Source organism: Pseudooceanicola sp. HF7 (genome assembly GCF_011806405.1).
Lineage (GTDB): Bacteria > Pseudomonadota > Alphaproteobacteria > Rhodobacterales > Rhodobacteraceae > Pseudooceanicola.
Genome location: NZ_JAATOW010000017.1, coordinates 1 through 57,671, shown reverse-complemented (window position 1 = coordinate 57,671; position 57,671 = coordinate 1). Strand labels below are relative to the sequence as shown.

The window sequence follows — 57,671 nt, the reverse complement described above, 5'->3', positions numbered from 1 at the left end:
GTATCCTTGGCGTGATGAACGGCACCTGCAACTACATCCTGACGCGGATGCAATCCGCTGGCCTGCCCTATGACATCGTCTTCCAGGAGGCCTCTGACCTTGGCTACCTGGAAGCCGATCCCAACCTGGACGTGGGCGGGATCGACGCGGGCCACAAGCTGGCCCTGCTGGCCTCCATCGCCTTCGGCACCCGGGTCGCCTTTGACGACATGGAGCTGGAAGGCATCGGGCGGATCACCATCGACGACATCCGCGCCGCAGAGGACATGGGCTACAAGATCAAGCTGCTGGGCGTCAGCAAGATGACCGACCGCGGGCTGGAACAACGCATGGCCCCCTGCCTGGTGCCCGCCACCAGCCCGCTGGGCCAGCTGGAAGGCGGCACCAACATGGTGGTGCTGGAAGGCGACGCTGTGGGCCAGATCGTGCTGCGCGGGGCCGGTGCGGGCGAAGGCCCCACGGCCAGCGCCGTGCTGGGTGACATCTGCGATATCGCCCGTGGTTTCCGCCTGCCGGTCTTCGGCCAGCCGGCCGACAGCCTGCGCGATGCGACACCGGCCGTCTCCACCACGCCGGCGCCCTACTACGTGCGGCTCACGCTGCAGGACAAGCCGGGCGCCTTGGCCAAGGTCGCCTCCGTGCTGGCAGAGGCAGAGGTCTCCATACACCGGATGCGGCAGTACGACCATACCGGGGGGCGCGCCCCGGTGCTGATCGTGACCCACAAGACACCGCGCAAGGCGCTCGACAAGGCGTTGCAGGGCATGGCCGCGACCGGCGTGGTCGAAGGCGAGCCTGTGGCGCTGCGGATCGAAGCCGTTTAAACAGACCGCCTCCGCCCGCCATTTTGGCCTGGGCGGGGACTTCGGGACATCGGCACCGGCAGGCCCCGCCAGGGCTGCGCCCCTGGCAGGCCGGGCGGGCCGTCCCGGGAATGATTTCGGGGAAATGCCATGTCTTTTCTGGACGTTGAGGAATCGCTGACCGGACGCCGCTGGATCGGTCCCTCCGGGGATATCGAACGCCAGGCCGCCGCCCTCGTGCAAAGCGACCACCTGCCCGAAGCGCTCTGCCGGATTCTGGCGCGGCGCGGCGTGGCACCGGGCGAAGCCGCCGCCTTTCTTGACCCCAAGCTGTCCGAGCTGCTGCCAGATCCCCGCAGCCTGCTGGACATGGAGCGCGTCGCCACCCGCTTCCTGCAGGCCGTCAAGCAGCGGGAGCGGATCGCGGTCTTTGCCGATTACGACGTGGATGGCGGCACCTCTGCCGCGCTGCTGATCGACTGGCTGCGCCAGATGGGGCGGCAGGCCACGCTTTATATCCCCGACCGGATCGACGAGGGCTACGGCCCCAACGTGCCCGCCATGACCGCGCTTGGCGCCAAGCACGACCTGATCATCTGCGTGGACTGCGGCACGCTCAGCCATGAGCCGATCGCGGCGGCGGGCTGTGACGTGGTGGTGCTGGATCACCACCTGGGCGCGGAAACCCTGCCCGATTGCCTGGGGGTGGTGAACCCCAACCGCCAGGACGAAAGCGGCGAGCTGGCGCATCTATGCGCCGCCGCCGTGGTCTTCCTGATGCTGGTGGAGGCCAACCGCCAGATGCGCGACGAGGGCGCCAAGGGGCCGGACCTGATGGCCATGCTGGACCTTGTGGCGCTGGCCACCGTGGCCGATGTGGCCCCCCTGATCGGGGTCAACCGCGCGCTGGTGCGCACCGGGCTGAAGGTCATGGCCCGGCGCGACCGCCCGGGGCTGACCGCGCTGTCGGATGCCGCGCGCATGAAGTCCGCCCCTGCCGCCTATCACCTTGGCTTCCTTCTGGGACCGCGGGTCAACGCGGGCGGGCGGATCGGCCAGGCGGACCTGGGCGCGCGGTTGCTGGCCAGCGTGGACCCGCTGGAGGCCAAGGCCATGGCCGAACGCTTGGACGAGCTGAACACCGAGCGCCGCGAGATCGAGGCAGAGGTGCGCGCCGCCGCCATGGCCCAGGCCGAGGCCCGCGGTCTTGAGGCCCCGCTTGTCTGGGCCGCCGGAGAGGGCTGGCATCCCGGTGTCGTGGGCATCGTGGCCTCTCGCCTGAAGGAAGCCACCAACCGCCCCGCAATCGTGATCGGCCTGGACGGGAACGAGGGCAAGGGCTCTGGCCGTTCGATCGGCGGCGTGGACCTTGGCGCCTCCATCCAGAAGCTGGCCGCCGAGGGGCTGCTGATCAAGGGCGGCGGGCACAAGATGGCCGCCGGGCTGACCGTGGCACGGGACAAGCTTGAGGCGGCGATGGAGCGCCTGACGGAGCTGCTGGCCAAGCAGGGTGCGGGCTCTGCCGGGCCGGCGGACCTGAAGCTGGACGGGCTCTTGATGCCCGGTGCCGCCACGCCCGAGCTGGTCGACCAGCTTGAGGCCGCCGGGCCCTACGGGGCCTCCGCCCCCGGCCCGCGCTTTGCCTTTCCCTCCCAGAAGATCAGCTTTGCCAAGCGGATCGGCGATACCCACCTGAAGATCAGCTTCACCGACGGCCTTGGCAAGCGGGTCGAGGCGATCACGTTCGGCGCCTTCGACGGCCCCCTGGGACCGGCGCTTGAGAACCACGGCGGGCGGCCCTTCCACCTGGCCGGCAAGCTGGAAATCAACGATTGGGGCGGGCGCAGGAACGTTCAGCTGAGGCTGGAAGACGCCGCCCCGGCAAGCGACGGCTAGGCCCTTGGCAGCGTGACGTAACGGCCTGTGGACGGGGGTGAAAAAATCCGTCTCGCGGGCGAAAAATCCTCTTGCACGGCAGCAAGGCTTTGCATAGAACCCGCCTCACGCCAAGCGCGGCCCGTTCGTCTATCGGTTAGGACGCCAGGTTTTCAACCTGGAAAGAGGGGTTCGATTCCCCTACGGGCTGCCATTTCCACCGCGCGTCAGCACGGCCGGACCCGGAAAATGTTTCGGGATACCAGCATGTTGCGCATTTCAGGCCTTGCCTGTCTTGGGGGATCTGGTAAGACGCCAGGCAAATGAGATGGCCCGTTCGTCTATCGGTTAGGACGCCAGGTTTTCAACCTGGAAAGAGGGGTTCGATTCCCCTACGGGCTGCCATTCTCTTCCCCCTCCCCTGATGATCCCAGAGCAGCCTTCGGGCCGATGACCGCTTTGCGCGGGGGCTGTCGGGTCTGCCCTGCGCGCGCCGCCGGGGGCGGTTCCGGGGGTTACTTCCTTACAAGATATTTGACCGCTGGTTTTCGGGCCGGGCTCGGCCTTGCCACATCTGCAAAGGGCAAGGCGCGAAGCGTGAGAGGCCGGGCGGACTGCATGAGTCACGCCCGGCAGGTTAGGTCGTAAGGGTTAACAGGCGGAGAGCCCTGCGTGCGCTGCCGCGGGGTGGCCGGGTTCGGGCCCGATTCAGGCGGCGGCGCAGCCGGCCAGGGCGGCGGTGTCGTCCAGGATGACGCGGACCGGCACATGAGAGGCCGTGTCGAGCGCCAGCGGCTCTCCATAGGCGGCGCAGAAGGCTGCGGCCCCGCCCTTGGTCAGCACCGCGCGGGCAACACCGCCTGAGAAATACACCCCCTGCCCCGGCAGGAAGGCCAGGGTCAGATCCTGCGCCAGCCAGGCCATCAAGCTGCCGTAATGGTTCAGGAAACCCTGCATGGCGGGGTCTTCGGCTGCCATCGCCTCGGCCGCGCCAAGGGGGGAGCCGGACCAGAGCCGCCAGAGCTTTTCAAAGCCGCGCCCGGAATAGAGGTGTTCGACGGTGTCGTAGCCGTGGTCTTCGGTGCCCGCCAGTTCGCTGACCTTGGCCCGGGCGCGCCAGGCCAGCTGGACATGCCCCATCTCTGCCTTGGGCACCATGGGGCCTTCGGGCTTCATCACCACGGGAGAGACGTTGAAGCCGGTGCCGATGCCCGCCACCACGGCCTGGTCGCCCTTGCCGGCGAAGTCGGTGGTGATCTGAAGCAGCCCGTCGTCGGTCAGGCTGGGCACGGAATATCCCAATGCTTCCAAGTCGTTGATCAGCCGGGAGGTGACGCCGAAGGTGCTGTCGAGCACCGCGGTATCAAAGGACCAGTCCCGGTTGGTCAACCGGGCGCGGGTGCCGTTGACCGGCCCGGCGACGGCCACGGCCATGGTCTCCAGCGCGGGCGATCCGGCCTCGGCGACATAGCGGGTGGCGGCATCCAGGAAGGCCGCGTAATCGTCATTGCGGAAGCTGCGGATCGTCTCGGCCAGGATATGGCCGTCCTTCGCAAGGGCGAAGCGTACATTGGTGCCGCCGACATCAGAGACAAGTTTCATGACATCCCCCGAGGGTCCTGATTTCGCTGTTGTTAGCGCTAGTACCAGAGCAGGCCCCGGCTGCAAATCCTTTCGCGCCCCGCCTTGCCGGAGGGCGCGCGCTGCAGCGCGGCGACGGGGGGATCTGCCCGCTTTCGGGGCGTCGGTGGGACGTCTGTTTCACGTCGGCATCCCGTCGGTATTACGTCGGTGCGCGGCGCGCGGTCGGGTTAAGCCCCGTTAAGGTTCTGCGCTGCGGCAAGGGTTTTGCGCCCCGCCCTCTCAGCCGGGACGGGAGGCGCAGGCCGACAACGGGCGCGGCCCCCTCGATGGGGGCCGCGCCCGTTCTGCCGGCAGATCAGCTGTCAGCGTTGGCGGCGGGTGGAGAGCCAGGCGACCCAGGTGGCCGCGTCGCCGGCAAAGGCGTTCATGTCCACGATGCCGCCGATGCCCGGCACGACTCCGGTCCCGGAGTATTGCCAGAAGGTCCAGCGTTCATCCGGGTAGCGTTCGGAGGGGTGGCTGGCGACCGAGCGCAGGAAGAACTCGTATCCCGTCAGCGCGCCCAGGTCGTTATGCTCGTAGAAATCCGGCGTGGTGTAGATCACCGGCCGCGTGCCGTAGTGGCGCGAGACCTTCTGCGCGAAGGTCAGGATATAGGAGCGCACTTCTGCCGCGGAGGGGCGGACCTTGCAGGAGGAGCCGTGGTTCCACTCCATGTCCAGCATCGGCGGCAGGTCCCCGGCGACGCGGGGGACGTTCTTGATGAACCAGTCCGCCTGCTCTTCCGCCGTGCGGCAGAAGTAGTAGAAATGGTAGCCGCCCACGGGCACGCCCGCGGCACGGGCGGCGGGGGCGTTGATGGCAAAGCCGGGGTCCAGCAGGTTGCGTCCCTCTGTCACCTTCAGCCAAGCGAAGTTCACGCCGGAGGCGCGCGCCCGGTTCCAGTTGATCCGGCCCTGGTAGCGCGCGGCGTCGATGCCGTGCACGGGGTAGAGCTCTGGCGTGAGCCCTTCCCATTCGATGGGCTTGGTATCCCCGAAGGCGAAGGGAATGCCGGTGGCCCGGTAATCCGCCGCGTCAAGGTGGCTGGGGCTCATGAGCCCGTTGACCTGCGTGCCACTGCCGCAGGCCGTGAGCGCCGCCGCCATGGCGAGCGCCGCGAATGTCCGAATGGATTTACTGCCCAGGCTAAGGATCTTCTGCCCCTCCCCGTTGTCGGGCCAGCCCTTTGCCGGGTCCGGGCCCTGTTTCACTGCCTCACGGAGCAATCTAGCACATTTGAATGGATTTCACCCTGTCTTGCGGAAAAAGCGGCATCTCTCTGCCGAAAAACCGCAAGGGCCGGGACATCCCTGCCCCGGCCCGCTTGATCTGCTGTCCTGTCCGGGGCCGCCCGGAGGGGCCTAGTTCAGCCGCTCACCGGTTTCGGGGGCAAAGTAGGAAGCCTTGCCAAGGTCGAAGGCCAGGTCCAGCTCCTGCCCCGCCATGGCAGAGGTTTCCGCGTGCAGGCGCGCCGTCACCGGCTTGCCGCCCAGTTCAGAGACCACGTAGGTATCCGCGCCCGCCGGTTCGACCATGTCGACCATGCAGGGGGCCTGCTGCACCGCCTCGCCCGACCGGTAGCCCGCTTCGGCGATATCCTCGGGGCGCAGCCCGATGATGACGTCCTGCGGCAGGTCCAGCGGGCGGTTGTCCGCCAGCACCAGCGGTTCGCTCCGGGCGCGGGTGATCTCGATCCGGTGGCCGTGGCCGTCGCGGTGAACGCGGGCCGGGATCAGGTTCATCGCCGGAGAGCCCATGAAATCCGCCACGAAGAGGTTCGCGGGCGTGTTGTAGATCTCTGCCGGGGTGCCGATCTGCTGGATCACGCCGCCCTTCATCACCACGATCTTGGTGGCGAGGGTCATCGCCTCGATCTGGTCGTGGGTCACGTAGACGATGGAGGCATTGAGCGTCTGGTGCAGCTTCTTGATCTCTGTCCGCATCTCCACGCGCAGCTTGGCGTCCAGGTTCGACAGAGGCTCATCGAAGAGGAAGAGCGCAGGATCTCGCACCAGGGCACGGCCCATGGCGACCCGCTGGCGCTGACCGCCCGAAAGCTGCCCAGGCTTGCGGTTGAGCAGCTGGGAGATCTGCAGAAGCTCCGAGACCTCCTTGAGCTTGGCGTCCTGGGTGGCCTGGTCGACGCCGCGCACCTTCATGCCGAAGGTGATGTTCTTGGCCACGGTCATGGTCGGGTAGAGCGCGTAGCTTTGGAAGACCATGGCGATGTCGCGGTCCTTGGGCGAGACCTCCGTCATGTCCTTGCCGGCGATGGTCAGGCGGCCGGCGGTGATCGGTTCAAGCCCGGCGATGCAGTTCAGCAGCGTGGACTTGCCGCAGCCCGAGGGGCCGACGAGCACCAGGAAATCGCCCGGTTCGATCGCCACGTTGATGTCCTTGAGGATCTCGGTCTGGCCGTAGCTCTTGCGGAGGTTCTGGATGTCGAGAATGGGTGCCATGTGGATTACCCCTTAACTGAGCCGGCGGTCAGCCCGCGGATGAAGTACTTGCCTGCGACGACGTAGACGAGAAGGGTCGGCAGGGCGGCGAGGATCGCGGCGGCCATGTCGACGTTGTATTCCTTCACGCCGGTGGTCGAGTTGACGATGTTGTTGAGCGCGACGGTCACCGGCTGGGTGCCGGACTGGCTGAAGCTGACCCCAAACAGGAAGTCGTTCCAGATCTGGGTGAACTGCCAGATGACGGTGACGACAATGATCGGCAGCGAGAGCGGCAGGAAGATCGACCAGAAAATGCGGAAGAAGCCCGCGCCGTCGATCTTGGCCGCCCGCACCAGCTCATGCGGGATGGTGACGTAGTAGTTGCGGAAGAAGAGCGTGGTGAAGCCCAGGCCATAGACCGTGTGCACCAGGATCAGCCCCGGGATGGTGCCGGCGATGCCAAGGATCCCCAGCATCCGCGCCATGGGCAGCAGAACCACCTGGAAGGGAATGAAGCAGCCAAAGAGCAGCAGGGCGAAGAGCAGGTTGGCCCCGCGAAAATTCCACTGGGCAAAGACATAGCCGTTGAGCGCCCCGATCAGGGTCGAGAGCGCCACGCCGGGCACCGCGATCAGCACGGAGTTCCACAGGTAGGGGCGCAGCCCTTCGCACTTGATGCCCGAGCAGGCCCCGGACCAGGCGGTCTTCCAGGCGTCGAAGGTGATTTCGCGCGGCAGGGCCACGAGCGACCCGGTGCGGATTTCCTCTAGGCTTTTCAGCGATGTGGTGAGCATCACGAAGAGCGGCATCAGGTACCAGAGCGCAAAGAGGATCAGCACCGCGTAGAGCCCGGCGCGCAGGGCGATGCGGCCCAGGCGCTGGCCCGTGCTGCGGGTGCCCGCGCGGGCAGAGACATAGGTCGTATCAGTCATGTTTCGACCTCAGTTCGGAGTAGAGATAGGGAACGACGATGGCGAAGACGACCAGCATCATGATCATGGCAGAGCTTGCCGCCTGCCCGAGGTTCCCGCGCGAGAAGGCCATGGCGTACATGTAGGTGGCCGGCAGGTCCGTGGCATAGCCCGGCCCGCCCCCGGTCAGCGCGATGACCAGGTCGAAGCTCTTGATCGCCAAGTGGGCCAGCACGATGAAGGCCGACAGGAAGATCGGCGCCATGGAGGGGATGATGATCGCGGAATAGATCCGGTGGGTGGGGATGCCATCGACCTGGGCGGCCTTGATGATCTCTCCGTCAACGGAGCGCAGGCCCGCGAGGAAGAGCGCCATGACGAAGCCGGAGCTTTGCCAGACACCGGCCAGCACGATCGTGTAAATCGCCATGTCCGGGTTGATCAGCCAGTCGAAGGTGAAGTTTTCAAACCCCCAGCCGCGCACGGTGGCCTCGATCCCCAGACCGGGGTTCAGGATCCATTTCCAGGCCGTCCCGGTGACGATCATCGAAAGCGCCATCGGGTAGAGGTAGATGGTGCGGATCGCCCCTTCGGTGCGGATCTTCTGATCCAGGAAGATGGCCAGCAGCAGGCCCAGCACCATGGCGATGATGATGAAGAGCGCGCCGAAGATGAAAAGGTTGTTCATCGCCGTGTCCCAGCGGGGCGTGGCGAACAGCTTGGTATATTGGCCGAAACCCTCGATCTCGTACCGGGGCATCAGGCGGGAGCCGGTCAGCGAGACCCAGGCGGTCCAGCCGATGAAACCGTAGACGAAGATCAGGATGGCGGCGAAGGTCGGGGCCAGGACCACTTTGGGGACCTGTTTTTCGAGCCAGTTGGACATGGGGGCGCTCCGCAATTCAGCGCCGCCCGCCCCGGGGTGCGGGGCGGGCGGCCGTGTCAGGTCAAAGGCTTACATCGCGTTGGCGACGGCCTCGGTCAGCATTTGCACCGCGTCCTGAGAGGACATGTCGGAGTTGAAATGCGCGGTGACCACATCGGTGATCGCGCCCGCCGGTTCGCCGCGCAGCGCCATGCCATGGGCATAGCTGGGCAGCAGGGAGCCGGCTTCGGCATCTGCCGCCATGTCCTCCGCCGAGGTCTGGGCGCAGATGTCGAAAGCGTCGAGCGAGACATCGGAGCGCACCGGGATGGAGCCCTTGTTCAGGTTGAAGGTCTCCTGGAAGGAGGGGCCGACGATCAGCTCTGCCAGCAGTTCCTGGCCGGCAACCTTGTCGTCATCCCCGCCCACGTCGAACATGGCGAAGCTGTCGACGTTGTAGAGGTAGCCGTCACCCGGGGTCGCGCCGCAGAGGAAATCCTCGCCCGGGGTCTTTCCGGCGGCCAGGAATTCACCCTTGGCCCAGTCGCCCATGATCTGGAAGGCGGCTTCGCCGTTCATGACCATCGCGGTGGCCAGGTTCCAGTCCCGGCCCGAGAAGTTGTCATCGACATAGCCACGCAGGGTGCGCATCTCGTCGAAGACCTCGACCATGGTGTCAGAGCCCAGCGCCTCGGGATCCAGATCAACCAGGGCGGATTGGTAGAAATCGGCGCCCTTGCCCAGGACCACGGTTTCGAAGATCGTGGCGTCCTGCCAGGCCTGGCCGCCATGGGCCAGCGGCGTGACGCCGGCGGCCTGCAGCTTTTCGGCTGCCGCGTTGAACTCTTCCCAGGTGGTGGGCATCTCGATCCCGTTCTGGTCAAGGATGTCCTTGTTGGCCCAGATCCAGTTCACGCGGTGGACGTTGACGGGTGCCGCGCACCAGGTGCCGTCGCATTTCATGTGCTCTGCCAGCTGCGCGGGCAGCACGTCCGCCCAGCCCTGGGCTTCGGCCACGGAAGAGATATCGGCCAGCACGCCCTCTTCGTACCATTCCTGGATTGCCGGGCCCTTCAGCTGAACGGCGGTGGGCGCATTGCCCGAGAGCACGCGGGCGCGCAGCGCGGTCATGGCCGCATCGCCACCCCCGCCCGCGACGGGCATGTCGGTCCAGGTACCGCCGCGTTCGGCGAATTCTTCCTGCAGCACGGCCACGGATTTGGCCTCTCCGCCGCTGGTCCACCAGTGCAGGACCTCTGCCTGGGGTTCTGCCAGGACCGGCAGCGCAGAGAGCGACAGCGCGGTGGTGGCCACGAATAGGTGCTTCATCTTCATCTGGATTTCCTCCCAAAGAATTCCGTCGGCCCGCGAAACGGCGGGGACCTGCGCATTTCACGCAGCAGCCCCCCCTGAAGCAACAGGACCGTCGGCCCGGGGGCCAGATTTACCGGGCTCCTGTTACATGCTGTTACGAAGGCGGGGGGAGGCGGCGGGGGCCGGGCCAGCCCAGCGCGGGATCAATTGCACTGCGTCCCCGGCTCACCTAATGTGCCCCGGCAAGCGGGGGGAGGCTTCACCAGATGACGATCGCACGGCTCCTGGTGGTCGACGACGATACCGACATGCGGGACATGCTGACGGATTTCCTGCGCCGGTCGGGGTTCTTCGTGCTTCCGGCCGCCACCCGGTCAGAGATCCGCGCGCATCTTACGGCGGGGCGGATCGACCTGATCCTGCTGGACGTGATGCTGGGCGACGAGAGCGGCGTCGAGATCTGTGCCGAGCTGCGGCGCGAGCACGAGATGCCGATCATCCTGGTCTCTGCCCTGTCGGCCGATCACCAGCGCATGGCCGGGTACGAGGTGGGCGCGGATGACTATATCGCCAAGCCCTTCAACCCCAGGCTGCTGCTGGCCCGTGTCCGCGCCGTGCTGGGACGCGCACGGCGCACACCCTCCCTGGTCTATCGCCGCTCGACCGAGCGGTACCGCTTTGGCGGCTGGCTGTATGACGGCAAGCGGGACGAGGTCACCAGCCCCGCCGGCTTCCAGGTCACCCTGTCGCGGCGCGAGACCCAGCTTCTGAAGGTGCTGCTGGCCAATCCGCATATCCCGCTGACGAGAGAGGAGATCGCCGCCTCTCTGGACATGCATGCAGAGGACGGCGCGGAGGAGGCAGAGACATCTGGCCGGGCGATCGACGTGCTGGTGGGGCGGCTGCGCTCCAAGATCGAACGGGATCCCAAGGTGCCTGACCTGCTGAAGACCCTGCGCGGCACGGGCTACGTGCTGGCCACGGATGTCACGGCCGAAGAGGCATGAGGCGCCGCCTGAGCCTGCGCCAGCTGGGGCTGATCTGGGTGGGCGCGGCCTTTCTTGCCGGGGCGCTGGCAGGTTGGCTCTGGTTCGGCTCGCGCGCGGCCTGGGAGGGCCACCTGGGGCGGGCCTATGTGGCGGGGGTCGCTCTATACGACAGCCTGGCGCGGGGCACCGGTGCGCCGCAGGGGGTGACCATCACGCCGGTCGCGCCTGAGGATCAGCGCCGGGCCAGTGACGGCGCCTTCGCCGCGCTTCCCGATCTGCCCAAGCCCGCCTATGTCACCCAGATTACCATCCGGGACGCCGTGGTTTCGGAGCTGGAGGACTTTGGCGGCGTGGTGCTGCGCCTGGCCATCGTATCCGAGGATCTGCATTACGAGGTGTCAAAGCTGGTGCCCGGTGCGGGCCGTACCGCGCCAGAGAAGCTGGGCCATGTGACCCGGCTGCTGGCGGGCTATTGCAGCGACCCGGTGCTTTTCGCGCGGATGGGGGACGCCCCGTGGCAGCGGATCGAGGGCGCGCCGGTCTGGGGCTGCGATGCCCAGCCAAGGGACTGGCGCCTGCTGGGCCTGCTGATCGCCCTTTTGGCGCTGGCCGCGATCTATACCCGCCTGGCCGACAGTGCCGCCCGCTTCCAGATGTTCGCCGAGGCCCTGGGCCGGCGGCGCAGGCTGGGCGGCCCGCAGGCCTATAGCGCGGAAGGCCCGGCAGAGCTGGATGCCATCGTGGAGGCCGTCAACGCCTACCTGGAGGCCGAGCGCGAACGCCTTGCCCGCCGCGCGCTGGTCCTGTCGGGTGTCAGCCATGACCTGGGCACTCCGGCCACCCGGCTGCGCCTGCGCGCCACCCTGATTGAAGACGAGGCGCTGCGCGAGAAGTTCGATGCCGATATCGACCGCATGACCGGCATGATCGAAAGCGTGCTGACCTATACCCAGTCCGAGCTGAGCCACGAGGCCCCGCGCCGGATCTCCCTGACCTCTCTGGTGGAAAGCGTGGTGGCCGATTACCAGGACATGGCCCGCCCGGTGGAGCTGGTCGAGCCGGAGCCGCGGCTGCTGGAAAGCACCGGCACGGTCTTCGGCGCGGGCCGGCGGGCCACGGCCCTGCCCGATCACGGGCCGGTGCTGGTCATGGCGCGCCCCATCGCCCTGCAGCGCGCGCTGGAGAACCTGATCGACAATGCGCTGAAATACGGCCGCCGCGCCCGCGTGGGGCTGCTGGCGGATTCAGAGGTCGCGGTGATCACCGTGGAGGACGAGGGCACCGACCACCGGGCCGAGGAGCTTGACGCGCTGATCCAGCCCTTCCGACGCGGGGCCAACGCGGCCTCGGTCGAGGGCTTCGGGCTGGGGCTGACCATCGTCACCGCCGTGGCAGAGCAGCACGGCGGCGGGCTGGGCTTCGTCAACGGGCGGCATGGCATCCGCGCAGAGCTTGAGATCTGCCGCACCTGAGCGCCCCCTGCCGATACCCCCTACCGCTTCCCCTTGGGCGATTGCCCCTGCGTGATTGCCAAGTCGGGCGGGAAGCGCCTACGCTGGTGGAGAAACGCCGGAGGATCGCCATGACCCGCCCACCCACCATCGCCTTTGCCGGCGCAAGCGGCTGGCTTGGCCGGTTCATCGGCCCCGGCCTGTTACGCGCGGGCGTCACGGACGGCGCGCATTTCCATGCCCTGAACCGCTCTGGTCCCTCAGATGATTACGCCGGCTGGGGGATTTCCTGGCACCGCGCGCTGGCGGATGTGCCGCCGCCCGATGTGCTGGTGCTCTCCGTGCGCCCCGCCGATTTCCGCGCCGCCCGCTTTCATTGCCCGGATGCCCTGGTCATCTCTGTCATGGCCGGCGTGCTGTTGGCGGAGCTTGAGGCGCACACAGGCTCTGCCCGGATCATCCGTGCCCTGCCCAACGCGCTGGTGGAAACCGCCAGCTCCTACACCCCCTGGCTGGCAAGTCCCGCAGTGACCGAGGAGGACAAGGCCCTGGCGCGCGATGTCTTCACCGGCAGCGGAACGGAGGCCGAGGTGCCCGATGAAGCCGCGCTGGACGTGCTGACCACGCTTTCGGGCGCCGGGCCGGCCTATGCCGCGCTGCTGGCGCGCGCCCTGACCCGCGCGGGGGTCGAGGCGGGGCTCGCGCCGGAGCTGGCGGCGGGCGCGGCAGAGAACCTGGTCTGCGCCGCCTCTGCCCAGCTTGCCGGCCGGATCGGCCAGGCCCCGGCGGTGGTGCAAAGCTTCATCGACTACGAGGGCGTCATCGCCGCCGGGCTGCGCCGCATGGAGGCCGAGGGGTTCGACAGCGCCGTGGCCGCGGGCATCCGGGCCGCGCTGGAGAAGGTGCAGGAGATGAACCGCGCCTGAGGCCTTCGCCGGCGGATCATTCGGTCAGGCCGGCAGTTCGCTTTCCACTAGGGCCACCATGCTTTCGGCGATGATCGGGATCAGCTCATCGCGGAAATCATAGGCGGGGTGGTGCACCATGGGATTGTCCTCCCCCTCTACCGCCATGCCGAAGAAGAAATAGGCGCCCGGCACGGTATCGAGCATGTAGGCAAAATCCTCTGCCGCCATGAGCGGATCGGCCTGGGAGGCGGTGACCGGCGCGGCATCCGAAGACAGCACGGAAAGCGCATGGGCGGCGGCGGCGGGATCGTTGGCCAGCGGCGGGTAGCCACGGACCCATTCGATTTCCACCTCGATGTCGCGGGCCTGGGCATGGTGGGTGATCAGCGCGCGGAAGCGGTCTTCGATCGTGGCGCGATCCCCAGGGTCCAGGCAGCGGATGGTGCCTGACATCCAGCCCTCCCCGGCGATGACGTTATGGGCGGTGCCCACGTGCATCTGGGTGACGGAAAGCACCGCCGCGTGCAGCGGGTTCACCCCGCGCGAGACCAGACTTTGCGCGGCCAGGGTGATCTCTGACATCAGCAGGGCGATGTCCTGGCCAAGGTGCGGCATGGCCGCGTGACCGCCCTTGCCAGAGAAGCGCAGCACGAAGCCGTCCGAAGAGGCCATGGCCGGACCGGGGCGCACCCCGGCATGGCCCATGGGCAGCAGCGGCATGTTGTGAAAGCCGTAGATGCGATCGCAGGGGAAACGGTCGAACAGTCCTTCTTCGACCATCCTCAGCCCACCGGAGAGGCCCTCTTCGGCGGGCTGGAAGATCAGGTGCACGGTGCCGGCGAAGCTTCCATGGGCGGCCAGGGCCTCGGCCGTGGCAAGCAGGCTGGTGGTATGGCCGTCGTGGCCGCAGCCGTGAAAGACCCCCTCGGTGCGGGAGGCATGGGGCAGGTTTGTGCGTTCCTCCATCGGCAGGGCGTCCATGTCCGCGCGCAGGCCGATGGCGGGACCCTCGCCGCGTGTCAGCGTGGCGACCAGGCCGGTTTTCGCGATGCCTTCGGTCACCGTGTAGCCCGCCGCCCGCAGCCGTTGCGCGACCAGCCCGGCGGTGCGGACCTCTTCAAAGCCCAGCTCCGGGTGGGCGTGGATGTCACGCCGCAGGGCACGGTGTTCGGGGAATTTCTGCGCAAGGAAGGCGGCGACGGTCATGGGGGCTCCTGGCTTGTTTCGGCGTCACCTTTTCGCGGGGGCGCAGGGAAGGCAAGGGGGGGGAAGGCCAAAGCACCCTGCCCGCCGGCACTCGGCCTGCCCCGGCGCGGCGGGCGCGCGGTGGCCGCCCGTGCACCGGCAGACGCCGCGCCTGCCGGGTGACATGGACCCGGTGGCCCCTTCTCAGGCCAGCACCATCAGGACCAGCGGAATGGTCAGCACCGCCGCAAGGGTCTGGGCCGTGACCAGCCCGGCCATCAGCGTGCCGTCCCCGCCCAGCTGGCGCGTCAGCACATAGGCCGTGGGCGCCGTGGGGATGGCAGAGAAGACCACCAGCACCAGCGCCTCTGTCCCGTCCAGCCCAAAGAGCAGCGCCACGCCGCTTGCCAGCGCGGGCATGGCCAGCAGCCGCAGGGCCGAGGTCGCGGCCAGCGCGCCGATCTGCTGGCTCATGGCGCGCGGCTGCAGCGCCGCGCCGACGCAGAGCAGGCCCAGCGGCAGGCTTGCGCGCGCCATGAGGTCCAGGAAGCGCCCGGCGCCGAACGGCAGACCCAGCCCGCTGAGCGCCAGGGCGAAACCGGCGATACAGGCCAGGATCAGCGGGTTGCGCAGCACCGTGCGCAGCAGGCGCATCGGGTGGCGCAGCGCCCCCTGTTCGGTCAGCGCCAGGATCGACAGCACGTTCACCAGCGGCACGCAAACGGCCAGGTAGATGGCCGCGCGCTCGATCCCCGCCGGGCCCGCCAGGCTGGTGATGACCGCAAGGCCAAGGTAGGTGTTGAAGCGCACCACCCCCTGCAGGGCCGGGCCGAAGCGGGCGGCGGGCATGGGACGCAGGGCGCGCACGGCGACCAGCGCCAGGGCCGCAATCAGGATCGTCACGATCGCCGCCCCGCCCAACCGCAGCAGCGCCGGATCGCGCACCGGGGCCTCGGCAAGGCTGGCCACCAGCAGCGCCGGGAACAGCAGGAAGTAGTTCAGCCGTTCCGCCGCGGGCCAGAAGCCCGCTGACGGAAAACCCGCGCGCGCCAGGACGAAGCCCAGGCAGATCAGCCCGAAAAGCGGCCATATGGTGATGAAAAGCACGATATCCCCCCTGCCAACGGCGCGACTAGACACCCAAGCGCGCCGGACCGCCAGAGCCGTGGCAGCAAGACCGGGTGTGACAGGGGCACGCAGGGCGCAGGGGCGGCCCTGGGGCAACATCGAGGCTACCCCTTGCCGGTGGTTGTTGGCGGGAAAAGGTCAAACTTGTGTGATGACATTTTGCCTTTGGGTCGCTTGGGCTCAGGTAGGAGGGGCGCAGGACCTCCGGAGGACTGGCGAATGATGGCAAGACAGGCCCGCGCCGCGAAGGCGACGCGCACTCAGAGACACGGAGCGCCGCGCGCCCTGGCCGGCACGGATGGTATGATCATCCGCACGGCGCCCACACTGCGACGTGCACCTTTGCGCAAGCTGAGTGCCCCGCTCGCGCCTTCCGCCAGCGCCGAAAGCCCTCTGGGCAGGGACAGATTTCCGCTTTCTTGCAGTGGGTTCGCGGCAAACGAGCCCTTCGCCGCCCGCGACGGTCTCGCCGCTCTGCCGGTCCCCAGCGGGGTACCGTTGACCGGCGGCAGGCGGACACTCCAGGCGGGTCCCGGCCAAGAGGTCTTGTTATCCTGGATTGAAAGGGTCAGGAATCGGGGCGTGAAACTGGACCTCGATTCCAACGCGCGCCCGGCCCACAGGCAAGGTCGGGACCTTGCCACGGCCCGCCCTGCGCGGGTCCGCGCCCCGGCCGGGCAGCGGATCGGCCCCTTGGGCGCCGCTCTGCCCAGCTTGGGAGATGCCTGCCATGAGACTCCACATGTCTGACAACTTCACCCCTTCCCCCGCCCCGGCGGGGAGGACCGGCACACGCGCGCTTCCTGTGGATCGCGCAGATCCGGCGCGGGTGGGCTTGCGGGCCCTCCCATCCCTTTTTCCTGAACCGAAAGGAGCACCACGTGCTTGATGCTTTCACGCCCCACGGCAAACACCTTGTCGCCGGCGAATGGGTCGCCTCCGACAAGACCTTTTCCTCTGATCCCGCCCATGGGCCCGCGCATGAGTATTGCGTCGGCACGCCAGAGCTGGTGGACCGCGCGGTGAAAGCCGCCGAAGAGGCCTTTACCACTTACGGCTATTCCTCGCGCAAGGATCGCGCGGCCTTCCTGAACGCCATCGCGGATGAGATCGAAGCCCGCGCCGAGGCGATCACCGAGATCGGCACCCAGGAAACCGGCCTGCCCGAAGCCCGTCTGCAGGGCGAGCGCGGCCGCACCACCGGCCAGCTGCGCCTTTTCGCGGAGCATATCCTGAAGGGCGATTACCTGGACCGCCGCCACGATGCCGCCCTGCCCGATCGCGCCCCGGCACCGCGTCCGGACCTGAAGATGATGCAGCGCCCCATCGGCCCGGTTGCCGTCTTCGGTGCGTCGAACTTTCCGCTGGCCTTCTCCACTGCGGGCGGTGACACGGCGGCCGCACTGGCCGCCGGTTGCCCGGTCGTCGTCAAGGGCCACAGCGCCCACCCCGGCACCGGAGAGATCGTGGCCGAGGCCATCGCCGCCGCCATCGTGTCCTGCGACATGCCCAAGGGCGTCTTCAGCCTGATCCAGGGTGGCAAGCGCGACGTGGGCCAGGCCCTTGTGCAGCACCCGCTGATCAAGGCCGTGGGCTTCACCGGCTCGCTGGGCGGCGGGCGCGCGTTGTTTGATCTCTGCGCACAACGCCCCGAGCCGATCCCCTTCTTCGGGGAGCTCGGCTCCGTCAACCCGATGTTCCTGCTGCCCGAGGCCGCAAAGGCACGCGGCGCAGAGCTGGGCGCGGCCTGGGCCGGATCGCTGACCATGGGCGCGGGCCAGTTCTGCACCAACCCCGGGATCGCGGTGGTCCAGTCCGGCCCCGAGGGCGATGCCTTCGTCCAGGCCGCAGCAGAGGCGCTGAAGGAGGTGTCTGGCCAGGTCATGCTGACGCCGGGCATCGCCGATGCCTATCGCAGCGGCAAGGCCCAGATCGAGGACAAGGGCAGCGTGACGCCCATCGTCGTAACCGAAAGCGACGGGCGCAGCGCCTGCCCGAACCTTTACGAGACCGATGCGCAAAGCTACCTGGCAGACGCCGAGCTGAGCGAAGAGGTCTTCGGCCCGCTCGGGCTGGTGGTCCGGGTCGCGAATGCCGCAGAGATGCCGGGCCTTGCCGCCGGCTTCGAAGGGCAGCTGACCGCGACGCTGCACATGGACAAGGGCGACACGGCTCTGGCACAGAAGCTGGCCCCGGTGCTGGAACGCAAGGCCGGGCGCGTTCTGGTCAATGGCTTCCCCACCGGCGTGGAAGTGGCCGATTCCATGGTGCATGGCGGCCCCTACCCCGCCTCGACCAACTTCGGCGCGACCTCGGTCGGCACCCTGTCGATCCGGCGCTTCCTGCGCCCGGTCTGCTACCAGAACATGCCCGACGAGCTGATGCCCGGCGACTGGAGCTGATACGACTGCGCGAAGGGGCGTTCCCGCCCCTTCGCGACTTCCTTGCCTGGCTGAGCGCGGGATTCGCTGAGGCGGAGGAGCATCGCCAGGGCAAGCTTTTCTCAAAGATCACGCAATTAGAGCACGTCTTGCGCACCCGTTTCTGGGGCGCTCGATAAGTCATGCGCCGGGCCCAGATGACAGGACCCGCCGCCAGCAACGCTGGCTGTATCGGGATGTGAAGCTTGGGAAGTGGTGCCCCCACACGGCGTGATGCGTATCCACATCCCAATGAATTCCTTGGATAATTACCACCAACACAGCCGAATGTGTAGTGAAACATGGATACAAACCTCAAGCTTACATATCGGTCCGAGAGCGCTCGTGCTTCCTATACCCGGATGGCCAGCATGGTACGTGCCGCAAGTTCGCCGAAGGGCGGGAAGCGGTCCTTCGCCGCAGTCGCGAAGGCGCCCAAGCCGCACCACGGAAGCGGACATTCGGACGAGAACCAAGACCGGCGCCCGCTCGATCGACACCAAGGGCGGGGAGCGGGCTTTCGCTGCGTCTTAGACGAACGACCGCAGGGCACGGATCGGAACTGGCGCCCCGGCCTTAGTCTCCGAAGCGGCTCGACGTCTGCAGCGCAACTTGGGCACTCGTTCGAAAACGACCCAGCTTATGTGCGGCATCCAACGAATTCACGACTAACGAGAACATGAACTTGGAGCCAACTTCTGAAAGCGGAAGGTTGGTAACCGGGGCCGTGCCTCGCAATAGGCGCCATGATTCAACTATTTGAATGGAGTGCCAGGTCGATTTTCTTCCCTAAGACATCAACTTTCTCAATTTTTACGCTTACGACATCACCTCTGGTAAAGTCACTTGGGCGACCCAGTAGATTTGAAACATGAATCATCCCGTCAACGCCATTCTCAAGCTGAACGAAAACACCAAAATTCTTAATGCCTACCACTAAGCCGTCATACACATTTCCAGCCAAAAACCTAACCTCGACACCTGCCCATGCGCCAAGGTGCTCTCTCTCTTTACGGTCAACCACTGCGTGCAAGTTGCTCGTGGATATCAAATCTGAAAGGGAGCTATCCTTGTGAACAAGCTCTATCCTATCCAACACCTCCTCTGACTGCGCCCGAAGAAAATCGGCAACTGCACCAGCATTCTGAACGACGGTACGATTTGAGAACTGCGACGCATGATTTCGAATTCTATCCGATATAGACCTGGCAAGACTTTGATCCCGAAACCACGTGTCCTCAGAGACAGCGGAAATATACTGAATGTTTCCCATAAGATATATATGAGTTCGGCCAGCAGGTCCGATGGTGACGAGATCATCCAACGAAACGTCGGACATTCTGAAGTCTTCACTTACAACACAATGGCTACGCACAAGGTAGTTCAACTCTCGCGTGAATGCTTTTTCTTCGAGACCCATTGGCCGAAGCGCATCATAGATATCCATTGCCCGAGCATACTTGGAAAGCCGACTTCCCTTTCCAATTTCCCCCAAGCTTCTCAGGTATCTTAATATGCCCACTCTCACGAAGAAGTTTGGTCGAGGATCGTCAATATCAGCGGAGAAAAGATTTACCACGTATGAGGTGTCGCTATCATAATATCGCTTCTTGGGTCGAAGAATGACTCGGCTAACCATAGACATTGGGAGGGCGTATTCACCTCTTGATTGAACGATTTTCACAATCTCATCTTCAGATATGTGCCCACTTGAGCAGAAATCCAAAAATATCTCCATCGCTCTTCGCATATTTCGCCCTGAAAGGCCAATCAATAGCCGGCGAACAGATGCGTCAGTGTCGAAAATAGATCGTAAAATGGACGTTAAGTAGTATGCTTTATCTTCTGATGTGTATGATACCTTCATCGCGTTTGGTAGATCATACGAGAATTTTCGATCAGGGTCCTCTTCGAGTTTCGAAATCGCCAAATCAACACGAGAGCGAAGAATGAGGTCAAACCTCGGAGGCTCAATTCTGAACGACATATCTTTAAGCGCCGTATCGAGCGGCGGAAGGCCTAGGTTGTTGTCGTAGGTCTCCTCTCTTAGCGGTAAGAAGACCATGGCGTCAAATTCATTTCTAATCCACTGCGCTGCCTCAAACATCAATAGCTGCTCATCCATTGATCTCTTATCGCAATTGTCTAGGGCTATTACAACTAATCCGGACTTTCTGCTCGAGACATAACTGCAGTACGATTGAGCGACAAAGTGATCATCCTTTAGGAACTCAGAAATATAATCAGCAAGCTTCTCGTTATATTTTTCTCCACTTCCTTGATATAGACTGCCCACTCCCTCATTGAACTCCGATATCTTCCTTCGGAAGATCTTCCTGATCGTTCGAATGTTCTTGAAATTTACATCTGGGAAGGCGCTCTCTGCGCCGCGCTGAATTTCTTTCCGAAGCCAAGGGTAAATTTCATCACGGCCAACTGGAGCAACGTTCATATTGATGTGAACCCAGTGAGTGCCTTCTCGGAGGTCGCTCGGTAGCGCTTTTACCCTAAGATGATCAACGAACGTTGTTTTACCTGCGCCAGCCGCTCCAATAAGAAGCATAACTTGATTTTTGAGTCTCTGCCCGTACTTGAGTTTTTCGATAATCTCATCTGGACTTGACGTGTCATCTATTGCCTTTGCATTCTTCTCGGATGGTGGAATAATGGCTTTGAATGTTCTGTCAATGGAATCAACATACCTCTCCCGACGCCGCGAAGGGATGTAGCATTCGCGCGCAATAACATCCCTTTCATCTATGGTCTCCGGATTGAAAAGCTCGCGAAAATCAGACTTAATAGTTACTCCAAAAGAGTTTAGCCCAACTTCCTCCTCTTGCGCTGCGATTCCGCCTACCAGTTTACGAGGTTTCCAGTACCTTCGTGGACGAAGTTCCTTCAGGACCTCCAATGCCCAGGAGGCGAGCTTGTCGGACGAGTATTTTTCAGAAAAAAGTGAATATTCAGTATCCGTCGGCGTCCACCTCTCTGACTTTATATCGAAATCTGGACTGGCGCTGTTGGACCAACCTGCAAGAATTCTATTTCCGTCACAGGCTATGACAAATTTTACTGGGTCAACATCAGGGCCGTAGCCCGCGTTGACTTCAGCCGCATACAGGCGAGCTTCTCGAAGTGCCTCTACGAGATCTTCACCTGGAGCCTTTGCTTCAACAATTAGGACGGGGAGGCCATAGACAGAGACCACAAAGTCAGGGAAATAGTTCTTTTTTGATTTACCCTTGTCTATTGTGATGCTCTTGATGCTTACTTTTGTTGATATCCAGCTGTCTGGAATCCCTAAACCCTGGGGCGCTGCATCTTTTAGAAGCGGCAGAATGACTTTCTGCTCGACATCACTTTCGCTCTTCATCTCTTGAAACCGCCGATTCTCTGCACTGTGGGTAAGATAGTGGCCCGCTTCAGTCGGCTTTGCAAAGTTTTGTGTTACGATAGCCCCCTAGGTTCCCTCTTTTGCATCCTGTTCTGTGGGCAGTGCCTACGGAGCGGTTGTATGCTCTCGCTTGAGAAACCAGCGCTAGCCAGATGGACAATCAGATGAAAGGCCTCATGAAGCTGAAGTGATGCATCGGTGTGACTGTGTAGAAGGACCGCTTCGCGCTTTGGATGGGTCATCCGCAGCGCCTAACACGAAAGTCCGCAACGGGCCGTTCCTGCGCGACGCGCCGGGTGGGTGTCACCGTCCCCCTGGCGCTCCCCCGCCGAGGTCTCTAGGCATCCATGTTCGACGCCATGCCTGCAAGCTCCGCCCTGTCGGGTTGGAAAAGGGCGACCTACAGCCGCCCCCTCCTGTGTCTCAGGGTGTGCAATTTGCACAGTCTACTGCTTGCACCCCCTAGGGCTTCTCAGAAGTCTCCACATGGCCCCTCTTCGGGCTCTGCATGGGGGTCTTCGTCGGGATACTGTCCGACCCTGCTTTCGCCCCACTCTTCCATTTCATCGTCCATCCCACCGAATGAGTACTCCATGAAGTAGCGGAGCTTCCGTTCTCCGAATGCGATGCCCATAGCTTCCGCCGTCAGTTCATCGTCCCAGAAAGGCAGCGGGTTGTCGCGTCGGTCTGTGACTTCCCGAAGGGCCTTCGACATGGCTTCTACGGCCTCTCGCCTCTCTGCATCGCTCATCATTGGCTGCTCTTCGTCTCCTTCGGGCTTTGCCTTTCTGTCCTGCCACCAGCGGCCCGTGATCTCGGTATCCGCCGCCTGCATCTCCTTGAAGCGAGCCCGCATGTAACCAACAGTTCGCGGCGACACACCGGTGGCCTGCGAAAGCTCCTTCTTGGAATAGTCGAGGTTTTCCCAGACCAGCCGCCAAGCGAAGTCGGCCCTCTGATTTGACGTCAAAGGAAGTGAGGCATTGGTATGCTCTTGGGCAGAGACAAGGAGGGCATCCCGGAATGAGCATTCCAGGACCCTTGCGGGTATCTTCTTGGCTCCCTTCTCGGAGCGATAGGCGGCGACCCTGTGGCGTCCATCAAGGATGATCAGGAGGCCTTCGGGGTCTCGCGGATTGCGCCACAGCAGGATGGGGTCAAGCTGTCCGACGATGCATTTGGTCCGGGCGAGGTCTTTGACCCACTCCTTGTCGAGGGGGCCGGGGCGGGCCGTTCCCGCCTCGCTCTCAAGGTCGATCTGGTCAAGGCGAACGGGGGTTTTCCGCCCGCGCTCCTTGCACGTGCGTTTCGTGGTCATGTTTGGGCTTCCTTTGGGGTTTTCTACGCTCAGTCGCGCTCGGGATAGTCGAATTCAGACCCGGCGAGGTCTGCCCGAAAGCGGGCCTTTTCCTGTAATTCACTGCGCGTGTCGCAGCCTCTGGGCTTGCCGACCAAGTAGACGTTCGCCCGGCGCAGGTTGAGGGGATTTCCGTCCTCCATGCGGGCCTGTTGGCCTTTCGTGGCGTTCGCGATAATTCGTCCGACCGGCACTTTCCGTGATCTTTCACTCATGGGAACTCCGATGCGGACTTGCCCCCTTTTTCGATCACCTTCCTTGTTGCCGTATTGCCATGCGCCGTCTGCGCCGGTTTCCAAAATATCCAAAAAAACCCTGAACTCCGTCACGGCTTCGACAGCTTCACCAGTACGCGCGTCTGTCATCTGAATGCTGATGCAGAGGGTGTCATCGTCATCGAAAAACAGCCGGGCTTCTCGACGTTGCTTGCCGGACGTCCCGGCGACTCTGCGGGCAAGGTGTTCGGCAAGGTGTGCCGTGGCTCTACGGAGTACAAAGTCCCAGTATTCGGATAGGGTCGAGACTCCGTAGGGGCTGTAAAAACGAGTGGAAATGATGGCGTCAGCCGCCATGCGGGGGGTCATGTTCTGCATGTTGAGTCCATTATTTACAGAGGGCACGGAGAACTCTCCCCCATGCACTTGCTTGGGGGTGGCTCCGTTAGCTTTGGTTTGAGGGTGTCGGATGGGGAGCGGCGATGCGCTCCGCTGGCCACGGTTTATGGGGGCCACAGGGCGGACCGGTTCGTCCTTCTGGAGCAGCCCAGTTTCAGCCCACATGGGGTCCGAATGGTCGGTTCTCTTAGAGCAACCCAGTTTCAGCCCTCATGGGGTCCGCATGGTCGGTTCTCTTAGAGCAACCCATCCCTTGACCGCCCTACGCCTGCTGTCGGGGGCACCTGTCGCACCCCGAAAGGTGGGCATCCGATACCCGGCAGGAAGCCCCCGAGAACCCTCCTGAATTCCCGCAAGGTGCCCGGTGGCCCTGTGGACCCCTAGCGACCCCTTCTAGCCTCTCAGCGGCTTGCTCTCGCGCTCCAAGAACCAACGGAAGCACAAAACCCGGCCATGCCACCCGTCAGTTTGTCCGGGGTCTACTCGCATGGCCCAGAAACGCGGCTCTCCGGCAAGGCCCGGATCAACCTGGATATCGAAATTGTGCTTGAGCATGGTCTTTCCCTTCTTGGTCAATTTTCAGAAGGGGGGAGATGAAGTCAGCCGGTCACTGGTTGAACCCACAAGTGGGAATATCATTTCCCTTCAGATGCTTATCACAGCCCTAGCGCCCTGCAAGACTTCTCCTCGCCCATGACGTAGCTGCCATCCTTGCGGATTGCCGGGAGGACAGTGCCGGTCACCCAGTTCTGGAAGGCTTCTGCTTCGGACTTATTGGAGCGCATGATCAGCTTGTAGAGACCGCTCTCGTTGATCAGCTTGCTGGAGGCACCACGCCCCGTGGTCAGCTTCTGTCGTTTAACCTCCAAAGTTTGGAGATTATTCAGGGACGTCGAGACGCTCTTCAGGCCGAGTACCTTGCAAGACTTCTCCTCGCCCATGACGTAGCTGCCATCCTTGCGGATTGCCGGGAGAACCGTGCGGGTTACCCAGTCTTGGAAGTCCAGCGCCTCGGGTTTGTCGGAGCGCAGGATCAGCGCATAGAGGCCGCTCTCGCTGACGAAGACCAGCCCTCGGTTCGGAAAGGTAACGTCAAGCGAGCTGACGTCTGACTTCTTGATGAGACGGGACTGAGAGGCACTCAGGCGCTTGGTGGCCTCCCTGGAGTTCCCGATCCCCATAAGGTCACATGCGTCCTTCGCGGCGAACCACGGCTCACCCTCCAGGGTAACCACGCGGATGCTTTTCCTGCTTATGAGCCGCAAAGACAGATAGCAGACGCGCATGTTGCCATTTCGCAACGCCCCTTCACTTCACATCCCCCAGCGCGTCAATGCTGCCTCTGCTGCTGCTGGGTCTTTCCGAATGCGGATCACGGCTTGGCGGGTGAGGCCCGTGGCCTTGGCAACTTCGCTGGTCCCTGCGTTCTGCGCTGACATGTTCTGCACCATCTCGAAGGCTTTGCGGTCATAGCTGGGCTTCTTGCCTCGGTATCGGGTCTTGTCGGCCCTTGCGGCCTCTATTCCGGCCTTCTGGGCTTCCTTCGTGGCTTCTGCCTGTGCCTGAGCCGTTGCCGCCATGAAGGCGATCAGCGCGTCTCTCACGGCCTCCTGCATGGGGTCCGTGGTGGCCCCGTCGAATGTCATGTTGTTGATCACTGTCCGAATGACCACGCCTTGTCGCATCAACTCGCGGATGGTGTCGGTAACGTCTTGGTAGTTGCGGCCCAGGCGGTCCACCCAGCGCACCACAAGGGTATCCCCGCTCCGGAGCATGTCGAACAGCCTTTTGCCCTCGGGGCGATCCCGCAGGCGGGTGCTGACACCTGATACCCCGTGATCTGAGACAACCGCATCAACCGCAAAGCCTGCGGCCTCCGCTTGGGTCTTCTGGTGCTCTAGGGTCTGGTCCGCTGTTGATACGCGGGCATACAGGATGGTCTTGGACATGTTGCCTCCGGGGTGTCGTTAGGGGTCATGTCCGTTGATAGATGTGTCCGTTGATGCATTCAACCCTTATGGACGCCATGTCGGGCACCTTCTCACATGTCCGTTTAAGTATACCCTTGCGGACACATGTTCTTTCGGACCCCCCCCGCCTGTCCGTTTCTAGTGGGGGGTGCCTGCACTGCTCGTGGAAAAGCCCCCGCCTCCTGCTCTCGCGCGGGCACCTCTCGGGTATCCCGCAGGGACAGAGGGGGCACCGGGGGGGAAACCCGCTCGCGCCCTTATCCAATGTGGGGTCTCGAATTTTTGGGCCAAAATCAGGGCGATCTACGAAGCTGCTAGTCCAAGCCCAGGGCCTTGATAAGCGCGTCTCGCTTCTTCTCTAGTGGGATATCACCGCCGTAGGACGCAGCCTCGCCTCGCCCGTAGGAGTGGCCCTCAATGGCCCGCTGTGTCGCGTCATGGACCTCAGCCCGCCGCAACCGGTCGGACATGTTGTGCCGCAGGCTGTAGGTGACGTGTTTTCGGTTTGTCGAAAACTTCCTGATACGCCGGTTCAGGGCTTGCGACAGGTTATCCATCCCGCCCTCGCGGCAGTAGTGGGGGAAAAGCGGCGCTGAGCCGTCCGTGGCTTCGTCTAGTAGTTCTTTGGCAACATCCAGTGCCCTGCCCACGAGCGGCACTTTCCGTGTTGACCATGCGGTTTTCAGGGAGCGCCCCTCCCTCTCCGTAAGGACAAGGTGTGGGATCGCATGATCCAAGATGACCTCATTTCGGTTCAACTCTCTTATTTCGCTGGGACGCGCCCCGATAAAGTCTATGAGCGTCCAGATAGCCAAAAGGACCTTGTTTCGGCCTCCCTCTAGGCTGCTGTACACGCCTTGGATGACTTCTTCGGGCAGCGCTTCCCGCTCCTCGCGGCGGCTGACTTTCGACTTGGGTAGTTTCAGCTTCTCGAAGGGGTTCGCATCTCCTGCATCCAGTTCACTTCGCGCGGTGTTGATCACAGTGCTTATGTCGGACTTCTCGCGCTTGATTGTTCCGGGTGCTGCGCCTGCCTCGCTCCGCATGTCGCGCCATTTGCGGGCCTCTTCTCGGGTTATCTCAGAGACCCGCTTGTCTTCACCAATCACCGCGATCAGGCTGCGCTCCACCCGCCGGAAACGCTGCTCCTGCTTCTTCCGCTTCTCGGGCGTGTCCTTCGCATTCTCTTTGAGATAGAAATTGAAGGCGTCTGTGATTGTCGGCTCTGGGGTCTGCTTTGGCACACCGGACAGGAGCGCCCCGGCTCTAAGCGCTTCTTCCTCCGGCACCCCCTCATACTCACCTGTCGCGGGGTTCTGATAGCGGTCGATGATCTCGCCTGCCGCTACTTCACGCCATGTTCGCTCATTGTCATCTCGCCCAGCGCTGTGAGGGTCTGCACCCCATACTTCGAGCATCGCTTTGAGCTTGTCGCGCTGCGTCGCTGGTGAAAGCCCTGCAACACCGGCCTGTGCGAGGGATTTCATATGCTCGATGCGCTGATGGTACGGGCCGTATTGGATCAGGGCTTCCTGACGGGTCTTCCCAAGGGTTTTCACAAACTCGCGCTGTTGGACCCACGGTTTTAGGGCTTTCGGGACCACCCGGCGATAGAGCCAGCGACCATTTCGGGGGTCTTGCTTGAGATATTCCACTGTCACATTCTGCATGTCCATATGTCCCCGCATGGATACGGACATGGATACACACAGGCAAGCCCGAGGGCTTCTCACCAATAAAATCAATGTGTTAGGTGATTTTTCTGGTGCCCCCACACGGACTCGAACCTCAATTTTTCCCGATACATTCCAAGGCATTAAGACCACAACGCACCATGGATGTGTAGTGCTTGTGTAGTGGTTTCGGCTTACTTGGCAGAAGACGCTGGGAAGCGAACAGCGACGAACAAACTGCAGAGGCAAGAAATTGCAGGAGGTGCACAGAAATCCGGGAGCGGCTGGTCGGCAGCAAACCTCAGGAAGAGAATGCAGAGCCCAAGCCTCCGCTCGCCCTATATCAGTCGACTATCCGGGCCCTGAGCGGACGATCAGTGTCTCGCCGGAACCTAGCTGCTTCCGGCCCGTTCCAGACATTTGAACTGCGCAAGGCGATAATCAATCAAGCGCTTTGTTCGGCTGGATGTGGAGGCGTATCTTACAGAGCGCTATCTCATTTCGCTTCTGGTAGACCTGCTGGGAGGACTTACAGAAAGCCCCGCACGACAAACCAAACTGGCGCGAGAAATATCAGCCACCCGAGCAAAAGCATCGCCGCGTCGAGCAGCTTCGGCCAAAGCCGGGGTGGCTGATTATCATTTGCTGGTTTCATTGGTTTGATCAGTTTAGTGGGCGGTCCTTCGTGCCTCGAAAAGCTTGTGCAAGTAGTGGTTATTGATTGATTAACAGGGCTATGAAAAATGTAGTTCAGGTCCTGGCCTTCATTGCTCCACAGAGCGACACTGACACCCAGCGTCTCGATTCCGAAAATAGGCCGCGAAGTCGAAGTCGGCCCCTTGCAGACCTCCATGCCGGGCGCAGCGGATGACCGGTCTCAGCTCATTCTGTTCTCTAATGAGTCAAGGTCTGACGGCTTTGTCCTGAGCGAGAGGTGGCCCATTCCTACTGACGGAAGCATTGCCTAAGGAAGCAGGTCATGGCCCTGAAGATTTGGTTCTGGAAGTCTGAAACTCATTGCAGTTGTCGATCAGTATGGTGAGGGCAAGGGATCAGAACGGGAATTGAAATCACTTGCATTCACCGGTTGGGTTGAGTGGTGATGTGGCCCGGATAGAATCTTGACATAGATCACTTTGGGATATCACCTTCGATGAGTGTGGCAAAAGTTGCGCCAGCCTCAAGCAGCATCGGCACCAGTGCCGGCGGAACCATGATCGTAGCTCCATAGATCTTTGATTCGCGAATTACCACATCATCCAAGATGATGGCGTGTCCGGTGTTTACAATCCCACCTTCGATAGGACGAAGCATTATGAAGATGCATTCAAAGAATTCATTTCCAACAAATTCAACCGATTTATGCATGTAAATATTCGCCGGCCCAAGAAGTTCACAGTTTGAAATCCTTTTCCTATTTATTCTCCTGTCAATTGGGCTTACTAAATCCTGAATCCGAAATCTCTTATTGTCAATTATTCTGTCAAGCGGATTGAATTCCGTTATGTTTTTAGAGTATGCCCGCGCGATACTGGCCTTGATCCAAATAAAGTAAACTCCGCTTAGGGCAATCAAAATAATCGAAAAAAGCAATGCCCCAGCGAATCCTGAGAAAAGCAATCCGAACAGACCAAATTTTGCAATCCACGCAACCCCCTTCGATGAGTAAGCAGATAGAATCCCGAGAATTGACGACCCTGCAAGTAAAAGGTACGCCCCATACCAATAGCCGAAGCCGTCAACGAGGCGGTTTATGACGAAGAATATTTTTTTCATGAAACGATCATCGCCTAGCTTCGCTCCACTGAGAAGAAAAACTTTATCAGTTGCTCGAAGATCTCAAATTTATGCATGTTTGCAAAAATCTGGACGGGCCCAGGAGTCACATGGTTGTCAGAACATCGAGGCAGACTTTGCCCCATTGGTCGTTATCGGGGCTGTCCCGAGTAGTGAAGATAACTTGCAGCACCCTACACTAAGAGGCCCTTCTGGCCTTCTGCGGAGCCACCCGTTTCGACGCTGTGCTGCGCAAATTAGTCAAAAATCGACCGCTCGCTATCTGCGCACTGCTGCCGTCTGTGCCCCCCGCAGCGAACGGCAGCTCTCCGCCCTCTCCGACCCTGCCGGGTACAATGCTGCGCCGAGCGCGGATATGCTTAAGGTGCCCACCTGCCAGGTGACTGACCGGATGCTGCAATGAGCAGTTAGACCCTCTCCTTGTTTATGATACCCTAGGGGCACCCGTAGGGGTGACGATCTATGGATAGATCTGATCAGTCATCATCCTACAGGCCACCCTAGAGGAACCATACAGGGTCTTATATCAGCCCCACGGGCTACCTTGATGGTTACTCATATATGTGCGGAGGGACTTTCGAACGCTAGGCAGCGTATTGCCTCTGTTCCTGCGTCCTGCCCATTGGGAAACGCTGACGAAGCTCGGCTATGGTGATCCTCTCAAGTACCTCAGGGGTCTTCTCATGTATGTGCGGAGGGACTTTCGAAATGCAGAGAGGCTCTCCTGTCGTGAACGTCCGCCAAGCCGGTTTGCCCTCATCTAGGATCGTATCTCGGATGCTTGTTCCGTACTCCTCCCGGCAGAACGTATTCATGAACTTGGCGATGTTTGGTTTTCCATGGTCTGTTTCCAGCAAGCCCTTTGTTGACCCATAGGGTGCCCCGAGTAGAGCGGGGTCGGTGAGGATGTTCCTCAGAGCGGGATCGGGTCCAGATGCGGCTTCCAGGATGGCCTGCCCCATACGACGCTGCTCACGCTTCGGTAGCCGATATAAGTCATGTAGGAGCCATGCAGCCCGTCCGTAGTGCCACCTTGCCCGCTCCTTGTCTTCGATCTGGCGGGGTCCGCGATTATTGTTCCTACTGGCGACCCGAGCGCACGCCTTGGAGCAATACCGCTTGTCCTTTCGGGTCTTCTCAAAGCCTGCCCCACAAGTCGCGCAGAGGGTCTCCCCTGCGCAATCTTGGCTCGGCACTTCTGCGGCGCTCACTTGGAGGCATCCTTGTGCAGCTGCTGGTGCTTTTTAGCGGCCCGCTCCGCTCGATTTGCCGCCTCTCCGGCCAGTTGGTCCACGCGGTTATTGTCCGGGTCTCCTGAGTGGGCCTTGATCTTGCGGAAGGTCACCAACCGCTCATCCACAAGGGCCTTGATCATCTCCCATCTGTCGCGGTTCTCCACTGGCTTGCCTTTGGATGTCTTCCAGCCGTTGCCGACCCATTTGGGGAGATAGTCCTCGAGCCCATTCTTGATGTACTCACTGTCCAGGCAGATCATGACATAGGCGTCCACTGGGGTCGCCTTGAGGGCGTCGATTACTGCCTGCATCTCAGCCTTGTTGTTGGTGGTGTGTTTGCTCTTGCGGGAAAACTCGCTGGGGTCTGATCCGTCGGGAGCATACAGCCGGTAAGCAGCGCCCCCAGGACCGGGATTGCCTTTGCAGCTGCCGTCCGTGTAGGCAACGTAAGTTCCTTCGGCCAAGGCCGATTTTGTGATATCGTCCAATTGACGACTCCTTAATTTTGATCTGGGTGGCGTGTCGGATGGAGAGCGTCATTTCGCTCCGCTGGCCTCACGGAATGAGGGTCACAGGGCGATATGTTTATCCCACAAAGGGCAGCCGAACTTTCAGCCTTGATGGGGGCCGAATGGGGTTCTCCTAGTACAACTCAAGCCCGAGGCCGCTCTGCGCCTCCGCTCCGAGCACCTGTCGCGCCCCGAAAGACTGGCACCCAAGCGCCCCGCTGGAAGCCGCTGAGAGCCTCCTGAGTGCCCGCACAAGTGCCGGTGGGTCCTCTATGCTAGCGGCCCCTTTCTAGCCCCTCAGCGGCTTGCTCTCGCGCTCCCAGAACCAACGGAGGAACAAGACCCGGCCATGCCATCCCTCAGTGCGCCCGGAGTCTGCCCGCATGACCCAGCAACGCGGCTCTCCGTCGAGGCGCGGGTCTATCTGGATATCGAAATTGTGCTTAAGCATGGTCGTTCCCTTCTTGGTCACTTGTCAGAAGGGGGAGATGAAATCGGTCAGTGAGCGGTTGGTCCCACTTGTGGGAATATCATCTCCCTTCAAATACTTACCAGAACCTCACCGGCCTTCAAGCCTTCTCCTCACCCATGATGTAGCTGCCATCCTTGCGGATTGCCGGGAGGACCGTGCTGGTCACCCATTCTTGGAGGGCGCGGGCCTCGGGTTTGTTCGACCGCAGGATCAGCTTGTAGAGACCGCTCTCGGTGACAAGTTTCATCGGCCTCCCTGCGCGGACCACGCCAAGCGTAATCCGATTAAAGTTGGAGACCTCCTTGGTGTTCAGAGGACGCAAGGCGTTGGTGATGTGAGAGAGTCCTAGAGCGCGGCACACATCAGCCGCCACGAACCACGGCTCACCCTCCAGGGTAACCACGCGGATGTTGTTGCTGTTGAAGTCGAAGAGTTTCAGTTCGTTGGTCTTCCGCCCTCAAACCACCTCCTGCGTCCACGTCCGAAGCTTGTCTTCATCGTGGCACAAGACAGATAGAAGGCATGAAGGGCTCTGCATGGTAGCGCTCCTAGCTGGCACGCTCCAATCGCTCGATCACACGCTTCACTTGGGAAGCCTGCCATTTCCCGCCCCTCGCGGTCGGCACTCCGGAGCTGTTCAGCGTTGCCGCGATCTCTCTGAGGGTGGCCCCTTGGCTCCTCAGGGGCAGGACGATCCCGGCGACCCTTTCGGCCCCTTTTTGCGCCTGCGCCTTGACAGCCTTGTTCCGGGCTTTGGTGGCATCTCGCTCCCCGCCCAGCTTCACGCCCCGCGCCTTCGCCTCGCCCAGCGCCGCCTTGGTCCTGAGAGAGATGAACTCCCGCTCCTGCTCCGCTAGGGCAGCGTAGATATGAAGCTGGAACTTGTCGGCGTGGGGCATGGCAGCGACCCGAAGCTGAACCCGCTTGTCATCCATCAGGGTTGCCACGAACGACACCTTGCGGCTCAAGCGGTCCAGCTTTGCCACGAGCAGTTCAGCACCTGTCTTCCTTACGATCTCCAGCGCCTTGGAAAGCTCAGGACGGTCATCGGCTTTGCCGGTCTCCACCTCGGTGAACTCTGCCAGAACCTCAAAAGGCTCCTCTGCGTAGGCATCGAGGAAAATACCAATGTCACGCTCCTGCGCCGCGAGGCCCAACCCGGACCGCCCCTGCTCTGCGGTGCTGACACGCTTGTAAATGACGAACTGACGCATGATGCAGGGTCTCCCAATTGGCCTGCCTTCAGCCATATTCCCCAGCCGTTGCAAATGTCAACGTTGGTTGTGCCTGTAACAAAAACGGATCAGCCCCTTCTCTCATAAGCTGAAGGGGGCAATCGCTTGGCTTTCGAAAAGACCCCACCTCCCGCGCTCGCACCAGCACCTGGCGGATACCCCGCAGATGTCAGAGGGCACCGGGGGGGAAACCGCTCGCGTCCATATCGAATATGGGGTCTCGAATTTTTGACCCCAAAATCATCCCGGACGGTTCACTCTTTGGGAGCCTGGAAGAGATCTAAGAGGCCACCGCGTTTCAGTGCATTCTCGATAAACTCTGCCTGCCGCTCAAGCATCTCATCCTCACCATAGTCATCCGCTGACCCGCCTTCTCCGTAGCCATGCCCGAAGATCCGCACCTGGAAACTCTTCGGCGCGACCCAGCGCAGCTGCTCCTTCAGGGTATGCCTGAGCGAGTATGGAACTTTCACCGTCTTCTCCCACACTCCGGCAGCCTTCATCTGCTTCACGAGCGCCGCTGATAGGCTGTTGCTGCTGCTGTGTTCTGCATAGCGCGGGAAGATCGGGGCATCCTGATCCCCCTTCGCATCCAATCGCCTCTGCATCATGGCACGTGCTGCGCCAACGAGCGGGATGCTCCGGGGCCTCTCTCCGGTCTTCAGGCGGCGCTTCCGGTTGGCCTTAACCTCGAAATACGCGACATCCCCGTCTGTGGAGACCTCACGACGGAGAATTCCCCGTGCTTCATTCGGGCCAACGCCGCAGAACGTCATAAGGAGCCAGATGTCCCTGAGGTCGTCATTGCTGGCCCGCAGCTTCTGAACCACGGCAGCAACCTCCTCTGCACTCAGCGGCTTCCTCTTGGCCTCTCCTGCCGTTCCATCGTCCTGGGGCATCTCGACATCCTCAAACGGGTTGGCCCAGTGCTTCATGCCGAACCGCTTTTTGCCGTGGTTCAGTACAGCGTTCAGGATGTTGAACCGCTTCTCAATGGTCGAGATCGCATTCCCCTTGTCTCGCATGGCGTTCCGGAAGGCATATGCATCCTCTTCCGTCAGTGAGATGACCGTTGGGGCTTCCCTTCCGGTCACCTCCTCCACACCTCGCACGACAAGGCTCACCTGTTTCTCAAGATCGTTGTAGGTGGCCCTGCCCTCTCGGTCTCTCAGGTACTCCCGCGCGAAATCCTTCAGGGTCGCTGCTGGTTTCTCAATGCCGGAGACCTGCGCCTCAAGGAGAAGGTCGAAAGACGTCTTGGCGGGCCTGTTGGCAAGCTTCGCGGTCAGTTGCTGAGGGGTCAACCGAGCCGACTCCGACAGGATAGCCTCCGTGAACGCCTGGAAACGCGCCTGCTCGGCCTCCATGTCCACCGGACCAATCCGGGTGTCCGAAGGCTTCGCCAAGCCGTGCTCGATAGCGGCCTTCTGCGCCATCTCCCATTTGATCTGATCGCCGGAAACTGTCGTCTTCCGCGCCGCCATGGCCTCAAACCGCTGGTGCTCGATATCGTAGTTCCTGAGATAGACCTCAGGGTCTTTCGACTTCAGGGACCACTCGACGGCGGACCGTCCAAAGACATCTCTCAGATCCTCGGGGACACGCCTCCGGTACTTGGCATTTGCCGTCTTTGTCGGCGGCTTCAGGTGCTTTCTTTCCAAGACGACTCTCATCCCTGCCACACCCCAATGTGTAGCGTTTGTGTAGTGGTTTTCCCACTAACACCATGAAAGTACAGCAATTTCAATGATTTCTGGTGCCCCCACACGGACTCGAACCGCGGACCTACTGATTACAAATCAGTTGCTCTACCAGCTGAGCTATAGGGGCATCGGGAGCCGTTTACTTGCTGGCGAGGGGCCGATCAAGTGGTTTTCATCGGTTTGTGCGTGCCAGCAGCGCAACCGCCGCAAGGCCGACGCCGATCACCAGAAGCGCGGCCGGCGCGGCCTGGCCCAATTGCTCCAGGCTGGCCTTTTCGAAGACCCGCGTGGCCAGGGTGTCATAGTTGAAAGGCCGCAGCAGAAGCGTGGCGGGAAGCTCCTTCACGCTGTCGACGAAGACCAGCAGCAGCGCAGAGGCCAGCGTGCCGCGGATCAGCGGGAAATAGACCGAGCGCAGCACCTGCGCGCGGCTGCGCCCTAGGGAGCGCGCCGCCATGCCAAGCGCCGGGGGCACGCGGCCCATGGCCCCGTCCGTCGCGCCCTGGGCGATGGCGAAGAAGCGCACGCAATAGGCCAGGACCACCGCGAAGGCCGTGCCCGTCAGCATGAGCCCCGGATCGAAGCCCGTGAGCGCCAGGATGCCATCCGCGACGCGGTTGTCGAGCGCGGCAAGCGGGATCAGGATCCCCACCGCCAGCACGGCGCCGGGGGCGGCATAGCCGATGGTGGTGACCGGCAGCAGCAGCCGGGGCAGCGCCGCGCCGGACAACCGCACGCCGTAGACCAGGAAGATTGCCGCCAGCAGCGTGACCACGGCCGCCGCTCCGCAGATGGTCAGCGTGTGGCGCAGGGCGGCCATCAGGCCGGGATCCAACCAGCCATCCCCAGCGGAAAGCGCATGGGAAAGGATGACGCCTCCGGGCAGGACGAAGCCCAGCAGGAAGGGCACCAGGCAGCCCGCCGTGGCAAGCCCGGCCCGCCAGCCGCTCAGCTGGCGGCGCGGCACCGGGCGATGGCGGCGCGAGAGCGCGTAGAAGCGCAGGCGACGGCGGGAGGTCTTCTCCACCAGCACCAGCGCCAGGACCAATGCGAGGATCACGCAGGCGATCTGGGCCGCCCCGCCGGGATTGTAGCTTTGCAGCCAGACAGAGAAGATGCCGGTGGTCAGCGTCTGCACGGCAAAGAAATCCACCGTCCCGAAATCATTCACCGTTTCCATCATCACGATGGAGATCGCGGCGGCGATGGCCGGCCGGGCCATGGGCAGGCCGATGCGCCAGAACCGCGCGAAGGGGCCGGCGCCCAGGGAGCGCGCGACCTCGTCCGCGCTGGCGGATTGTTCGCGGAAGGCGGCACGGGACAGCAGGTAGACGTAAGGATAGAGCGCGGCGGAAAGCACGATGATCGCCGCCCCCATCGAGCGGATCTCGGGGAACCAGTAGTCTCGCGCATCATTCCAGCCGAAGAGCTGGCGCAGCCCGCTCTGGATCGGGCCGGCATATTCCAGGAAATCGACCAGCGCATAGGCGCCGATATAGGCCGGGATCGCTAGCGGTAGAAGCAGCAGCGTGTCCAGTGCCCGGCGCAGGGGAAATTCGTAACGCGCCGACATCCAGGCGGTGGCCGTGCCCACGATCCCCGTCACCAGCCCGACGCTGAGCATCAGCATCAGCGAATTGCCCAGGTAGCGCGGCAGCGTGGTAGAAACCAGATGCGCCCAGATCGGTTCCTTTGGGGAAAGGGCCTTCCAGAAGACTGACAGGATCGGTGCAAGAACGATCACCGCGATCAGCGCCGCGCCGATGGACCAGGGATCCAGAAGGGCCCGCAGGCGGCGGCGTCGGGTCGGGCGGAGTGTAACTTGGGCATCAGTCATGGAAATGGGTTGCCCGAAACGGTTGGGTCTGTCCAGATCGCAGCCTAAGATGGCACCGGACCTCTTCCGGCCAGCCACGCGGAGCAGAAATGAAAATTGCGATCCATGCAGGTGTCTTCGGGACGGACGATGACCAGCTCACGAAGTGCCTCCTGCGCAACCGGGATGTGCTTCTGGAAAAGGGTGTCTCTGTCCCGGGACCTTCAAGATACAGGCGTGAACTGCGTCATATATTGGACAAGATGTCCTACGAGTCGCGCCTGGACGGCCAGCGCGAAACGCTTCTGAACGGGCTGGACGGGCCGCTCGATTGTCCGCGCCTGTTGCTGACCAATCCCAATTACTTCAGCGTTCCGCGCCGCGCCCTGGCCCGGAACCGATTCTACCCGAATGCCGACATGCGCCTGGCTGCGACACGCGACCTCTTCCAGGAGGACCAGGTCGAGGTCTTCCTGGGCCTGTGCAACCCGGCGATCTTCGTGCCAAAGCTGGAGGCCGACGCCCCCGGTGCGGGCATCTACGAGGTGTTCCGCGATTGCGATCCCGAAGCCCTGCATTGGTCAGAGATGCTCTACCGGATGCGCGCGGCGGCGCCGAATATTCCGATCACCGTCTGGTGCCATGAAGACACACCGCTGATCTGGCCAGAGGTCCTTCACCGGATCTGCGGCCTTGAAACGCCGATCCCGCTGGAAGGTGAATATGCCATCCTGCGCCAGGTGATGCACCCCAATGGCCTTGAGAAGCTGCGCGACTACATGGCCCGCAACAGCACCCTGACCGATCAGCAGCGGCGCGAGGTGACGGCGGCCTTCCTGGAGCGTCATGCCCTGGACGACTACCTGGAGACAGAGATCCACCTGCCCGGATGGACGCAAGAGACCGTCGACACCCTGACGCGGATCTACGAAGAGGACCTGGAGCGGATCGCACTGATCGAAGGCGTGCGCTTCATCCGCCCCTGAAAAAGTGACGTTTCGTCAGCGCCCGGCCACGGAAAAGGCCGGGCAGGATGTCCCCTGCCCGGCCTGATCTGATTGCGGCGCGGGGCCCCTGCCCCGGCTGAAAGCTGTTCTGACCTGCGCCTGACCCCTTCGGCCCGAAACCGGGCCAAGGGCCTCAGCTCATGCCCAGCGCTTCCTTGTACATTTCCAGCACCGCCTCTTCCTCGGCTATGTCGTCCTGATCGCGCTTGCGCAGCGCGATGACCTTGCGCATGACCTTGGTGTCATAGCCGCGGCCCTTGGCCTCTGCCATGACTTCCTTTTGCTGGTCCGCGATATCCTTCTTTTCTGCCTCGAGCCGCTCGTAGCGCTCTATGAACTGCCGCAATTCGCCGGCAGTCACGCGGTAATTGGCATCTGCGTTGCTCTCGTCTTCCATGTCTCACCTTCGGATCGGAACGTCAGCCAGCCCTTGGCGGCGGCGGAACCCCTTGCTAGCGGCGGGGTGACGGTGCTGCAAGGGGGAAGCGCCCGCTCTAAGGCTTGCAACCTGAGATCGGCTGGATTAGGCGCAGGAAAACCTGCCAAGGAGGCGCACATGGAATGGATGATCTGGATCGGGGCCGTGGTTTCGGTCATCGGGCTGACCCTTCTGGTCTGGTCCATCGTCAAGGTGGCCAGGGCCAAGAAAGCCCAGCTGGAAGATGCCGCCCTGCGCGAAGAGATCCGCAAGGCCATGCCGCTGAACATGGGCGGGCTGTTCCTGTCCGTGCTCGGCCTGATGGCCGTGATCCTGGGCATTTCGCTGGGCTGAGCCGCGGCCTGGGGACGCAGCTTCTGCGCGGCAAGAACCGGCAATTCCCCGCCCGGAAAACTGGCTAAAATTGCCGATATCCGCCGGAAACCCCGCGGCGCCCTTGCGATCATGACGCGCATTACCCGAATCGTTTTGCACGTATAGATTGCGGGAAAATCTATGCATGCAAATGAAAACCCCCGCCGCAAGGGATGCTTGCGGCGGGGGTTCCTGTCTTTGCGACCCGTGGCGATCGCGCTGCGCGGTCGTTGGATGTGCCTGGTCAGATCGGCAGGTTATCGAAGCGGGATTCGATCGCTTCGTTTGTCAGATCTTCCTGCATCTGACGGAGCTTCGACGGAACGACGACACCCTTGCGGGAAAAATCTCCAACAAGTTCATGGAGTTTGTTGAGGTGTTGGTGGCGGTTGCCTGGGCGCGTGCCTGAAATGAGATCCGAAACATGGGCAAATTTCTGATGCAGGTCAGCCATCGACATATCGTTCATATGCTCCTCCTCCTGGTCTGAATGGGAACGTGACGACGCAACCCCACGCGTCCTCACAAGTCCCCAGCCTATTGGTAAGGCCCGGTGCTCCTCCCAAAGCGGTCCGGACCGGTCCTACTATACCCAATGCCGTCCGAGCGACCAAACATTATCCCTGCGGCAGATCGCCTTTGAGGCGATGTGACAGGTCCGGAGCCGGCGCTGCGAGCGGGGTCAAAATGCGCGGTGCCGCACCGCCACTGCTGGACAGGGTTCGCGGGCAGGCATAAGCTTTGACCATGGATATTCGTCAGATCTCTCCCAGCTATTCCGTATCGCCTCAGATCGCCCCCACAGACATGGGCGCCATCAAGGCCGCGGGATTCACCCGTATCATTTGCAACCGCCCGGATTCAGAGAACCCGCCGCCCATGCAGGCCGAGGCCATGGCCCAGGCGGCAGAGGCCGAGGGGCTTGAGTTCGTGGTGCTTCCGCTGACCCATGACACCATGACGCCGGACAACATCGACAAGCAGATGGATGCGGTGGAAAGCGCCGAAGGGCCGGTGCTGGCCTATTGCGCCTCCGGAACGCGCTGTTCGGTGATCTGGTCCCTTGGCCAGGCCTCCGCCGGTGGTAACGTGGATGAGATCCTGGGAACCGTGGCAAAGGCGGGGTACGACCTGTCCGGTCTGCGCCCCCGTCTGGAACAAATCGCGGGCTGAGAAGACCGTCAGACGGCGCAGGAAGGGCAGCTCAGGCTGCCCTTTGTCGTTTCTAATCCTCGATATCGGGCAGATCCGGCAGCGCCATGCCCATGGAGGGGAAATCATCCCCGCCGCCATCGCCATCCAGCCCCGGCAGATCGGAGAGGTCCGGCAGGTCATCCATGGCCGGCAGGTCGCCCATTGCGGGTAGATCATCCATGGCCGGCAAATCATCCATCGCCGGAAGGTCGCCCATGGCGGGCATGTCGGAGAGGTCGGGCAGATCGCCCCCGCCGTCATCGCCTATCCCCATGTCGATCTGCGGAAGATCCGGCAGACCGCCGCTGTCGCCGTCGTCGAACCCGCCGAAGTCCGGGGCATCCAGCGTGTCCCCGGCCGGTTCCGCATCGAAGAAGTCGCCCGCCGCTCCGGCAGAGCCCTCAAGCGCCTCGCGCGCCTCTGCCAGTTCCTCCATCGTCAGGCGCACCGCGCGGAAGCCATTGACCTGGCCCAGGCGCACCCGGCCGATGCACTGGCCGCGCGATGTCTCCAGCCGGGTCTTCTGCAGCGCCTCTTCCGGCACCGCCAGCACATCGCCGACCTTCAGCGCGCTGATCTGCGCCAGCGGCATGGTGAGCCTGTGCAGCACGGCTTCGATGGTGGCCGGGGCGGACATCACCGCATCCGCCAGGTTCACGCGGGATCCTTCGTCATCGCCCTCTTCCAGCCGCAGGCCATCGGCGCGGTGCGGCAGCGCCAGGGTGAGTTCCCCCTGCCGGATGCCGCCCAGATCCATGGAGACACGGAACAGGTGGAATTCCGGCGCCTCAAGCGCCAGGCCCAGCAGGCGCTTGTTCTCAATGCGCACGCCAAAGGCATAGCCGGTGAGCCAATCGGTCCCCCGCGCTCCTTCAAGAAAGCCAGCCAGGCGGTGGAAGACATCATCCAGCAGCGGCGCCACAAGGGCGGCATCCGTGGCGGTCAGCGCGCGCTGCTCCACCTCCAGCGGAGAGACGCGGCCCATCGTACTTTGCTCGACAAGGGAGGTGGTCGCGGGCAGGTCCAGCACGGCAGCGCCGCGCAGCCCGACCGGCCCGTCGAGCAGCAGCAACAGGTTCTCATCCGACAGCATTTCAAGGAAATCCTTGGCCGGGATGAAATCGTAGCTCAGAGAGGTCACGACCAGGGACAGGTCCAGAAGCTCATCCGCGCTCTTGGCCAAGGCAAGACGCAAAGCTTTCTCGGGCGACATGGCCCGTGCCTGATAGACTTCCCTGGCAGCTACCGCCTTTCTGCGCAGCACTGCATTTGAACTTGCCTTCGCCATACTCTCCGCCACCGCCTCTCGCGGGTAATCAAGAACTTTGTAGGGGTCAGATGGTTACCATCCGCTTTAAGAAATGGCTGGGCAGAGGGGAACCTGCCCCGGTGCCGCCTTATCGGGCAGCCAGGGCGACACCGCTGGAAAGCGTCACGCGAAAGGCCGCGCCGCCCTGCCCCGGCAGGTAGGTGATGGCGCCGCCCAGGCGGGCCATGATCTCTCTGCAGATGGCCAGGCCCAGGCCCGCGCCGCCTGCTTTCTGCTCTCCGATGCGGGCGAATTTTTCGAAGATGAGGTTCTGCTGCATGGAGTCGATGCCGCTGCCGTTGTCGATGAAATCCACGGTCAGCGTGCCATTGGTCAGCCGGCTGACGATGCGCAGCTCCGGCTGCGCCGCATCGCAGTATTTACGGGCGTTGGACAGGACGTTGATGAAGACCTGCACCAGGCGGTCGGAATCCGTTTCCAGCCAGATATCCTCTTTCGCGGGGGTGCGGCGCAGGATCAGCCCGTCCCCTTCGGGATCGGCGGCAGAGACCGCCAGGTCCAGCACCTCGGACAGGCGGACGCGGCGGATGTTCAGGGTGACCTGGCTGTGTTCCAGCACCGACAGGTCCAGCAGATCGTCCAGCAGCCGGGTCAGTCGCACCCCCTCGTCGTGGATGATCTGGGCATAGCGGGCGCGGTCCTCTTCTGCCATGCCGCCGGAATCGCGCAGGATCTCGGAAAAGGCCCGGATGGAGGTCATGGGCGTGCGCAGCTCATGGCTGATCTGGCTCAGGAAGGCATCCTTCTGCACCGACAGCTGGGTGAGCTTCTCATTGGCCAGCCGCAACTGGCGCGCGGTGCGGGTAAGCTCGCTCGACTTTGCCTCCAGCTGGCTGGAATATTCCATGATCTGCGCGGTCTCATCCGCCACTGCCATCAGGTCCTCGACAGAGACGGCGGCCCCGCCGACAATCTGCGCCACCATGGCATGGGCCGTGGCCGCCCCGACAGAGCCGGACAGCTCCCGTTCCAGGTGTTGCAGGAATTCCGCCGTGGGTTCGGGCAGATAGCCCGCAACGCCCTGGCGCGCGGCCTCGGACTGGAACAGCGCCTGCGCCTGGGTGGCGCCCAGCAGGCGCTGCGACATGATCAGCAGATCCTCTGACTGGGCGGCCCCGGCAGACCACCCCTGGGGGCTGGCGGAATGCTGGAAGACATTGACGAATTGCGCGCCCTGCAGGCGTTCCATCGGCGAGGGGAAGGAAAACAGCGACAGCAGCGTGAACATCACGCTGTTCAGCAGGATCGACCAGAAGACGCCATGCACCAGCGGGTCCACCCCTTCGATCCCGAACAGCGCCTGGGGGCGCAGCCAGGACAGGCCCCATGGCCCCTGGTCCAGCACGCTGCGCGGCAGGATCACGTCCGGTCCGAAGGAGGGCAGGAACAGGCACCAAAGCCACAGGCCGAAGCCCACCGCCAGCCCCGCAAGCGCGCCCGATCGCGTGGCCCCGCGCCAGAAGATCCCGCCCAGCATTGCCGGCAGGAACTGCGCCACCCCGGAAAAGGACACCAGCCCGATAGCCGCCAGGGCCGCGCCCCCGCCCGAGAGCCTGTAATAGACATAGCCCAGGAAAAGCACCGCGATGATGGAGGCCCGGCGCGCCAGGATCACCACGTTGCGCATGTCGCCCGAGACCATCGCGCCCTCGCCGCTCATCTTCAGCCAGATCGGCATGACGATGTGGTTCGACACCATGGTCGACAGGGCGATGGCCGCGACGATCACCATTGAGGTGGCCGAGGAAAAGCCGCCGATGAAGGAAAACACCGCCAGCCCCGGGCGCCCTTCGGACAACGGCAGGGTCAGCACGAACATGTCAGGGTTGGAGCCCGCCGGCAGCAGCGTCAGCCCGGCCACGGCGATCGGCATCACGAAGAGGCTCATGGCGATCATGTAAGACGGAAAGGCCCAGGCGGCGGTGCGCAGGTGGCGCTCGTTCTCGTTCTCGACCACCATGACCTGGAACATGCGCGGCAGGCACAGCAGGGCCGCGGCAGAAAGGAAGATCAGCCCGGTCCAGCGCCCGTTGGCCATGCGCCAGTGCCCCAGGCTGGCAGAGGCATCGATCCGCGCCAGGGTCTCGGCCACGCCGCCGCCCAGGCTCCAGACCGTGAAGATGCCCACGGCCAGAAGCGCGCAGAGCTTGACGACCGCCTCGACCGCGATGGCGATGACCACGCCGTGGTGGCGTTCGTTGGCATCCAGGTTTCGCGTGCCGAACAGCACGGTGAAGGCCGCCAGCCCCGTGGCAACCCAAAGCGCCGTCGCGCGGTTGTCCGCCGTGCCATAGGCCACCGGATCGGCAGCGGCGAAGACGGCGAAGCTTTGCGTCACGGACTGAAGCTGCAGGGCGATATAGGGCGTGGTGCCGATCACGGCGACCAGCGTCACGGCCACGGCCAGCAGGTTCGACTTGCCATAGCGCGAGGAGATCAGGTCAGCGACGGAGGTGATGCGCTGGCTACGCCCGATCCGCACGATCTTGCGCAGCGCCCAGAGCCAGCCGATCATCACCAGCGAGGGCCCGATGTAGATCGTCAGGTACTCAAGCCCCGAGCGCGCCGCATAGCCCACCGCGCCGTAAAAGGTCCAGGCCGTGCAATAGACCGACAGCGACAGCGTGTAGACCAGCGGAGAGCGCAGCCAGTTCGACCGCCCCTTCTTGGCGGCGCGCTCCGCCGCGAAGGCGATGGTGAACAGGAAGGCGGCATAGCACAGGCAGACCCCCACCAGCAGGTTGAGAGAGGTCATGACCGGTGCTCCGTCTCAGCCCCCGGATCGGAGGGTTCGCCGGGCGTCGGCTCTGCGCCATCGCTTGCGGTCCGGGGCTGCGGCCTGAAGGACGGGGTATCGGTCAGCAGCGGAAAGGGCGTCTCTTCATGCGGCAGGGCCGGATAGCCGCCCGGGCCCAGGTCCGGAGGATCACGGAACTTCCACAGGCAGAGCGCGGCCGCCAGCGTCAGCGCCGCCCAGCTTCCGAAGATGTAGAGAATGGCGCGGGACATGGAGAAGTCCCCGTCCTGGGGCCATTGCAGCGGCACCGCCACCAGCAGGATCACCCCAAGCACCGGCAGCAGCCGCACCGCATCCACCAGCCGACGCTGGCGATAGCCGCGCCGCGCCAGAAAGACGGGGCCGGGCCGCGGCCCTCTCATGTGGGTACGATCATCGCGTTGACCGCCGCCAGCACCTCTGAATTCGAAAAGGGCTTGGTCATGAAGCGGCTCGCGCCGACCTCTTCGGCCAGGGTCCGGTCGCTGCTCTGGCCCCGAGCGGTCAGCATCAGCACCGGCAGGCTGTCCGTCTGATGGTCCGCCCGAAGATCGCGCAGGATGTCATAGCCCGACCGTCCCGGAAGCATGACATCCAGGATGACCAGGTCCGGCTTGCGGGCATGGATCGCCTCTACCGCGTCGATCCCGTTGGAATGACTGGCAACATGCCAGCCATCCCGCGACAGGATAAAGCTGATGGCTTCAATGATATTGGGTTCATCCTCGATCACGAGAACCGATTTGCCCATAAGGTCCTCCCCTCCCTTGCAGAGCAATCATTTCCCTGTCTTAGCAGGCGCAGCGCGAAGAGGGAAAGCACCATGTGCCGCAGATCGGAATTTCCCGCATAAGCTGTGTTGCCTGCCTTGGGACCAAGCATTGTTGACCCCGGCATTTTGAGCTGGGCAGCACGCGCCGATCAGGCGTCCTCTGCCATGATCGCCGGTTCGCGCCGCCCCCGGCAGGCGGGCTTGGGGCAGATGCGGCAGGTCACGCCGACGCGCGGCATCTCCTTCAGGGCCGTGGCAGAGGGCATGGGCTGGATCAGCATATGCGCCTCGAACATCGGGTCGCGGTTGGGCACCTGCGGGCCGGCGGGCTGGGCAATGGCGTGGGTGACAAAGACCCCGTCGGTGCGCCCGGCCAGGCGGATCACCTGGCGCAGTGGCATCATCGGGCGGCTCAGGGACTGGAACAGCGGCCAGAGCGGACAGGCCGCGCCGAAGCGGGGCAGCGGAAAGGCCGACAGCGGCTTGCGGAAGGTCAGCGCGCCGGAGGCATCGCAGGCAACCAGCCCGAAGGGTCGCTGCCCGCGCGACGCCAGCAGATCCGCCGGCAACGCCGCGAGCCGGCGCATCATCCGCCCCGGGTCGAGCCCAAAGCGCGCGGCCAGCTGAGAGGGATCGGGGCTTTCCTCTTCGGGCAGCGCCTCTGCCAGGGTGGCGGCAGGCAGGATGCGGGCGTCCTGCGCGTAGACCTCAAGCGCGCGGCGCGCCAGCAGCTTTGCCGCGGCAGAGACCAGCCCGCTGCCTGCCCCGTCGACCAGGTCCGACACGGCAGAGGCCTCTGGCGCGCTCTCCAGTTCGGGGAAGTAATAACCGCGGGCGCTGAAGAAGCTTTCCACCTCGTCCTGGGGGGCGGCCAGAACCGTTTCCTTGCTGGCGCCTTCCTCAAGCTCTGACACCAGGCGGCGGGCGCCTTCGGCCAGCCGGGCGCTGTCTTCGGCGATGTTGCGGTGGAACCGCGCGCGCCATTCCGGCGGGATACCGGGATCATCCACCAGGATCTCTGCCGAGGCATGGATGGCCGTCACGGTCGACAGAACCTCATGCATGGAGGCCGCAAGGTGGGGGTCATGGGCCAGCCGGTCCGTCAGCGCCGTCACCGCCTCTTCCAGGGCCCCGATGCGCTGATGCTGGCTGGCGATCATGTCGGCCCAGCCCGGGAAACGCCCGGTGAATTCTTCCAGCCGGTCCAGCTCTGCCGTGGCGGGGACCTGGTCCGCCGCCGCCTGGCGCAGCGTGGCCAGCAGCGCGGCCTCTGCGCCTTCGGAAAGCGCGGCGGGCTCAACCTCCAGCGCCTCAGCTATAGCGAGAAGAACCTTGCCGCCGATTCTGCGCCGGTTGTGTTCGATCAGGTTGAGATAGGAGGCAGAGATCCCGGCCCGGCGCGCCAGTTCCGCCTGGCGCATTCCAAGCCCCATGCGGCGGTCACGGATGCGTGAGCCTGTCAGCGTCGTCCTGGGCATGTTTTTCCCTGTTCTTTCAATCGTTTTCTGCGGCGCAACAGAATTTCTTTACAACTGTACCGCAAAACCTGTGGATTTGTTTACAAAAAAATCCAGCAATCAAAAGGGATTGTTGCGCGGTTTTCGATTTCGGTGCGATGATCCCATTGCACAAAGTGCGAGCGGCCGCGCGGAGGAGGCGTTGCCGCAACCGCCATGGACAGGACCATGGCGCCCAATCCAAGGGAGGAGACTTCATGTCTAAACACCTGACACGCCGCGGCCTTATCAAGACCGGTGTCATCGGCGGGGCCGGGCTGGCCGTGCCGACGATCTTCACCGGTGCAGCCAATGCGTTCACCAACGAACCGGCGGGCGGGACCGTGACGCTCGGCTTCAACGTGCCGCAATCGGGACCCTACGCGGACGAAGGCGCGGACGAACTGCGCGCCTACCAGCTGGCGGTCGAACACCTGAACGGCGAAGGCGACGGCGGCATGCTGAACACCTTCAGCTCCAAGGCGCTGGAAGGGAACGGCATCCTGGGCAAGAAGGTCGAATACGTGACCGGCGACACCCAGACCAAGTCCGACGCGGCGCGGGCCTCTGCCAAGTCGATGATCGAAAAGGACGGCGCGGTGATGATCACCGGCGGGTCCTCTTCCGGTGTGGCCGTGGCCGTCCAGGGACTTTGCCAGGAAGCGGGCGTGATCTTCATGGCCGGCCTGACCCACTCCAACGACACCACGGGCAAGGACAAGAAGGCCAACGGTTTCCGTCACTTCTTCAACGCCTACATGTCCGGCGCGGCGCTCGCCCCGGTGCTGGCGGCCCAGTACGGGACCGACCGCAAGGCCTATCACCTGACCGCCGATTACACCTGGGGCTGGACCCAGGAGGAATCGATCAAGGCCGCGACAGAGGCCCTGGGCTGGGAAACGGTCAACACCGTCCGCACCCCGCTGGCGGCCACGGACTTCAGCTCCTACATCACGCCGATCCTGCAAACGGACGCCGATGTGCTGATCCTGAACCACTACGGTGGCAACATGGTGAACTCGCTCACCAACGCCGTGCAGTTCGGCCTGCGCGACAAGATGGTTAACGGCAAGCAATTCGAGATCGTCGTGCCGCTTTATTCCCGTCTGATGGCACGTGGTGCCGGTGAGAACGTGAAGGGCATCTTCGGCTCCACCAACTGGCACTGGTCGCTGCAGGATGAAGGCTCCAAGGCCTTCGTGAAATCCTTCGGCACCAAGTACGGCTTCCCGCCGTCCCAGGCGGCGCATACCTGCTACGTGCAGACGCTGCTTTATGCCGATGCCGTGCAGCGCGCCGGGTCCTTCAACCCCTGCGCCGTGGGTGAGGCGCTTGTCGGTGGCGACAGCTCCATCGAGGGCATCGATAGCCCGGCCAACAAGGGCTACCTCTTCGACGGTCTGGGCAACGGCCAGGTGCTGTACCGCGCCGCCGACCACCAGTGCTTCAAGGACGTTCTGGTCGTGAAGGGCAAGGACAACCCCACGTCCGAGTTCGACCTTCTCGAAGTGGTTGAACAAACCCCCGTCCAGCAGGTCTGGTACGAGCCCGACAACCCGATGTTCGCCGGCGGCAACCTCGGTTCCTGCAACGCCGGCGCCTGATCGGCACGGCGGGTCGCGCGGGGGCCTTCCCCGCGCGGCACACCGACTTCGCCCCGGACAATCCGACCGGACCTGACCGGGGTTTCCCCGGACCTGCGGAGCCTTGCCGGGCCCCAGGCAGGCACCCCTTCCACACGTGAACCCAGGTGGGGACAATGGACGCAATCATCCTTCAAATTCTCAACGGGCTGGACAAGGGCAGCGCCTATGCGCTGATCGCGCTTGGCCTGACGTTGATCTTCGGCACGCTCGGCGTCGTGAACTTCGCCCACGGCGCGCTCTTCATGATCGGCGCCTTCTGCGCCGTCACGCTCAACAAGATCCTCAACCTCTCCTTCGAGACGGTGGATCCATCGCGCACCGATTTCCTTGGCAACCCCATGGTGGTCAAGACCCCCTATGTCGAAGGCTGGTTCGGCCCCGAAGTGGGGGCGTCGATCATCGACTGGTCCGTCCCCCTGTCGATCCTGTTCTGCATTCCGATCATGCTGGCCGTGGGCTTCATCATGGAGCGCGGGCTGATCAAGCATTTCTACCGCCGCCCCCATGCGGACCAGATCCTGGTCACCTTCGGCCTGGCCATCGTGCTGCAGGAGCTGATCAAGCACTACTTCGGCGCCAACCAGATCGCCACGCCGGCCCCGGATGTCTTCCGCGGCTCCTTCGACTTCGGCGCGATGCTGGGTATGGATCCGAACGTGATCATCTACCCCTACTGGCGCCTGGTGTACTTTGCCTTCGCCGCCCTGGTCATCGGCGGTGTCTTCGCCTTCCTGCAGTTCACCACCTTCGGCATGGTCGTGCGCGCCGGCATGGCGGACCGCGAAACCGTGGGCCTGCTGGGCATCAACATCGACAAGCGCTTCACCATCATGTTCGCCCTAGCGGCCGTCGTCGCCGGCATGGCCGGGGTCATGTACGCGCCCATCAATTCGCCCAACTACCACATGGGCATGGACTTCCTGGTCCTGAGCTTCGTGGTGGTCGTCGTCGGCGGCATGGGCTCCCTGCCCGGGGCGGTGCTGGCCGGCTTCCTGCTGGGGATCCTGGAAAGCTTCGCATCCATGAACGAAATCAAATCCCTCATTCCGGGGATCGACCAGATCATCATCTACCTTGCCGCGATCTTCATCCTGCTCGCGCGTCCAAGAGGGCTGATGGGTCGCAAAGGCGTGATGGAGGACTGATCCATGCTGGGACTGAAAAAGAAAGACCTGACCCTTCTGGGTGTCGTCGCCGCCCTGGTGATCTTCGCACCCTTCATCCTGAACCCCTTCCCCGCCGACAGCGCCATGGCGCAGTTCAACGCGGGCTATCCGGACCTGATGCAGCGCTTCGTGATCTTCGGGATCTTCGCCATCGGCTTCAACATCCTGTTCGGCCTGACCGGCTACCTGTCCTTTGGCCATGCGGCCTTCCTGGGGGTCGGCTCCTACTCTGCCGTCTGGATGTTCAAGCTGCTCAGCATGAATGTCATCCCGGCGATCATCCTGGCGGTCATCATCTCCGGCCTCTTTGCAATGCTGATCGGCTTCATCTCCCTGCGCCGCTCCGGCATCTACTTCTCCATCCTGACGCTGGCCTTCGCGCAGATGAGCTTCAACCTGGCCTATTCGGTCCTGACGCCCATCACCAACGGCGAAACCGGCCTGCAGCTGACGCTGGAAGACCCCCGCGTGCTGGGCGAGACCGCCACCTCCTCCGGTGGCATCCCGGTCACCAACTTCTTCGGGCTCGAGATGCGCGCGACGGAAACGCTGAACCTGGGCGGCTGGAGCTTCCAGTTCAACGCCGGATACTACCTCTGCGCGCTGATCATGATGATCGCCTTCTATATCTCCATCCGCATCTTCCGCTCGCCCTTCGGGCTGATGCTGCGGGCGGTGAAGTCGAACCAGACGCGACTGAACTACACCGGGCTGAACACCCGCCCCTATACCCTGGCCGCCTTCGTGATCTCCGGCATGTATGCCGGGCTGGCCGGTGGCCTGATGGCCTCCATGGACCCGCTGGCCGGGGCCGAGCGGATGCAGTGGACCGCCTCGGGTGAGGTCGTGCTGATGACCATCCTGGGTGGTGCGGGCACGCTGATCGGCCCGGTCCTGGGCGCGGGCTTCATCAAGTACTTCGAGAACATCTTCTCCAAGATCAACGAGAACGTGCTGCACCAGTGGTTCCACGCCCTGCCCGACGGGATCGAAACCCCGCTGGTCTGGGTGGCAGAGCACTTCGTCGGCTCCGGCTGGCACCTGACCCTTGGCCTGCTCTTCATGCTGGTCGTCACCTTCCTGCCCGGCGGCCTTGTCGAAGGCGGCCAGCGCATCGGACGGCTTGTGCGCCGCCGGGGCGAAAGCAAGAAGGCCACGCAATCCACCCCTGCCGAATAGGAGGCCGTAATGGGTATTCTCGAAGTCAAGAACGTCGGCAAGCGGTTCGGGGGCCTGCAAGCCCTTGGGGATGTGAACCTCTCTGTGGCGGAAAACTCCGTCCACGCGATCATCGGGCCGAACGGCGCGGGCAAGTCCACCCTGCTGAACTGCCTGGTGGGCAAGCTGATCCCGGACACCGGCAGCGTCATGTTCGACGGCCAGTCGGTGCTGGGCCGCACCCCCTACGAGATCAACCAGATGGGGATTTCCCGGGTCTTCCAGACCCCGGAGATCTTCGGAGATCTCACCGTGATGGAAAACATGATGATCCCCTGCTTCGCGCGCCGGGATGGGTCTTTCAAGCTGAACGGGATCAAGGCCGTCACCTCCGAAGGAGAGATCCGCGACAAGGCAGAAGCCATGCTGAAGGACATGAACATGCTGGAAAAGCGGCACATGCATTCGGCCTCCATGTCGCGGGGGGACAAGCGGCGGCTTGAGATCGGCATGTGCCTGGCGCAGGAACCGCGCCTGCTGCTGCTGGACGAACCCACCGCCGGCATGGCCCGGGCCGATACCAACAACACCATCGACCTGCTCAAGCAGATCAAGGAAGAGCGCGACATCACCATCGCCATCATCGAACATGACATGCACGTGGTGTTCAGCCTTGCCGACCGGATCACGGTGCTGGCCCAGGGCACGCCCCTGGTCGAGGACACGCCGGACAAGATCAAGGGCCACCCCAAAGTGCGCGAAGCCTACCTGGGCGAAAGCGCGGCGGCGGCATAAAGGACAGATCAGATGAACGTCAAACCCGACTTTTCCAAGGGCAAGAACTACGCCGAAACCGCCCCGGCCTTCCTGTCCGTCTGGAACATGGAAAGCTATTACGGCGAAAGCTACATCGTCCAGAACATCAGCTTCAACGTCCACGAGGGCGAGATCCTGGCGCTGCTGGGGCGCAACGGGGCGGGCAAGACCTCGACCCTGCGTTCCATCGCGCGGATGAATTCGCCCCAGGTCACCCATGGAGAGATCTGGCTGGATCACCAGCCGCTGCACACGATGTCCTCTTATCAGGCCTCGCAGGCCGGGATCGGCCTGGTGCCGGAAGATCGCTCCATCATCCCCGGGCTCACCGTGGAAGAGAACCTGCAGCTGGCCCAGATCGCCCCACCCGTCGGCTGGTCCCTGGACCGCCTTTACGAGCTTTTCCCGCGCCTGGGCGAGCGGCGCAAGCAGGAGGGCGTGACGCTGTCGGGCGGCGAACAGCAGATGCTGGCCATTGCCCGCGCCCTGGCACGCGACATCAAGGTGCTCCTACTGGATGAGCCCTACGAAGGGCTGGCCCCGGTGATCGTGGACGAGATCGAAAAGACCCTGCGCATCATCAAGGAACAGGGGATCACCACGATCCTCGTCGAACAGAACGCGGTGCGGGCGCTGGAACTGGCCGACCGGGCCGTGATCCTGGACACCGGCTCCATCGTCTTTGACGGCGCGGCCGCGGAAGTGCTGGGTAATGAGGAACTGAGGGCAGAGTACCTGGCGATCTGAGCCAGCCGGGCCGGAGCAGTTAATTCCGGCCCATTCTCTGCAGGGTCGGTTGCAGCTGCCTGCCTGCCGGCCTTATGTAACTCATGGTAAAGAGAATTGGGGAGGAACCCGCCATGAACGAGATGACCTATCCGCCGAGCCAGGATTTTACCTCCCTGGCCCATATCGACGCAGAGAAATATGCTGCGATGTACAAGGCCTCGGTCGAGGATCCCGACACCTTCTGGGGCGATGCGGCCCGCGAACGGCTGGACTGGATCGAACCCTTCACCAAGGTGAAGGACACGAATTTCACCCTTGGCGAGGTTTCCATCAAGTGGTTCGAGGACGGCACGCTGAACGTCGCACACAACTGCATCGACCGGCACCTGCCCACCCGTGCCAATCAGACTGCGATCCTGTTCGAACCCGACGATCCCGAAACGCCGGCCCAGCACATCACCTATGCAGAGCTGCATGAAAAGGTCTGCCGTTTTGCAAACGTGCTGCTGGCCCAGGGCGTGATGCGCGGCGACCGGGTGGTCATCTACATGCCCATGATCCCGGAGGCCGCCTATGCCATGCTGGCCTGCGCGCGGATCGGCGCAATCCATTCGATCGTCTTCGCGGGCTTCTCTCCGGACGCGCTGGCCAACCGGATCAACGACTGCAGCGCCAAGGTGGTCATCACCGCCGACACCGCCCCCCGAGGCGGGCGCCGCACCGCGCTGAAATCCAACACCGATGCCGCGCTTCTGCACTGCTCTGACAAGGTGCGCTGCCTGGTGGTGAAACACACCGGCGACCAGACCACCTGGATCGAGGACCGCGACGTCGACGTGAAGGCGATGATGGAACAGGTCGCCCCCGATTGCCCGATCCGCCCGATGAACGCCGAAGATCCGCTGTTCATCCTTTATACCTCGGGCTCCACGGGCAAACCCAAGGGCGTCGTGCACAGCTCTGGCGGCTACCTGCTTTATGCCTCCATGACGCAGCAATATACCTTCGACTACCATGACGGGGATGTCTTCTGGTGCGGCGCGGACGTGGGCTGGGTCACCGGGCACACCTATATCGTCTACGGCCCCCTGGCGAACGGCGCGACCACGCTGATGTTCGAAGGCGTGCCCACCTACCCGGATGCCTCGCGCTTCTGGCAGGTGATCGAGAAGCACAAGGTGAACCAGTTCTACACCGCCCCCACCGCCATCCGCGCGCTGATGGGTCAGGGTGTGCAATACGTCGAAGGCCATGACCTGAGCAGCCTCAAGGTGCTGGGCACCGTGGGCGAGCCGATCAACCCCGAGGCCTGGAACTGGTACAATGACCACGTCGGCAAGGGAAAGCTGCCCATCGTGGACACCTGGTGGCAGACGGAAACCGGCGGCCACATGATCACCCCCCTGCCCGGCGCGATCCCGACCAAGCCCGGCTCTGCCACGAAACCCTTCTTCGGCGTCCAGCCGGTGGTCCTGGACCCCACGGCCGGAACGGAGATCGAAGAGACCAAGTGCGAAGGCGTGCTTGCCATCGCCGACAGCTGGCCGGGCCAGATGCGCACCGTCTGGGGCGATCACGAGCGCTTCGAGAAGACCTACTTCAGCGACTACAAGGGCTACTACTTTGCCGGTGACGGCTGCCGCCGGGACGAAGACGGCTACTACTGGATCACCGGCCGCGTCGATGACGTGATCAACGTCTCCGGCCACCGCATGGGCACGGCAGAGGTCGAAAGCGCCCTTGTCGCCCATTCCAAGGTCGCAGAGGCCGCCGTGGTCGGCTACCCGCACGACGTGAAGGGCCAGGGCATCTACGCCTATGTCACGCTGATGAACGGGGAAGAGCCCTCGGACGAGCTGCGCAAGGAGCTTGAGACCTGGGTGCGCACCGAGATCGGGCCGATCGCCAAGCCGGACCTGATCCAATGGGCGCCGGGCCTGCCGAAGACGCGCTCGGGCAAGATCATGCGCCGGATCCTGCGGAAAATCGCCGAAAACGACTATGGCGCGCTTGGGGATACCTCCACGCTCGCAGACCCTTCGGTGGTGGACGAGCTGATCGAGAACCGCATGAACAAGGGCTAAGCCCCTGTCATATCGATGATCTGAAGAACCCCGGGCGCCAAGGCACCGGGGTTTTTCGCTTGTCCCAAGATCGGCTTGGAACTTGTGGCTGCCATGCGGTGTTGGTTGGTCAGAACAGAGAATAGGAGATCGACATGACCTTCAAGAAAAGCCTGATGTCCGGTGTCGCCGCAATCGCCCTCGCCGCAACGCCGGTTCTGGCGCAAGAGGCCAGCACCGATACCGACCTGACCACCAACGTGCAGACGACGCAATCCGACGCAGAGGTGAACGCGCAGGCGGACACGGAAGTGAACTCCACCCTGGGCGATGACCTGGCCGATGCCGCTGACCGCACCGGCGAAGCCATCGAGAATGGCGCCAAGGCCACCGGCGACTTCATCGCCGACACCGCCGCCTCCGCAGAGGAATGGGCCGAAGACAGCGCCCAGGACACCGCTCAGGCAACTGACGAGGTGACCGACGAAGCCGTCGAAGAAACCAACGAGATGGCAGCCGAGGGGTCCTCGATCCCCTCCACCATCACCGCCGGTTCGCTGATCGGCACGGATGTGAAATCCAGTGACGGCGAAACCATCGGCGAAGTGGACAACGTTGTCCTGGTCGATGGCAAGGAAATGGCCATCGTCGGCGTGGGCGGCTTCCTGGGTCTGGGCGAACATGACGTCGCCATGCCCCTGGGTGATCTGCAATGGTCCGGCGAAGAACTGCAGGCAAAAGCCTATTCCAAGGCAGAGCTTGAAGGCATGGCAGAATTCGACCCCGAGATGGGCGAAGAAATCAGCCAGGACGAACCGGTGATGCTGGGCCGTTCGTAACCCCGGCAGGGCCGTCCGTTCCCTCGGACAGCTGAACGATCAGGGCCGTTCCCCAGCGGGAGCGGCCCTTTCCGTATCCTGCCCAGGGGCGGCGCGAAGCCTGCCGGCCGGGCCTTGCCTTTCGGCTCCCGAATTGCCGGTTGCCATGGACAAGCACCGCTTTCCTCTGGCACAGGCTTTCTCTATAAGCGGTGCAATCACACGATAGGCCCCCGATACAGAGGGGCTTTGATATCCGATCGAGGGTGTAATGAGCGACAAGACGCATGACGCAGACGTGACCTTTATCAAGGCTCTGGCGGAACTCCTGCGCGAGAATGATCTGACGGAACTTGAAGTAAAGCGCGATTACGGCAAGGACGACCAACTGAGCGTCCGAGTCAGCCGCAAGGCGGAAATCACCGCGAATGTCGCGGTTCCCGCCCCGGCACCGGCCCCGGCCGCCCCCGCTGCGGCCCCCGCGCCTGCAGCAGCAGCGCCCGCCGCCGTTGCGGCCAGCGAAGATCCCGCGGACCACCCCGGTGCAGTCACCTGCCCGATGGTCGGCACGGTCTACCTGCAGCCCGAACCGAGCGCCCCGTCCTTCGTCAAGGTCGGCGATACCGTCTCTGAAGGCGATACGCTGCTGATCATCGAAGCGATGAAAACCATGAACCACATCCCCGCCCCCAAGGCCGGGACCGTCAAGCGCATCCTGGTCGAGGACAAGGCCGCCGTTGAATACGGCTCTCCCCTTATGATCATCGAGTGAGGCGCATATGTTCGACAAGATCCTGATCGCCAACCGGGGCGAGATCGCCCTGCGTGTGATCCGCGCCGCGCGCGAGATGGGCATCAAGTCCGTCGCGGTGCACTCCACCGCCGACAGCGACGCGATGCATGTCCGCATGGCCGATGAAAGCGTCTGCATCGGGCCGCCCTCGGGCACCGAAAGCTACCTGTCCATCCCGGCCATCATGGCCGCGGCCGAAGTGACCGGTGCGCAGGCGATCCACCCCGGCTACGGCTTCCTTTCGGAAAACGCGACCTTCGTGCAGATCGTCGAAGATCACGCCCTGACCTTCATCGGCCCGCGCGCCGAACACATCCGGATCATGGGCGACAAGATCACGGCCAAGGACACGATGAAGGCACTTGGCGTGCCCTGCGTGCCCGGCTCCGATGGTGGCGTGCCCGACCTGGCCTCCGCACAGCGGATCGGCGAAGAGATCGGCTACCCGGTGATCATCAAGGCCACCGCCGGCGGCGGCGGGCGCGGCATGAAAGTGGCGAACAATGCCGCCGAGATGGAGCGCGCCTTCCACACCGCCCGGTCCGAGGGCAAGGCCGCCTTCGGCAACGATGAAGTCTACATCGAGAAATACCTGACCACGCCGCGCCACATCGAGATCCAGGTCTTCGGCGATGGCAAGGGCAACGCGGTGCACCTGGGTGAACGCGACTGTTCCCTGCAGCGGCGCCACCAGAAGGTGCTGGAAGAGGCCCCCGGCCCCACCATCACCGCGGAAGAACGCGCCGCCATCGGCAAGACCTGCGCCGACGCGGTGGCCAAGATCGGCTATGCCGGTGCCGGCACGATCGAGTTCCTCTATGAAAACGGCGAGTTCTACTTCATCGAGATGAACACCCGCCTGCAGGTGGAACACCCGGTGACCGAAGCGATCTTCGGCGTCGACCTGGTTCGGGAACAGATCCGCGTGGCCGAAGGCCTGCCGCTGTCCTTCACCCAGGATGACCTGACGATCAACGGTCACGCCATCGAAGTGCGGATCAACGCAGAGACGGTGCCGGGCTTCGCCCCCCGTCCCGGCACGATCACCGCCTACCACGCCCCCGGCGGGCTGGGTGTGCGGATGGATTCGGCGCTCTATGACGGCTACAAGATCCCGCCCTACTACGACAGCCTGATCGGCAAGCTCATCGTCCATGGCCGCGACCGGCCAGAGGCGCTGGCGCGGCTGCACCGGGCCCTGGGTGAGCTGATCGTGGACGGCGTGGAAAACACCGTGCCGCTCTTCGACATGCTGCTGCGGGATCCCGATATCCAGTCGGGGAACTACAACATTCACTGGCTGGAAAAATGGCTCGAACGGACGTTCCCAAGCTGATCTTCCTGCAATGGATCCGAATGCGGGCGGGCGCCAAGGCCCCTGCCCGCATCCAGCCCACTGCGGAGCCGGCCGCATGAGGGACCAGGACGAAGACGGCATCACGCCGGAACTCCTTCTCCAGGCCTATATGTCCGGCATCTTCCCCATGGCCGAAAGCCGCGACGATCCAGAGCTTTTCTGGGTCGATCCGCGCCGCCGCGGGGTCTTTCCCCTTGATCGCTTCCACATCTCGCGCTCGCTGGCCCGCCGCCTGCGCCGCCCGGATTACAGGGTCACCACCGACCAGGACTTCATGGGCGTCATCGAAGGCTGTGCCGACCGGCCTGAGACCTGGATCAATGAAGAGATTGCCGGACTTTACGACGCGCTTTTCCAGCGGGGCCATGCCCATTCGCTTGAGGTGCGCGCGCTGGACGGTACCCTGATCGGGGGCGTCTACGGCGTGACCCTGGGGCGGGCCTTCTTCGGGGAAAGCATGTTCTCGCGCCGCAAGGATGCCTCCAAGATCGCGCTGGCCTGGCTGGTGGATCGCCTGCGGCTGGCGGGCTTCACCCTGTTCGACACCCAGTTCCTGACCGAACACCTGGCCTCCCTCGGGGCCGAGGAGATTACGCGCGCGGATTACCATGCCCAGCTGGCCGAAGCGCTGATGGGCTACGCGGATTTCGCCGCAGAGATCGATCAGGATGTAGAGGGTCTGCTGGCCCGTCACCGGGCCTTGCAGGGCTAGGGCGCCAGCGCGCCCTGCCCCGATGTCTTCACGTCAGGTCAGTCGACGGGCGCATCCTCATCCCGCTCCACGGGCGCGGGCGGCTCTGCCTCTTGCTGGGCCGGATCCTCCACGTTGCCGGGCAGCGTGCAGCGCAGCGCCCAGATATCGTAGCGGAAGTGGTCCAGCGCGTTCAGCGCAGGGGAAGAGGCGATCATCCAGCCGTCGAAGAGATCCTGCCCCTTCTGCCGGATCGACAGATAGGCAAAGGCATCGCCGGACGGGTTCCCCGCCGGGTAGCGGCATTCCTTGAGCGTGATGTCCAGGTCGCCGAACTTGGTCGACTGGCCGTTGCTCAGCCGGATATCAGAGGTCGTCGCATCGATACGGTCCAGCCCGCGCAGGATCGCGCCCGTCCCCGGGTCCGCGGCCTCTTGTGCCGCAACACCGCCCGCCAGCAGGCACAGCGTGCCCGCCACACCCATGACACGCCGCAGGCTCATTCTGAGCCGCCTCCCGCAACGAACTTCAGCAGCAGAGAGATCAGGCTGACAGAGCCCTGGGTATCCATGACCTCTTCGCCGGCCTCGTAGTTGAAGGTCGATCCGCCCGGCAGGATTTCCACGAAATTGCCGCCCAGCAGCCCTTCGGAAGAGATCACGACCTGGCTGTCATCGGGCACGACGACGCCCTCCTGCACGGTGAATTTCGTCTGTGCGCGGAAGGTCTCTGCGTCCAGGTCGATGCCCGTGACGCTGCCGACCTTCACGCCGGCAAGGCGCACATCCGTGCCCACGTTGATACCTTCGACAGAGCGGAAGGAGGCGGACAGCGGATAGCCGCGCGATCCGCTCAGCCCGGTAAGCTGGCCGGCATAGATCACGAAGCCCACCGCCACGGCCAGGACTCCGGCGCCGACGATTACTTCAGTCTTGTTCTGTGCCATGTCTTGGTTCCCGTTCTGGTCACGCCGTGGTCTTCGCCCTGCGGCAACAGCACCCTGGGTCGGGCCTTACCCTGCCCCTGGCGCCAAGCTTATTCCGATCTGGGCTTTTTCCGGGCCGGTCTTATTCCGGGCTCCAGGCCTCGTAATCGTCGCGGGGGGCCGGTTCGGGCCGCCGGATCGATCCCGGAGGCGCATAGGCCAGCGCGGTCCCTGTCAGGTTCTCAAGGTGCGGCTTTTCCCAGGTCTTGTGCACCAGCGGGCGATCCGCCGGAGACTCGTCGAAGGTATGGTGCAGCCAGCCATGCCAATCGGGGCTGATGCGGCTTGCTTCGACTTCACCGCTGAACATCACCCAGCGGCGTTTGCCGTCAGCGGTCTGATAGAAGACATTGCCCTGATCATCCTCGCCCACTTTCACACCCTTGCGCC

49 protein-coding genes and 3 tRNA genes (1 of these 52 running past the window's edge) are annotated in these 57,671 nt (G+C 63.2%); 21 read left to right on the top strand and 31 right to left on the bottom strand.

The window, feature by feature from the left end; translation table 11 throughout:
- From HCZ97_RS11255 to HCZ97_RS11240, 4 genes are all read left to right on the top strand, one after another.
- Positions 1-824, top strand: the 3' portion of a protein-coding gene (locus HCZ97_RS11255) for a homoserine dehydrogenase (RefSeq protein WP_167688813.1). It extends 478 nt beyond the left edge of the window; 824 of the gene's 1,302 nt are visible here — the last part of the coding sequence; the start codon falls outside the window, past its left edge; its stop codon occupies positions 822-824.
- A 129-nt stretch (positions 825-953) separates the two neighbouring features.
- Positions 954-2,699 (top strand): single-stranded-DNA-specific exonuclease RecJ, encoded by a 1,746-nt coding sequence (gene recJ / locus HCZ97_RS11250; protein ID WP_167688812.1) that lies wholly within the window; start codon positions 954-956, stop codon positions 2,697-2,699.
- Positions 2,700-2,817: 118 nt separating this feature from the next.
- A tRNA-Glu gene (locus HCZ97_RS11245) sits at positions 2,818-2,892 on the top strand.
- 116 nt (positions 2,893-3,008) lie between these two features.
- Positions 3,009-3,083: transfer RNA gene (locus tag HCZ97_RS11240), tRNA-Glu, on the top strand.
- A gap of 303 nt (positions 3,084-3,386) precedes the next feature.
- Here HCZ97_RS11240 and HCZ97_RS11235 read toward each other — a convergent pair.
- The 6 genes from HCZ97_RS11235 to HCZ97_RS11210 all read right to left on the bottom strand — a co-directional run bounded on the left by HCZ97_RS11235 (position 3,387) and on the right by HCZ97_RS11210 (position 9,856).
- Positions 3,387-4,280 carry a glucokinase gene (locus HCZ97_RS11235; RefSeq protein ID WP_167688811.1) on the bottom strand — a complete coding sequence of 298 codons (894 nt, stop codon included), beginning with the start codon at positions 4,278-4,280 and terminating at the stop codon, positions 3,387-3,389.
- A gap of 344 nt (positions 4,281-4,624) precedes the next feature.
- Positions 4,625-5,515: a GH25 family lysozyme gene (locus HCZ97_RS11230; protein ID WP_368484360.1), complete on the bottom strand. Its 891-nt coding sequence runs from the start codon at positions 5,513-5,515 to the stop codon at positions 4,625-4,627.
- A gap of 150 nt (positions 5,516-5,665) precedes the next feature.
- Complete coding sequence (locus HCZ97_RS11225) at positions 5,666-6,763, bottom strand: ABC transporter ATP-binding protein (RefSeq protein ID WP_167688810.1); 1,098 nt, start codon at positions 6,761-6,763, stop codon at positions 5,666-5,668.
- A 5-nt stretch (positions 6,764-6,768) separates the two neighbouring features.
- Positions 6,769-7,677 (bottom strand): carbohydrate ABC transporter permease, encoded by a 909-nt coding sequence (locus tag HCZ97_RS11220; protein ID WP_167688809.1) that lies wholly within the window; start codon positions 7,675-7,677, stop codon positions 6,769-6,771.
- A complete protein-coding gene (locus HCZ97_RS11215) occupies positions 7,670-8,542 on the bottom strand; it encodes a carbohydrate ABC transporter permease (protein ID WP_167688808.1) in 873 nt (290 codons plus the stop codon). The genes HCZ97_RS11220 and HCZ97_RS11215 overlap by 8 nt, the downstream gene beginning before the upstream one ends.
- Before the next feature lie 69 nt (positions 8,543-8,611).
- Complete coding sequence (locus tag HCZ97_RS11210) at positions 8,612-9,856, bottom strand: ABC transporter substrate-binding protein (protein WP_175581710.1); 1,245 nt, start codon at positions 9,854-9,856, stop codon at positions 8,612-8,614.
- A 245-nt stretch (positions 9,857-10,101) separates the two neighbouring features.
- Here HCZ97_RS11210 and HCZ97_RS11205 point away from each other — a divergent pair, with 245 nt between their 5' ends.
- From HCZ97_RS11205 to HCZ97_RS11195, 3 genes are all read left to right on the top strand, one after another.
- Complete coding sequence (locus HCZ97_RS11205) at positions 10,102-10,842, top strand: response regulator transcription factor (protein ID WP_167688807.1); 741 nt, start codon at positions 10,102-10,104, stop codon at positions 10,840-10,842.
- Positions 10,839-12,296 (top strand): HAMP domain-containing sensor histidine kinase, encoded by a 1,458-nt coding sequence (locus HCZ97_RS11200; protein WP_167688806.1) that lies wholly within the window; start codon positions 10,839-10,841, stop codon positions 12,294-12,296. Before HCZ97_RS11205 ends, HCZ97_RS11200 begins: the two co-directional genes overlap by 4 nt.
- A 110-nt stretch (positions 12,297-12,406) precedes the next feature.
- Entirely contained in the window at positions 12,407-13,201 is a 795-nt protein-coding gene (locus tag HCZ97_RS11195) for a pyrroline-5-carboxylate reductase (protein WP_167688805.1), read from the top strand.
- Between the two features lie 24 nt (positions 13,202-13,225).
- Here the strand turns inward: HCZ97_RS11195 and HCZ97_RS11190 are convergent, their stop codons facing one another.
- Together HCZ97_RS11190 and HCZ97_RS11185 are read right to left on the bottom strand one after the other, a co-directional pair.
- Positions 13,226-14,389: an amidohydrolase gene (locus HCZ97_RS11190; protein ID WP_167688804.1), complete on the bottom strand. Its 1,164-nt coding sequence runs from the start codon at positions 14,387-14,389 to the stop codon at positions 13,226-13,228.
- A 183-nt stretch (positions 14,390-14,572) separates the two neighbouring features.
- Positions 14,573-15,475: an AEC family transporter gene (locus tag HCZ97_RS11185; RefSeq protein ID WP_167688803.1), complete on the bottom strand. Its 903-nt coding sequence runs from the start codon at positions 15,473-15,475 to the stop codon at positions 14,573-14,575.
- Positions 15,476-16,377: 902 nt separating this feature from the next.
- Between HCZ97_RS11185 and HCZ97_RS11180 the strand changes: the two genes are divergently transcribed.
- Positions 16,378-17,898, top strand: coding sequence for an aldehyde dehydrogenase (NADP(+)) (locus tag HCZ97_RS11180; RefSeq protein ID WP_167688802.1), 1,521 nt, complete (start codon positions 16,378-16,380; stop codon positions 17,896-17,898).
- Between the two features lie 769 nt (positions 17,899-18,667).
- Here HCZ97_RS11180 and HCZ97_RS11175 read toward each other — a convergent pair.
- The 13 genes from HCZ97_RS11175 to HCZ97_RS11115 all read right to left on the bottom strand — a co-directional run bounded on the left by HCZ97_RS11175 (position 18,668) and on the right by HCZ97_RS11115 (position 35,712).
- Positions 18,668-21,289, bottom strand: coding sequence for a S1 RNA-binding domain-containing protein (locus HCZ97_RS11175; protein WP_167688801.1), 2,622 nt, complete (start codon positions 21,287-21,289; stop codon positions 18,668-18,670).
- A 493-nt stretch (positions 21,290-21,782) separates the two neighbouring features.
- Positions 21,783-22,628 (bottom strand): ParB N-terminal domain-containing protein, encoded by an 846-nt coding sequence (locus HCZ97_RS11170; protein ID WP_167688800.1) that lies wholly within the window; start codon positions 22,626-22,628, stop codon positions 21,783-21,785.
- A 29-nt stretch (positions 22,629-22,657) separates the two neighbouring features.
- On the bottom strand, positions 22,658-23,260 hold the full coding sequence (locus tag HCZ97_RS11165; RefSeq protein WP_167688799.1) for a hypothetical protein: 603 nt from the start codon (positions 23,258-23,260) through the stop codon (positions 22,658-22,660).
- 677 nt (positions 23,261-23,937) lie between these two features.
- On the bottom strand, positions 23,938-24,516 hold the full coding sequence (locus HCZ97_RS20455; RefSeq protein WP_167688798.1) for a BRO family protein: 579 nt from the start codon (positions 24,514-24,516) through the stop codon (positions 23,938-23,940).
- Positions 24,517-24,594: 78 nt separating this feature from the next.
- On the bottom strand, positions 24,595-25,230 hold the full coding sequence (locus HCZ97_RS11155) for a recombinase family protein (protein ID WP_167688797.1): 636 nt from the start codon (positions 25,228-25,230) through the stop codon (positions 24,595-24,597).
- Positions 25,231-25,565: 335 nt separating this feature from the next.
- A complete protein-coding gene (locus HCZ97_RS11150) occupies positions 25,566-26,921 on the bottom strand; it encodes a site-specific integrase (protein ID WP_167688796.1) in 1,356 nt (451 codons plus the stop codon).
- Between the two features lie 1,134 nt (positions 26,922-28,055).
- On the bottom strand, positions 28,056-28,700 hold the full coding sequence (locus HCZ97_RS11145; protein ID WP_167688795.1) for a hypothetical protein: 645 nt from the start codon (positions 28,698-28,700) through the stop codon (positions 28,056-28,058).
- Positions 28,701-29,928: 1,228 nt separating this feature from the next.
- Entirely contained in the window at positions 29,929-30,444 is a 516-nt protein-coding gene (locus tag HCZ97_RS11140; RefSeq protein ID WP_167688794.1) for a ribonuclease H, read from the bottom strand.
- 590 nt (positions 30,445-31,034) lie between these two features.
- Positions 31,035-31,340: a BRO family protein gene (locus HCZ97_RS11135; protein WP_217701767.1), complete on the bottom strand. Its 306-nt coding sequence runs from the start codon at positions 31,338-31,340 to the stop codon at positions 31,035-31,037.
- Between the two features lie 145 nt (positions 31,341-31,485).
- Complete coding sequence (locus HCZ97_RS11130) at positions 31,486-32,151, bottom strand: recombinase family protein (RefSeq protein WP_167688793.1); 666 nt, start codon at positions 32,149-32,151, stop codon at positions 31,486-31,488.
- A 275-nt stretch (positions 32,152-32,426) separates the two neighbouring features.
- A complete protein-coding gene (locus HCZ97_RS11125; protein WP_167688792.1) occupies positions 32,427-33,833 on the bottom strand; it encodes a hypothetical protein in 1,407 nt (468 codons plus the stop codon).
- Between the two features lie 93 nt (positions 33,834-33,926).
- Positions 33,927-34,002 (bottom strand) — tRNA-Thr (locus HCZ97_RS11120).
- A gap of 45 nt (positions 34,003-34,047) precedes the next feature.
- Positions 34,048-35,712, bottom strand: a complete 1,665-nt coding sequence (locus HCZ97_RS11115; RefSeq protein ID WP_167688791.1) for an iron ABC transporter permease — start codon at positions 35,710-35,712, stop codon at positions 34,048-34,050.
- A gap of 89 nt (positions 35,713-35,801) precedes the next feature.
- On the opposite strand from HCZ97_RS11115, the gene HCZ97_RS11110 reads away from it, so the two are divergent.
- Positions 35,802-36,677, top strand: coding sequence for a hypothetical protein (locus HCZ97_RS11110; RefSeq protein WP_167688790.1), 876 nt, complete (start codon positions 35,802-35,804; stop codon positions 36,675-36,677).
- 154 nt (positions 36,678-36,831) lie between these two features.
- On the opposite strand, the gene HCZ97_RS11105 is transcribed toward HCZ97_RS11110, so the two are convergent.
- Positions 36,832-37,095: a DUF2312 domain-containing protein gene (locus HCZ97_RS11105; RefSeq protein ID WP_167688789.1), complete on the bottom strand. Its 264-nt coding sequence runs from the start codon at positions 37,093-37,095 to the stop codon at positions 36,832-36,834.
- Positions 37,096-37,254: 159 nt separating this feature from the next.
- Between HCZ97_RS11105 and HCZ97_RS11100 the strand changes: the two genes are divergently transcribed.
- Positions 37,255-37,470, top strand: a complete 216-nt coding sequence (locus HCZ97_RS11100) for a hypothetical protein (protein ID WP_167688788.1) — start codon at positions 37,255-37,257, stop codon at positions 37,468-37,470.
- A 265-nt stretch (positions 37,471-37,735) separates the two neighbouring features.
- Here HCZ97_RS11100 and HCZ97_RS11095 read toward each other — a convergent pair whose 3' ends face one another.
- Positions 37,736-37,960: a hypothetical protein gene (locus tag HCZ97_RS11095; RefSeq protein ID WP_167688787.1), complete on the bottom strand. Its 225-nt coding sequence runs from the start codon at positions 37,958-37,960 to the stop codon at positions 37,736-37,738.
- A 278-nt stretch (positions 37,961-38,238) separates the two neighbouring features.
- Here HCZ97_RS11095 and HCZ97_RS11090 point away from each other — a divergent pair, with 278 nt between their 5' ends.
- Positions 38,239-38,664: a TIGR01244 family sulfur transferase gene (locus HCZ97_RS11090; protein ID WP_167688786.1), complete on the top strand. Its 426-nt coding sequence runs from the start codon at positions 38,239-38,241 to the stop codon at positions 38,662-38,664.
- A 52-nt stretch (positions 38,665-38,716) separates the two neighbouring features.
- Here the strand turns inward: HCZ97_RS11090 and HCZ97_RS11085 are convergent, their stop codons facing one another.
- The 5 genes from HCZ97_RS11085 to HCZ97_RS11065 form a co-directional block, all read right to left on the bottom strand.
- Positions 38,717-39,898, bottom strand: a complete 1,182-nt coding sequence (locus tag HCZ97_RS11085; RefSeq protein ID WP_167688785.1) for a FliM/FliN family flagellar motor switch protein — start codon at positions 39,896-39,898, stop codon at positions 38,717-38,719.
- A gap of 184 nt (positions 39,899-40,082) precedes the next feature.
- On the bottom strand, positions 40,083-42,770 hold the full coding sequence (locus HCZ97_RS11080) for an ATP-binding protein (protein ID WP_167688784.1): 2,688 nt from the start codon (positions 42,768-42,770) through the stop codon (positions 40,083-40,085).
- A complete protein-coding gene (locus HCZ97_RS20395) occupies positions 42,767-43,174 on the bottom strand; it encodes a hypothetical protein (protein ID WP_175581708.1) in 408 nt (135 codons plus the stop codon). Before HCZ97_RS20395 ends, HCZ97_RS11080 begins: the two co-directional genes overlap by 4 nt.
- Complete coding sequence (locus HCZ97_RS11070) at positions 43,171-43,542, bottom strand: response regulator transcription factor (protein WP_167688783.1); 372 nt, start codon at positions 43,540-43,542, stop codon at positions 43,171-43,173. Before HCZ97_RS11070 ends, HCZ97_RS20395 begins: the two co-directional genes overlap by 4 nt.
- A 170-nt stretch (positions 43,543-43,712) precedes the next feature.
- On the bottom strand, positions 43,713-45,041 hold the full coding sequence (locus HCZ97_RS11065) for a short-chain fatty acyl-CoA regulator family protein (protein ID WP_167688782.1): 1,329 nt from the start codon (positions 45,039-45,041) through the stop codon (positions 43,713-43,715).
- A gap of 236 nt (positions 45,042-45,277) precedes the next feature.
- On the opposite strand from HCZ97_RS11065, the gene HCZ97_RS11060 reads away from it, so the two are divergent.
- From HCZ97_RS11060 to aat, 10 genes are all read left to right on the top strand, one after another.
- Positions 45,278-46,663, top strand: coding sequence for a substrate-binding protein (locus tag HCZ97_RS11060; RefSeq protein WP_167688781.1), 1,386 nt, complete (start codon positions 45,278-45,280; stop codon positions 46,661-46,663).
- 155 nt (positions 46,664-46,818) lie between these two features.
- Positions 46,819-47,850, top strand: coding sequence for a branched-chain amino acid ABC transporter permease (locus HCZ97_RS11055; protein ID WP_167688780.1), 1,032 nt, complete (start codon positions 46,819-46,821; stop codon positions 47,848-47,850).
- 3 nt (positions 47,851-47,853) lie between these two features.
- Complete coding sequence (locus HCZ97_RS11050; RefSeq protein WP_167688779.1) at positions 47,854-49,050, top strand: branched-chain amino acid ABC transporter permease; 1,197 nt, start codon at positions 47,854-47,856, stop codon at positions 49,048-49,050.
- A 9-nt stretch (positions 49,051-49,059) separates the two neighbouring features.
- The gene (locus HCZ97_RS11045) at positions 49,060-49,824 is read left to right on the top strand and encodes an ABC transporter ATP-binding protein (protein ID WP_167688778.1); all 765 of its coding nucleotides are present in this window, start codon (positions 49,060-49,062) and stop codon (positions 49,822-49,824) included.
- Between the two features lie 12 nt (positions 49,825-49,836).
- Positions 49,837-50,592: an ABC transporter ATP-binding protein gene (locus HCZ97_RS11040; RefSeq protein WP_167688777.1), complete on the top strand. Its 756-nt coding sequence runs from the start codon at positions 49,837-49,839 to the stop codon at positions 50,590-50,592.
- A 113-nt stretch (positions 50,593-50,705) separates the two neighbouring features.
- Positions 50,706-52,658 (top strand): acetate--CoA ligase, encoded by a 1,953-nt coding sequence (gene acs / locus HCZ97_RS11035; protein WP_167688776.1) that lies wholly within the window; start codon positions 50,706-50,708, stop codon positions 52,656-52,658.
- Positions 52,659-52,792: 134 nt separating this feature from the next.
- Positions 52,793-53,476, top strand: a complete 684-nt coding sequence (locus HCZ97_RS11030) for a PRC-barrel domain-containing protein (RefSeq protein WP_167688775.1) — start codon at positions 52,793-52,795, stop codon at positions 53,474-53,476.
- Between the two features lie 250 nt (positions 53,477-53,726).
- A complete protein-coding gene (gene accB, locus HCZ97_RS11025) occupies positions 53,727-54,227 on the top strand; it encodes an acetyl-CoA carboxylase biotin carboxyl carrier protein (protein WP_167688774.1) in 501 nt (166 codons plus the stop codon).
- 7 nt (positions 54,228-54,234) lie between these two features.
- Positions 54,235-55,584, top strand: coding sequence for an acetyl-CoA carboxylase biotin carboxylase subunit (gene accC / locus HCZ97_RS11020; protein ID WP_167688773.1), 1,350 nt, complete (start codon positions 54,235-54,237; stop codon positions 55,582-55,584).
- 76 nt (positions 55,585-55,660) lie between these two features.
- On the top strand, positions 55,661-56,317 hold the full coding sequence (gene aat / locus HCZ97_RS11015) for a leucyl/phenylalanyl-tRNA--protein transferase (protein WP_167688772.1): 657 nt from the start codon (positions 55,661-55,663) through the stop codon (positions 56,315-56,317).
- A gap of 38 nt (positions 56,318-56,355) precedes the next feature.
- On the opposite strand, the gene HCZ97_RS11010 is transcribed toward aat, so the two are convergent.
- The 3 genes from HCZ97_RS11010 to HCZ97_RS11000 all read right to left on the bottom strand — a co-directional run.
- Entirely contained in the window at positions 56,356-56,799 is a 444-nt protein-coding gene (locus tag HCZ97_RS11010; RefSeq protein WP_167688771.1) for a DUF2155 domain-containing protein, read from the bottom strand.
- Positions 56,796-57,242 carry an outer membrane lipid asymmetry maintenance protein MlaD gene (gene mlaD, locus HCZ97_RS11005; RefSeq protein ID WP_167688770.1) on the bottom strand — a complete coding sequence of 149 codons (447 nt, stop codon included), beginning with the start codon at positions 57,240-57,242 and terminating at the stop codon, positions 56,796-56,798. The genes HCZ97_RS11010 and mlaD overlap by 4 nt, the downstream gene beginning before the upstream one ends.
- 121 nt (positions 57,243-57,363) lie before the next feature.
- The coding region (locus HCZ97_RS11000) for an NADH:ubiquinone oxidoreductase subunit NDUFA12 (RefSeq protein ID WP_167688769.1) at positions 57,364-57,671 on the bottom strand (308 nt) is incomplete at its 5' end.

Bases quoted from the DNA above. Each gene is read 5' to 3' on its own strand.
- recJ (WP_167688812.1), top strand. From the start codon at position 954: ATGTCTTTTCTGGACGTTGAGGAATCGCTGACCGGACGCCGCTGGATC.
- HCZ97_RS11235 (WP_167688811.1), bottom strand. From the start codon at position 4,280: ATGAAACTTGTCTCTGATGTCGGCGGCACCAATGTACGCTTCGCCCTT.
- HCZ97_RS11225 (WP_167688810.1), bottom strand. From the start codon at position 6,763: ATGGCACCCATTCTCGACATCCAGAACCTCCGCAAGAGCTACGGCCAG.
- HCZ97_RS11220 (WP_167688809.1), bottom strand. From the start codon at position 7,677: ATGACTGATACGACCTATGTCTCTGCCCGCGCGGGCACCCGCAGCACG.
- HCZ97_RS11215 (WP_167688808.1), bottom strand. From the start codon at position 8,542: ATGTCCAACTGGCTCGAAAAACAGGTCCCCAAAGTGGTCCTGGCCCCG.
- HCZ97_RS11210 (WP_175581710.1), bottom strand. From the start codon at position 9,856: ATGAAGATGAAGCACCTATTCGTGGCCACCACCGCGCTGTCGCTCTCT.
- HCZ97_RS11205 (WP_167688807.1), top strand. From the start codon at position 10,102: ATGACGATCGCACGGCTCCTGGTGGTCGACGACGATACCGACATGCGG.
- HCZ97_RS11200 (WP_167688806.1), top strand. From the start codon at position 10,839: ATGAGGCGCCGCCTGAGCCTGCGCCAGCTGGGGCTGATCTGGGTGGGC.
- HCZ97_RS11195 (WP_167688805.1), top strand. From the start codon at position 12,407: ATGACCCGCCCACCCACCATCGCCTTTGCCGGCGCAAGCGGCTGGCTT.
- HCZ97_RS11190 (WP_167688804.1), bottom strand. From the start codon at position 14,389: ATGACCGTCGCCGCCTTCCTTGCGCAGAAATTCCCCGAACACCGTGCC.
- HCZ97_RS11175 (WP_167688801.1), bottom strand. From the start codon at position 21,289: ATGAAGAGCGAAAGTGATGTCGAGCAGAAAGTCATTCTGCCGCTTCTA.
- HCZ97_RS11170 (WP_167688800.1), bottom strand. From the start codon at position 22,628: ATGACCACGAAACGCACGTGCAAGGAGCGCGGGCGGAAAACCCCCGTT.
- HCZ97_RS11165 (WP_167688799.1), bottom strand. From the start codon at position 23,260: ATGCAGAACATGACCCCCCGCATGGCGGCTGACGCCATCATTTCCACT.
- HCZ97_RS11155 (WP_167688797.1), bottom strand. From the start codon at position 25,230: ATGTCCAAGACCATCCTGTATGCCCGCGTATCAACAGCGGACCAGACC.
- HCZ97_RS11150 (WP_167688796.1), bottom strand. From the start codon at position 26,921: ATGCAGAATGTGACAGTGGAATATCTCAAGCAAGACCCCCGAAATGGT.
- HCZ97_RS11145 (WP_167688795.1), bottom strand. From the start codon at position 28,700: ATGAAAAAAATATTCTTCGTCATAAACCGCCTCGTTGACGGCTTCGGC.
- HCZ97_RS11130 (WP_167688793.1), bottom strand. From the start codon at position 32,151: ATGCGTCAGTTCGTCATTTACAAGCGTGTCAGCACCGCAGAGCAGGGG.
- HCZ97_RS11115 (WP_167688791.1), bottom strand. From the start codon at position 35,712: ATGACTGATGCCCAAGTTACACTCCGCCCGACCCGACGCCGCCGCCTG.
- HCZ97_RS11110 (WP_167688790.1), top strand. From the start codon at position 35,802: ATGAAAATTGCGATCCATGCAGGTGTCTTCGGGACGGACGATGACCAG.
- HCZ97_RS11105 (WP_167688789.1), bottom strand. From the start codon at position 37,095: ATGGAAGACGAGAGCAACGCAGATGCCAATTACCGCGTGACTGCCGGC.
- HCZ97_RS11100 (WP_167688788.1), top strand. From the start codon at position 37,255: ATGGAATGGATGATCTGGATCGGGGCCGTGGTTTCGGTCATCGGGCTG.
- HCZ97_RS11095 (WP_167688787.1), bottom strand. From the start codon at position 37,960: ATGAACGATATGTCGATGGCTGACCTGCATCAGAAATTTGCCCATGTT.
- HCZ97_RS11090 (WP_167688786.1), top strand. From the start codon at position 38,239: ATGGATATTCGTCAGATCTCTCCCAGCTATTCCGTATCGCCTCAGATC.
- HCZ97_RS11085 (WP_167688785.1), bottom strand. From the start codon at position 39,898: ATGTCGCCCGAGAAAGCTTTGCGTCTTGCCTTGGCCAAGAGCGCGGAT.
- HCZ97_RS11080 (WP_167688784.1), bottom strand. From the start codon at position 42,770: ATGACCTCTCTCAACCTGCTGGTGGGGGTCTGCCTGTGCTATGCCGCC.
- HCZ97_RS20395 (WP_175581708.1), bottom strand. From the start codon at position 43,174: ATGAGAGGGCCGCGGCCCGGCCCCGTCTTTCTGGCGCGGCGCGGCTAT.
- HCZ97_RS11070 (WP_167688783.1), bottom strand. From the start codon at position 43,542: ATGGGCAAATCGGTTCTCGTGATCGAGGATGAACCCAATATCATTGAA.
- HCZ97_RS11065 (WP_167688782.1), bottom strand. From the start codon at position 45,041: ATGCCCAGGACGACGCTGACAGGCTCACGCATCCGTGACCGCCGCATG.
- HCZ97_RS11060 (WP_167688781.1), top strand. From the start codon at position 45,278: ATGTCTAAACACCTGACACGCCGCGGCCTTATCAAGACCGGTGTCATC.
- HCZ97_RS11055 (WP_167688780.1), top strand. From the start codon at position 46,819: ATGGACGCAATCATCCTTCAAATTCTCAACGGGCTGGACAAGGGCAGC.
- HCZ97_RS11050 (WP_167688779.1), top strand. From the start codon at position 47,854: ATGCTGGGACTGAAAAAGAAAGACCTGACCCTTCTGGGTGTCGTCGCC.
- HCZ97_RS11045 (WP_167688778.1), top strand. From the start codon at position 49,060: ATGGGTATTCTCGAAGTCAAGAACGTCGGCAAGCGGTTCGGGGGCCTG.
- HCZ97_RS11040 (WP_167688777.1), top strand. From the start codon at position 49,837: ATGAACGTCAAACCCGACTTTTCCAAGGGCAAGAACTACGCCGAAACC.
- acs (WP_167688776.1), top strand. From the start codon at position 50,706: ATGAACGAGATGACCTATCCGCCGAGCCAGGATTTTACCTCCCTGGCC.
- HCZ97_RS11030 (WP_167688775.1), top strand. From the start codon at position 52,793: ATGACCTTCAAGAAAAGCCTGATGTCCGGTGTCGCCGCAATCGCCCTC.
- accB (WP_167688774.1), top strand. From the start codon at position 53,727: ATGAGCGACAAGACGCATGACGCAGACGTGACCTTTATCAAGGCTCTG.
- accC (WP_167688773.1), top strand. From the start codon at position 54,235: ATGTTCGACAAGATCCTGATCGCCAACCGGGGCGAGATCGCCCTGCGT.
- aat (WP_167688772.1), top strand. From the start codon at position 55,661: ATGAGGGACCAGGACGAAGACGGCATCACGCCGGAACTCCTTCTCCAG.
- HCZ97_RS11010 (WP_167688771.1), bottom strand. From the start codon at position 56,799: ATGAGCCTGCGGCGTGTCATGGGTGTGGCGGGCACGCTGTGCCTGCTG.
- mlaD (WP_167688770.1), bottom strand. From the start codon at position 57,242: ATGGCACAGAACAAGACTGAAGTAATCGTCGGCGCCGGAGTCCTGGCC.